Annotated in this window: 41 protein-coding genes; 25 read left to right on the top strand and 16 right to left on the bottom strand. The window is 76.7% G+C overall.

Features of this window, described 5'->3' with window-relative positions:
• The first annotated feature begins 106 nt into the window (after positions 1-106).
• Both H7K62_RS19830 and H7K62_RS19825 read left to right on the top strand, forming a co-directional pair.
• Positions 107-1,432: a class II 3-deoxy-7-phosphoheptulonate synthase gene (locus H7K62_RS19830; protein ID WP_370591870.1), complete on the top strand. Its 1,326-nt coding sequence runs from the start codon at positions 107-109 to the stop codon at positions 1,430-1,432.
• Complete coding sequence (locus tag H7K62_RS19825; RefSeq protein ID WP_186721895.1) at positions 1,432-2,547, top strand: threonine aldolase family protein; 1,116 nt, start codon at positions 1,432-1,434, stop codon at positions 2,545-2,547. Before H7K62_RS19830 ends, H7K62_RS19825 begins: the two co-directional genes overlap by 1 nt.
• Positions 2,548-2,754: 207 nt before the next feature.
• On the opposite strand, the gene pknB is transcribed toward H7K62_RS19825, so the two are convergent.
• A complete protein-coding gene (gene pknB, locus H7K62_RS19820) occupies positions 2,755-4,809 on the bottom strand; it encodes a Stk1 family PASTA domain-containing Ser/Thr kinase (RefSeq protein ID WP_186721893.1) in 2,055 nt (684 codons plus the stop codon).
• Positions 4,810-4,886: 77 nt separating this feature from the next.
• Between pknB and H7K62_RS19815 the strand changes: the two genes are divergently transcribed.
• A complete protein-coding gene (locus H7K62_RS19815) occupies positions 4,887-5,264 on the top strand; it encodes an Rv2175c family DNA-binding protein (protein ID WP_370591867.1) in 378 nt (125 codons plus the stop codon).
• 74 nt (positions 5,265-5,338) lie between these two features.
• Positions 5,339-6,622 (top strand): MFS transporter, encoded by a 1,284-nt coding sequence (locus tag H7K62_RS19810; protein ID WP_222437919.1) that lies wholly within the window; start codon positions 5,339-5,341, stop codon positions 6,620-6,622.
• Here H7K62_RS19810 and H7K62_RS19805 read toward each other — a convergent pair.
• From H7K62_RS19805 to H7K62_RS19785, 5 genes are all read right to left on the bottom strand, one after another.
• On the bottom strand, positions 6,505-7,533 hold the full coding sequence (locus tag H7K62_RS19805; protein WP_186721891.1) for a helix-turn-helix domain-containing protein: 1,029 nt from the start codon (positions 7,531-7,533) through the stop codon (positions 6,505-6,507). The two genes, H7K62_RS19810 and H7K62_RS19805, sit on opposite strands and share 118 nt — an antisense overlap.
• A 61-nt stretch (positions 7,534-7,594) precedes the next feature.
• A complete protein-coding gene (locus H7K62_RS19800; protein WP_186721889.1) occupies positions 7,595-8,932 on the bottom strand; it encodes an MATE family efflux transporter in 1,338 nt (445 codons plus the stop codon).
• A 100-nt stretch (positions 8,933-9,032) separates the two neighbouring features.
• Positions 9,033-10,025 carry a phytoene/squalene synthase family protein gene (locus H7K62_RS19795; RefSeq protein WP_370591866.1) on the bottom strand — a complete coding sequence of 331 codons (993 nt, stop codon included), beginning with the start codon at positions 10,023-10,025 and terminating at the stop codon, positions 9,033-9,035.
• Positions 10,016-11,533 (bottom strand): phytoene desaturase family protein, encoded by a 1,518-nt coding sequence (crtI, locus tag H7K62_RS19790; RefSeq protein ID WP_186721993.1) that lies wholly within the window; start codon positions 11,531-11,533, stop codon positions 10,016-10,018. The genes H7K62_RS19795 and crtI overlap by 10 nt, the downstream gene beginning before the upstream one ends.
• 148 nt (positions 11,534-11,681) lie before the next feature.
• Positions 11,682-12,905: a polyprenyl synthetase family protein gene (locus H7K62_RS19785; RefSeq protein ID WP_186721887.1), complete on the bottom strand. Its 1,224-nt coding sequence runs from the start codon at positions 12,903-12,905 to the stop codon at positions 11,682-11,684.
• An 85-nt stretch (positions 12,906-12,990) separates the two neighbouring features.
• Here H7K62_RS19785 and H7K62_RS19780 point away from each other — a divergent pair, with 85 nt between their 5' ends.
• Positions 12,991-13,677, top strand: coding sequence for a CDP-alcohol phosphatidyltransferase family protein (locus tag H7K62_RS19780; RefSeq protein WP_222437918.1), 687 nt, complete (start codon positions 12,991-12,993; stop codon positions 13,675-13,677).
• On the opposite strand, the gene H7K62_RS19775 is transcribed toward H7K62_RS19780, so the two are convergent.
• The gene (locus tag H7K62_RS19775; protein WP_186721885.1) at positions 13,663-16,359 is read right to left on the bottom strand and encodes a putative bifunctional diguanylate cyclase/phosphodiesterase; all 2,697 of its coding nucleotides are present in this window, start codon (positions 16,357-16,359) and stop codon (positions 13,663-13,665) included. The two genes, H7K62_RS19780 and H7K62_RS19775, sit on opposite strands and share 15 nt — an antisense overlap.
• Positions 16,356-19,163, bottom strand: coding sequence for a putative bifunctional diguanylate cyclase/phosphodiesterase (locus H7K62_RS19770; RefSeq protein WP_186721883.1), 2,808 nt, complete (start codon positions 19,161-19,163; stop codon positions 16,356-16,358). The genes H7K62_RS19775 and H7K62_RS19770 overlap by 4 nt, the downstream gene beginning before the upstream one ends.
• 110 nt (positions 19,164-19,273) lie before the next feature.
• On the opposite strand from H7K62_RS19770, the gene H7K62_RS19765 reads away from it, so the two are divergent.
• Together H7K62_RS19765 and H7K62_RS19760 are read left to right on the top strand one after the other, a co-directional pair.
• The gene (locus H7K62_RS19765) at positions 19,274-20,074 is read left to right on the top strand and encodes a methyltransferase domain-containing protein (protein ID WP_186721881.1); all 801 of its coding nucleotides are present in this window, start codon (positions 19,274-19,276) and stop codon (positions 20,072-20,074) included.
• 136 nt (positions 20,075-20,210) lie between these two features.
• Positions 20,211-20,834 carry a dihydrofolate reductase family protein gene (locus H7K62_RS19760; RefSeq protein ID WP_186721879.1) on the top strand — a complete coding sequence of 208 codons (624 nt, stop codon included), beginning with the start codon at positions 20,211-20,213 and terminating at the stop codon, positions 20,832-20,834.
• 29 nt (positions 20,835-20,863) lie between these two features.
• Here the strand turns inward: H7K62_RS19760 and H7K62_RS19755 are convergent, their stop codons facing one another.
• From H7K62_RS19755 to H7K62_RS19740, 4 genes are all read right to left on the bottom strand, one after another.
• The gene (locus tag H7K62_RS19755; RefSeq protein ID WP_186721877.1) at positions 20,864-22,378 is read right to left on the bottom strand and encodes a phytoene desaturase family protein; all 1,515 of its coding nucleotides are present in this window, start codon (positions 22,376-22,378) and stop codon (positions 20,864-20,866) included.
• Positions 22,379-22,581: 203 nt separating this feature from the next.
• Positions 22,582-23,712 (bottom strand): glycosyltransferase family 2 protein, encoded by a 1,131-nt coding sequence (locus tag H7K62_RS19750; protein WP_186721875.1) that lies wholly within the window; start codon positions 23,710-23,712, stop codon positions 22,582-22,584.
• A complete protein-coding gene (locus H7K62_RS19745) occupies positions 23,709-24,590 on the bottom strand; it encodes a carotenoid biosynthesis protein (RefSeq protein WP_186721873.1) in 882 nt (293 codons plus the stop codon). The genes H7K62_RS19750 and H7K62_RS19745 overlap by 4 nt, the downstream gene beginning before the upstream one ends.
• Positions 24,587-25,303, bottom strand: a complete 717-nt coding sequence (locus H7K62_RS19740; protein WP_370591865.1) for a monooxygenase — start codon at positions 25,301-25,303, stop codon at positions 24,587-24,589. Before H7K62_RS19740 ends, H7K62_RS19745 begins: the two co-directional genes overlap by 4 nt.
• A 266-nt stretch (positions 25,304-25,569) precedes the next feature.
• Between H7K62_RS19740 and H7K62_RS19735 the strand changes: the two genes are divergently transcribed.
• Positions 25,570-25,953: a DUF6504 family protein gene (locus tag H7K62_RS19735; RefSeq protein ID WP_186721871.1), complete on the top strand. Its 384-nt coding sequence runs from the start codon at positions 25,570-25,572 to the stop codon at positions 25,951-25,953.
• A gap of 1 nt (position 25,954) precedes the next feature.
• Positions 25,955-26,446, top strand: a complete 492-nt coding sequence (locus H7K62_RS19730) for an SAV_6107 family HEPN domain-containing protein (RefSeq protein WP_222437916.1) — start codon at positions 25,955-25,957, stop codon at positions 26,444-26,446.
• A 626-nt stretch (positions 26,447-27,072) separates the two neighbouring features.
• Here the strand turns inward: H7K62_RS19730 and H7K62_RS19725 are convergent.
• The gene (locus tag H7K62_RS19725) at positions 27,073-28,569 is read right to left on the bottom strand and encodes an MFS transporter (RefSeq protein WP_222437915.1); all 1,497 of its coding nucleotides are present in this window, start codon (positions 28,567-28,569) and stop codon (positions 27,073-27,075) included.
• A gap of 254 nt (positions 28,570-28,823) precedes the next feature.
• On the opposite strand from H7K62_RS19725, the gene H7K62_RS19720 reads away from it, so the two are divergent.
• The 3 genes from H7K62_RS19720 (at position 28,824) to H7K62_RS19710 (ending at position 35,311) form a co-directional block, all read left to right on the top strand.
• On the top strand, positions 28,824-33,176 hold the full coding sequence (locus H7K62_RS19720; protein ID WP_186721869.1) for a DNA polymerase III subunit alpha: 4,353 nt from the start codon (positions 28,824-28,826) through the stop codon (positions 33,174-33,176).
• 223 nt (positions 33,177-33,399) lie between these two features.
• Positions 33,400-34,704, top strand: coding sequence for a DNA polymerase IV (gene dinB, locus H7K62_RS19715; RefSeq protein WP_370591864.1), 1,305 nt, complete (start codon positions 33,400-33,402; stop codon positions 34,702-34,704).
• A gap of 160 nt (positions 34,705-34,864) precedes the next feature.
• On the top strand, positions 34,865-35,311 hold the full coding sequence (locus H7K62_RS19710; RefSeq protein ID WP_186721858.1) for a DUF3040 domain-containing protein: 447 nt from the start codon (positions 34,865-34,867) through the stop codon (positions 35,309-35,311).
• A gap of 305 nt (positions 35,312-35,616) precedes the next feature.
• Here the strand turns inward: H7K62_RS19710 and H7K62_RS19705 are convergent, their stop codons facing one another.
• Genes H7K62_RS19705 through H7K62_RS19695 form a run of 3 tightly spaced genes read right to left on the bottom strand, consistent with a single transcriptional unit; the run spans position 35,617 to position 40,230 of the window.
• Positions 35,617-37,944 (bottom strand): transglutaminase family protein, encoded by a 2,328-nt coding sequence (locus H7K62_RS19705; protein WP_186721856.1) that lies wholly within the window; start codon positions 37,942-37,944, stop codon positions 35,617-35,619.
• Positions 37,941-39,197, bottom strand: coding sequence for a DUF58 domain-containing protein (locus tag H7K62_RS19700; protein ID WP_186721849.1), 1,257 nt, complete (start codon positions 39,195-39,197; stop codon positions 37,941-37,943). The genes H7K62_RS19705 and H7K62_RS19700 overlap by 4 nt, the downstream gene beginning before the upstream one ends.
• A 40-nt stretch (positions 39,198-39,237) precedes the next feature.
• Positions 39,238-40,230: an AAA family ATPase gene (locus H7K62_RS19695; RefSeq protein ID WP_370591863.1), complete on the bottom strand. Its 993-nt coding sequence runs from the start codon at positions 40,228-40,230 to the stop codon at positions 39,238-39,240.
• A gap of 204 nt (positions 40,231-40,434) precedes the next feature.
• Between H7K62_RS19695 and mraZ the strand changes: the two genes are divergently transcribed.
• The 13 genes from mraZ to ftsZ form a co-directional block, all read left to right on the top strand.
• Positions 40,435-40,866 (top strand): division/cell wall cluster transcriptional repressor MraZ, encoded by a 432-nt coding sequence (mraZ, locus tag H7K62_RS24320; RefSeq protein WP_186721847.1) that lies wholly within the window; start codon positions 40,435-40,437, stop codon positions 40,864-40,866.
• Between the two features lie 351 nt (positions 40,867-41,217).
• Complete coding sequence (gene rsmH / locus H7K62_RS19685; RefSeq protein WP_370591862.1) at positions 41,218-42,255, top strand: 16S rRNA (cytosine(1402)-N(4))-methyltransferase RsmH; 1,038 nt, start codon at positions 41,218-41,220, stop codon at positions 42,253-42,255.
• Positions 42,252-43,028 (top strand): FtsB family cell division protein, encoded by a 777-nt coding sequence (locus H7K62_RS19680; RefSeq protein WP_186721845.1) that lies wholly within the window; start codon positions 42,252-42,254, stop codon positions 43,026-43,028. The genes rsmH and H7K62_RS19680 overlap by 4 nt, the downstream gene beginning before the upstream one ends.
• Entirely contained in the window at positions 43,025-45,046 is a 2,022-nt protein-coding gene (locus H7K62_RS19675; RefSeq protein ID WP_186721843.1) for a peptidoglycan D,D-transpeptidase FtsI family protein, read from the top strand. The genes H7K62_RS19680 and H7K62_RS19675 overlap by 4 nt, the downstream gene beginning before the upstream one ends.
• 31 nt (positions 45,047-45,077) lie before the next feature.
• Positions 45,078-46,805 (top strand): UDP-N-acetylmuramoyl-L-alanyl-D-glutamate--2,6-diaminopimelate ligase, encoded by a 1,728-nt coding sequence (locus tag H7K62_RS19670; RefSeq protein WP_370591861.1) that lies wholly within the window; start codon positions 45,078-45,080, stop codon positions 46,803-46,805.
• A complete protein-coding gene (locus H7K62_RS19665) occupies positions 46,802-48,277 on the top strand; it encodes a UDP-N-acetylmuramoyl-tripeptide--D-alanyl-D-alanine ligase (protein ID WP_186721841.1) in 1,476 nt (491 codons plus the stop codon). Before H7K62_RS19670 ends, H7K62_RS19665 begins: the two co-directional genes overlap by 4 nt.
• Positions 48,274-49,380 carry a phospho-N-acetylmuramoyl-pentapeptide-transferase gene (gene mraY / locus H7K62_RS19660; protein ID WP_186721839.1) on the top strand — a complete coding sequence of 369 codons (1,107 nt, stop codon included), beginning with the start codon at positions 48,274-48,276 and terminating at the stop codon, positions 49,378-49,380. The genes H7K62_RS19665 and mraY overlap by 4 nt, the downstream gene beginning before the upstream one ends.
• A 16-nt stretch (positions 49,381-49,396) precedes the next feature.
• Entirely contained in the window at positions 49,397-51,022 is a 1,626-nt protein-coding gene (murD, locus tag H7K62_RS19655; protein ID WP_186721971.1) for a UDP-N-acetylmuramoyl-L-alanine--D-glutamate ligase, read from the top strand.
• Between the two features lie 2 nt (positions 51,023-51,024).
• Positions 51,025-52,410: a putative lipid II flippase FtsW gene (gene ftsW / locus H7K62_RS19650; RefSeq protein ID WP_222437914.1), complete on the top strand. Its 1,386-nt coding sequence runs from the start codon at positions 51,025-51,027 to the stop codon at positions 52,408-52,410.
• The gene (locus H7K62_RS19645; protein WP_186721837.1) at positions 52,407-53,621 is read left to right on the top strand and encodes a UDP-N-acetylglucosamine--N-acetylmuramyl-(pentapeptide) pyrophosphoryl-undecaprenol N-acetylglucosamine transferase; all 1,215 of its coding nucleotides are present in this window, start codon (positions 52,407-52,409) and stop codon (positions 53,619-53,621) included. Before ftsW ends, H7K62_RS19645 begins: the two co-directional genes overlap by 4 nt.
• Positions 53,618-55,114, top strand: a complete 1,497-nt coding sequence (gene murC, locus H7K62_RS19640; protein WP_370591860.1) for a UDP-N-acetylmuramate--L-alanine ligase — start codon at positions 53,618-53,620, stop codon at positions 55,112-55,114. Before H7K62_RS19645 ends, murC begins: the two co-directional genes overlap by 4 nt.
• Complete coding sequence (locus H7K62_RS24315; RefSeq protein WP_186721835.1) at positions 55,111-56,115, top strand: cell division protein FtsQ/DivIB; 1,005 nt, start codon at positions 55,111-55,113, stop codon at positions 56,113-56,115. Before murC ends, H7K62_RS24315 begins: the two co-directional genes overlap by 4 nt.
• A 462-nt stretch (positions 56,116-56,577) precedes the next feature.
• On the top strand, positions 56,578-57,671 hold a 1,094-nt coding region (ftsZ, locus tag H7K62_RS19630; RefSeq protein WP_370591859.1), incomplete at its 3' end, for a cell division protein FtsZ.

Raw genomic sequence — 57,671 nt, 5'->3', positions numbered from 1 at the left:
GCAGCCCGGCGCCGTCCCGCCCGCCTCCACGGGCCCCGTGAAGGGGTCCACGGCCGGCGTGGCCTACCGCTCCGCCCTCGACGCCCCCGCCGCGCCCAACGGCGCCGTGGCCGACCTGCCCTCGGAGCTGCCCGCCATGCAGCAGCCCGAGTGGGACGAGGCCGAGCTGGCCGGCGTGGTGGCCGAGCTGTCGGGGCTGCCGCCGCTGGTGTTCGCCGGCGAGTGCGACGCCCTCACCGAGCGCTTGGCCGCCGCGGCCACGGGCCGCGCCTTCGTGCTGCAGGGCGGTGACTGCGCCGAGACGTTCGCAGACGCCACGGCCGAGTCCATCCGCAAGCGGATGCGCACCATCCTGCAGATGGCGGTGGTGCTCACCTACGCCGCCAGCACCCCGGTGGTGAAGATCGGTCGCCTGGCCGGCCAGTTCGCCAAGCCCCGCAGCAGCGACTTCGAGACCCGCGACGGCGTGACGCTGCCCGCCTACCGCGGTGACGCCGTCAACGACTTCGCGTTCACCCCCGAGGCGCGCCGCAACGATGCGAACCGGCTGCTCAAGGCCTACCACCACTCCGCGTCCACGCTGAACCTGGTCCGCGCCTTCACCACCGGCGGCGAGGCGGACCTGCGCCAGGTGCACACCTGGAACAAGGGCTTCGCCCGCAACGCCGCCAACGCCCGCTACGAGGCGACCGCCCGCGACATCGAGCGCGCCATCTCCTTCATGGAGGCCTGCGGCGCCTACAGCGACGAGCTGCTGGGCCGCGTGGAGTTCTACTCCAGCCACGAGGCGCTGCTGCTGCCCTACGAGCGCGCCCTCACCCGCACCGACTCGCGCACCGGCAAGCTCTACGACGTCTCGGCCCACTACCTGTGGATCGGTGAGCGCACCCGCCAGCTCGACGGCGCCCACGTGGACCTGCTCTCCCGCGTGCGCAACCCCATCGGCGTGAAGCTGGGCCCCACCACCACCAAGGACGAGGTGCTCGGCCTGGTGGACAAGCTCGACCCGCAGCGCCGCCCGGGCCGCCTGACCTTCATCACGCGCATGGGAGCGGAGAAGATCCGCGACAAGATGCCCGCCGTGGTCGAGGCCGTGGCGGACTCCGGCGCGCAGGTGGTGTGGACGTGCGACCCGATGCACGGCAACACCATCACCAGCCCGTCCGGCTACAAGACGCGGCGCTTCGACGACGTCATCGACGAGGTCCGCGGCTTCTTCGAGGTGCACAACTCCCTGGGCACCATCCCCGGCGGCCTGCACGTGGAGCTCACCGGCGGTGACGTCACCGAGGTGCTCGGCGGCCACCAGGAGATCGCCGACGCCGACCTGTCCACGGCGTACGAGTCGCTGTGCGACCCGCGCCTGAACCACCAGCAGTCCCTCGAGATGGCGTTCCTCGTGGCGGAGATGCTGCAGGAGCGCTCCGCCTGATGGCGTCTGCTGCTGAGGCCAGCGGGTACGGGGCGGCAGCTCCGCTCGAGCGGCCCCCCGTCCGGGTGGACCTGCGCTCCGACACGCTGACCCGGCCCACCGCCGCCATGCGGCGGGCGGTGGCCGAGGCCGAGGTCGGCGACGACGTCTACGCCGAGGACCCCACCACCAACGCCCTCGAGGCGCGGGTGGCGGAGCTGCTGGGCCACGAGGCGGGCCTGTTCACCCCGTCCGGCTCGCTCGCCAACGTGCTCGGCGTGCGGCTGCTCGTGGAGCCCGGCGAGGAGCTGCTCTGCGACGCCCGCGCCCACGTGGTGCGCGCCGAGCTGGGCGCCCACGCCGTCACCTCCGGGGTCACCACGCGCACCTGGGACGCCCCCCGGGGCCTCCTCGACGACGACGCCGTCGGCCGCGTGACCGCGATGATGACGCCGGACGCCGGCCCGCACCTGGTGTCCACCGCGGCCGTGGCCGTGGAGGACACCCACAACTTCGGCGGCGGCACGGTGCAGCCCCTGGCGGCGCTGCACCGGCTGCACGAGCAGACCTCGGCGGCCGGGGTGGCGCTCCACCTCGACGGGGCACGGCTGTGGAACGCCGCCGTCGCCCTCGGCGGAGAGCACGCAGGCGGCTGGCAGGGCGTGGTCCGGGAGGTCGGCGGGATGGTGGCCACCGCGTCGGTGTGCCTGTCCAAGGGCCTCGGGGCGCCCGTCGGGTCCGTGCTGGTGAGCTCCGCGGAGAACATCGCCAGGGCCCGCACCTGGCGCAAGCGCACGGGCGCCGGCATGCGCCAGACCGGTCTGCTGGCCGCCGCGGGGCTGCACGCCCTCGACCACCACGTCGAGCGCCTCGCCGACGACCACGCCCGCGCCCGCCGCCTCGCGCGGGCCGCAGCGGCGGCGCGCCCCGGCTGCACCGACCCGGACGCCGTGGACACCAACATCGTGGTGCTCGACGTCGACGACGCCCGCGCCCTCGTGCTGGCCGCCGCCGAGCGCGGGGTCGCCCTCTCGGCGCTCGGCCCGCGGACCGCGCGCCTGGTGACCCACCTCGACGTCGACGACGAGGGCACCGACCTCGCCGCCTCCGTCCTGGCGGAGCTGCTCAGCCGCTGACCGACCGCCGCCCGGCACCACCGGGGAGCGCGGGGACCGCTCGGCTGCATCCCCCCGCGACGATCATGCGCGTGCGCGCCACGTCCACGAAGGTGGCGCGGAGGTGCTTGATCGTCGCTGGTCGGGGGGCCTGGTCGTCATCCCGTCGCGGGGTCTCGGGGCGTCCACGGGCACGGCCACGGCCACGGCCGCGGACGGTGGCGGCGGTCAGGGGGCGGTGTAGAGCGTGACCGTGGAGCCTGGCGCGAGGAGGGTGCCGGGGGCCGGGTCCTGCTTGACGACGCGGGTGCCGAAGAACTGGATGACGTTGAGCTGCAGGTCCTGCGCGGACAGCAGGCCCTTCGCCTCGTCGAGGGACTTGCCTGTCATGTCCTGCAGCTGCACCTGGGACGGGCCGTCGGAGACCACGAGGTCCACCGCGTCGCCCCGGTGCAGGTCACCGCCGGAGGGGTCCGCGGCGGCGGAGATGACCGAGTCCTTGGGAACGGTGTCGTCGTTCTGCCGGTCGGTCTTCCCGACCTTCAGGCCGGCGTCGGTGATCTCCTTGGTGGCGTCTGCCAGGGACTTGCCCGTGAGGTCAGTGGGAGCGGTGATCGGCTCACGGCCCTTGGACGTGGTGAACCCGACCTCGGTGCCCGCCTTGAGCGGCGGGTTGGGACCCCACTGCTGCCGGATGACCAGACCCTCCGGCACCGTCTCGGACCAGTCCTGGTCCACCGTCCCGACCGCGAGCCCCGCGTCCTGGAGCGCCTTGCTGGCGGCGTCCTGGTCGAGACCGGTCAGCGAGGGCACCGCGCGCAGCTGCGCGCCCCGCGAGACGTGCAGCGTGACCGTGGAGCCCTTGTCCACGCGGGCACCGGCGGCCGGGTCGGTGGAGATGACGCGGCCGGCGGCGACGTCGTCGTCGTACTGGTAGTCGACGGTCGGCACCAGCTCACGGGCGCGCAGGGTCTGCTCCGCCGAGTCGAGCGTGCCGGGCACCACGCCGGGCACCGCGAGCTTGCTCAGCGGGCCCGCCGTGTACGCCCACACGGCGGCCCCGCCCCCGGCGAGGAGCACCGCCGCCAGGGCCGCCACGAGCACCAGCAGGAGCTTGCGCCGGCTGCGGCGGCCACCGGTGGCGGCGCTGCGCTCGTCGTCGTCGGCGGGCAGGCCCAGCGGCCCCGAACCGGCGGGCGAGGGCCGGGGGAGCGCCCGGGTGGCACCGCGCTCCTGCTCCCGCAGCTCCGCTCGGGTCTCGGCACGGGTGTGGGCGCGGGTCTCAGCGCGGGTGGGGGTGCCGGACGCGGCGTCGCGCAGCTCGCCCACCGGCAGCGCCACCACGTGGTCGCGGCTCTGCACCCGGGTGCCGCCCACCGCGGCGGCGACCGCCGGGGACTGCGGGACCAGCGCGGGCGGAGCGTCGAGCACCGTGTCGGGCAGGGAGTCGCGCAGGTCGCGGACCTGCTCGAGCATGACGCCGGCGTCGCGGAAGCGGTGGTCGGGCTCGCGGTGGGTGGCGCCGGCCACCAGCTCGTCCACGCCCGGCGGCAGGCCGGGGCGGACGTCGGAGACCAGCGGCACGTCCTGGCTGACGTGGCGGAACGCGACCTGCGCGGGCGCCCCGCCGGCGAAGGGCGCGCGGCCGGTGAGCAGCTCGTAGAGGACCACGCCGGCGGCGTAGACGTCGGCGCGCTCGTCGGAGGCGCCGTCGAGCACGAGCTCCGGCGCGAGGTAGCCGACCGTGCCGATGAGGGTGCTCGTGGCGCCGCCCGTGGCGGTGGTGGCGGCGCGGGCCAGGCCGAAGTCGGCCACGCGCAGGCGCCCGTCGTCCCCCACCAGCACGTTCTCGGGCTTGACGTCCCGGTGGACCAGCCCGGCGGCGTGCGCGGCGGCGAGGCCGTCGAGCACCTCCTCGATGAGGTCGAGGGAGTCCCCGAGGGTCAGCGGGGCGGAGGCGGCCACCAGGTCGCGCAGGGTGCGACCGGGGATGTACTCCATCGCCAGGTACACCGTGCTGTCGCTGGCGCCCTGGTCGTAGACGGACACGACGCCGGGGTGGCTCAGGCGGGCCGCTGACCTGGCCTCCCGCGTGAAGCGGGCCACGAACGAGGCGTCCGCGGCCAGGTGCGTGTGCATCACCTTGAGCGCCACCGGGCGCTCCAGGCGCGTGTCCGTGGCCAGGTACACCGTGGCCATGCCGCCGCTGGCGATGCGGTCGTGGACGAGGTAGCGGCCGTCGATGAGGCGCCCGACGAGGGGGTCCTTCACCGCGGTCGTCACACCGGCGAGTCTACGGTCGGGTCCTCGCGCAGGAGGCCCACTTCAGCAACACCTCAGGCGGTGGCAGGCTCTGGGCCGTGGCTGACGTGTCCGAAGAGCTGGAGCTGCTGTCCTCGCTGGTGCCCGACGACGGGTGGCTGACGGTGCCCGACATCGTCGAGCGGCTCGACAGCGACGTGCCGAAGGTGCGCCGCATGCTCGACGAGCGGCTGCTCCTCGGCGTGCGCCGCGGCAGCCCGAAGGTGCTGCAGGTGCCGACGCTGCTGGTGGAGCCGGAGCCGATGGTCAGCCTGCCGGGCACGCTGACGGTGCTCTTCGACGCCGGCTTCTCCGACGCCGAGGCGCTGCGCTGGCTGTTCACGCCCGACGAGGCGCTCGGGTGCGCCCCCGTGGAGGCGCTGCGGAGCAACCGCATCGCGCCCGTGCGCCGGCGCGCGCAGGTGCTCGGCTACTGAGGGTCCGGACGGGCGGTCGGGAGCCGCGGACGCTCCGTCGGACCGCCGCGACCGCCCGGATCCACGATCGAGGTGTGGACGACACCGCCTGCCTCACCGCGACGCCCGACGGCACCCTGCGCCCCGTCCTCCGCCGTGACACCGCACCACCGCCGGAGACGAGGACGACGGCGAGGGTGCTGCTCGCGCTCGTGGTCCTCATGCTCACCAGCTTCCTGCTGGTCACCGCCGAGTTCCTCCCGAACGGGATGCTCACCGAGATGGCCGTCGGGCTTGGCGTCAGCCCCGGGGCCGCCGGGCAGACCGTCACGGTCACGGCCTTCGTGGGGCTCCTCGTAGCGCCCTTCGTGGGAGTGCTCTTCCCCCGGCTCGACCGCCGCACCCTGCTGGTGGGTGTCGCTCTGGCTGCCGGCGTGTCCAGCGTCCTCGCGGCACTGGCCCCGGACCTGGCGCTGGTGCTCCTGGCCCGGCTGCTGCTCGGCGCTGCGATCAGCTGCTTCTGGGCGATGTCCATCACGGTGGCGGCGCGCGTCGCCGGCCCGGAGCGGCTGGGACGGGCGGTGATGTTCACCAGCGCCGGCATGTCCCTGGCCACGGTGGCCGGGGTGCCGCTCGGGGTGGTGCTCAGCGAGGCGACCGACTGGCGCGTGACGTTCGCGGTGGTGGGCGCTGCCTCGCTGCTGCTCGCGGTGCCGCTGCGGCTGCTGCTGCCCCGCGTGCCCGCGGCGCCGACGTCGGGCGTGGCCCTGCTGGTCGACACCCTGCGCCGGCCCGGCGTCTCGCTGGCGCTCACCGGGCACGTGCTCGTGGTGCTCGGCCACTTCGCCGCCTACACCTACGTGCGGCTGGCCCTGGAGCGCGTCCCGGGCGCCGGCGCGGACACCGTGGTGCTGCTGCTCGCCCTCTTCGGCGTCGGCGGACTCGTGGGCAACCTCGTGGTCGGGGTGCTGGTCGACCGCGCCTTCGCCGTCGTCTCCCTCGCGGTGCCGCTGGCGGTGGCGGTGTCGGTGGCCGCCGTGGTGGCCCTGCCGGGGGCGCTGCTCGTGGTCGGCGCCGCCGTGGTGCTGTGGGGCTTCGCCTTCGCCTCGTGGCTCATCGTCATCAACGCCTGGGCCGGGCGGCGCGCTCCCGACCGCCTCGAGGCCGGGGGCAGCCTCGTGGTGGTGGGCTTCCAGCTGGCGATCGTGCTGGCGGCCGGCCTCGGGGGCCTGCTCGTCGACCGCGTGGGCGTGGTCGCCGACTACGCGGTGGCGCTGGTCCTGCTGCTCGCGGGGACGCTGCTGTTCGCGAGCTCCGACCGCGTCCCGCGCACGGCACCGGGCGAGGACGCGGCGACCGAGGCGGCGCCGCCGCGCTGACGGGCCCGCCACTGCGAGGGCGGTGCGCCGGTGTGCCGCCGGAACGCCCGGCTGAAGCCGTCCTCCGAGGCGTAGCCGAGGCTCCGGGCCGCTGCGGAGACCGGTGCACCGCCCTCCAGCAGCACCACCGCCCGGCGCATGCGCACCTCGGTGACGAAGGCCACCGGCGAGCGGCCGTAGGCGGTGCGGAACTTCTCGGCGAAGGCGCTGCGCGACATCGCGGCCACCGCGGCCAGCTGCGCCACGCTCCAGTCGCGCGCAGGGTCTGCCATCACCGCCGCGGCGGCGCGGCGCAGGTGGGGGTCGTCCGCGTCCGAGCGGGGCCAGCCGTCGGGGGCGCACCCCACCTGCGACCAGGCGCGCAGCAGCGACAGCACCACGGTGGCCACCATCGTCCGGCAGATGGCGCTGTCACCGGGGCGCGAGCAGACGGCCGCCTCCGCGGTGGCGACAGCGCCGGGGGCTGCGCCCACCGCGGGACCGAGGTGCGCGGCGAGCGCCGCGGCCGCGGGCTCCAGCTGGGCGAAGCCGCTCACCCAGGCGAAGGGGGGCAGCGGGCGGGCCGCCGCGGGCCAGCCGAGCGCGACGTCCGCGACCACCACCACGGCGTCGCTGCGCGTCGCGAGCACCGTCGGTCCGCCTCCCAGCGCGATGAAGGCGTCGCCGGCGTGCAGCGTCCGGAAGGAGGTGTCGGCTGCGGTCGAGGCACGGCCGGTGGTGGCGTCGACGGTGCAGGAGGCCAGTCCCTTCCCGTCTGCGGTGACGTCTCCGCTGACGACGTACCCGACCGAGGTCGTCCCCGGGGTGAGGGGGAGCAGGCCGTCGGTGCCCAGCGCGCAGCGCCGCACGCGGTCCAGTCGCAGCTCGAGGGAGGTGAGGACGTCGTGGAGCGCCTCGGCGTCGACCGTCATGATCGCTGCAACCCGTCGCGGGCGGGTCGTGTTCCGGGCCGGCGAGCGGTCGGCCCCCGCCTCAGCGGACCGCTCCGGTGACCAGCCAGGCGCCGCCGCGCTCGCGCGGCACCAGCGTCACCAGCCGGGCTGCCGTGTAGGCACCGGCGAAGACCACCCACAGCCACACCAGGCCGGTGCGCCCCGGCGGCGCCCACGCCAGCACCGCCAGCGCCAGCGGCGCGTAGGCGGCTGCCGAGGCGATGCTCGCCCCCGCCAGGTAGCGGCCGTCACCGGCGCCGATGAGCACCCCGTCGAGCACGAAGACCCAGCCCGCCAGCGGCAGGCAGCACGCCAGCACCACGGTGGCGGCCGCCAGCGCCGCCCTGACCTCGGGGTCGGGGGTGAACAGCGAGGCGACCGGCACGGCGAGGGAGGCGAGCACCACGCCCATGACCACCCCGGCTCCCACGCCCCACACCACGAGGCGGCGCACCTGCCCGCGGGCACCGGCGGCGTCACCGGCACCCAGCGCCCGTCCGACCAGCGCCTGCGCGGCGATCGCGAGGGCGTCGAGGGCGAGCGCCGTCGTCGTCCAGAGCACCGTCGCCACCTGGTGTGCGGCGATGCCGGCGTCTCCCTGGCGGGCGGCCACGTACGTGGTGAGCAGCAGCGCGGCGCGCAGCGCCAGGGTGCGCACCAGCAGCGGGACGCCGTCGAGGGCGCTCGTGAGCACCCCGAGGCCGCGCGGCGCGAGCGCCGCCCACGAGCCGGTCTCGCGGCGCACGCCGCGCACGACGACGGCCGCCAGCCACGCGGCCATGCCCAGCTGCGTGAGCGCCGTGCCGGCCGCGGAGCCGGCGATCCCGAGTCCGGCGCCGTAGACGAGCAGCACGTTGAGCGCCGTGTTGACCACGGCGCCGGTCACGGCGACGACGAGCGGGGTGGTGGTGTCCTGCAGGCCCCGCAGCACGCCTGTGGCGGCGAGCACCACGAGCATCGCCGGCAGGCCCGGCAGCGACCAGTGCAGGTAGGTGCGGGCGAAGGGGCGTGCGGCCTCGGAGGCACCGAGCGCGTCGACCAGCGGCCCGCTGGCGGCGACGGCGACCAGCGCCACGACGGCGCCCAGCCCGAGGGCCAGCCACATCCCGTCCACCCCGGCCTGCAGGGCGGAGCGCAGGTCACCCGAGCCCAGGCGCCGGGCGACCGTGGCGGTGGTGCCGTAGGCGAGGAAGACGAACACCGAGACCGCGGTGGCCAGGAGCGCCCCGGCCACGCCGAGCCCGGCCAGCGGCAGCACGCCCAGGCGCCCGACGATGGCGGAGTCGGCCAGCAGGAACAGCGGCTCGGCGAGGAGGGCCCCCAGGGCGGGCACGGCCAGGCGCAGCACCTCCCGGTCCTGCTCCCTCACCGTGATCATGGGCTTCCCGTGCACTTTCCTGCCGTGATCATGGGCGTCCGGAGCAACGGGTGGTGGCGACGCCCATGATCACGGTCGGTGGTGTGCAGAACGCCCATGATCACGGAGAAGGGTGGGGGAGGGCCTTCCAGCGGGCCATCTCGCGGCGGGCGGCGACGGCGCGGCCCAGGGCCGGCAGCGCCACGGCCAGCCTCCGGGGCAGCGGCACCGAGACGCGCTGGGCCAGCACCCGGTAGCCGGCCTGCTCCACGGCGCCGAGGATGCCGCCGTACAGCTCGAAGGCGCAGCGGATGGAGTCGCGGCTGGTCGGGTGCAGCAGGGCGATGCCGGGCTCCGCCTCGCGGTAGACCTTGCGGTTCTCGGCCACCTCGAAGCGCAGCAGCTCCTCCACGCGCCGGTCCAGCGGCGCGTCGGGCCCGGCGCGGCGGCCGGCCACGAGCAGCTCGCGGGTCAAGCCGAACGCCGCCAGGTGCTCGTCGGGCAGGTAGGTGCGCCCGCGGTCGAGGTCCTCGCCCACGTCGCGGATGAAGTTGCTCACCTGGAACGCCTCGCCCAGCAGCTCCGCCCGGTGCGCGGCCTCGGCCTCGGCACCCGGCAGCGGCTGCAGCACGGGAAGCATCTGCAGGCCGATGACGTTCGCCGAGCCGTACATGTAGCCCTGCAGGTCGGCGTAGGTCGGGTAGTGCGTGGTGGTGATGTCGGCGCGCATCGAGTCCAGGAACGCCGTCACCGTGTCCAGCGGCAGGTCCCAGCGCCGCACCGTGGCCAGCATGGCCCGGCCCACCGGCTCGGTGGGCTCCGCGCGGCCGTCGATGCTGGCCAGGAACTCGTCGGACCAGGAGACCAGCGCGTCCGGGTCGGGGTCGGTGAGGGAGTCGACGAACTCGTCGGCGTACCGGGCGAACCCGTACAGCGCCCACACCCACGGCCGCTTCGCGGGCGGCAGCAGCGCCGTGGCCAGGAAGTACGTCTTGCCGTGCTCGGCGTGCAGGCGGCGGCACTCCAGCAGGTCCGCGCGCAGCTGCGGGTCGGTGACGCCCGCCGCGTCGAGGCTGGCGCTGCCGGCCGGGCGCCGGCGGCCGCTCACCGCCACGCGCGAGAGCGGTAGCGGGGGTCGCGGCCCGTGATGCGCTCGGCGGCCAGGCGGCCCGAGACCAGCACCATCGGCACCCCGACGCCGGGCTGGGTGCCCGAGCCGGTGAAGACCACGTTCTCGCCCCAGAGGTTGCCCGGCCGGAACGGCCCGGTCTGCCCGAACGTGTGCGAGGAGGCGAACGGGGCGCCGTCGGCCATGCCGCGGGCCTCCCAGTCGAGCGGGGTGGTGACGTCCTCCACCTCGATGCCCTCCCCGAAGCCGGGGTAGCCGCGCCGCTCCAGGGTGGCGATGACGTGCTCGCGGTAGCGCGGGGCCACCTCGTTCCAGTCCAGCCCGTGCTTGGCGCCGGCCGACAGGCTCGGCGTGGGGAACAGCACGTAGTAGACGTGGCGGCCGTCGGGTGCCAGGCCCGGGTCGCTGACGGTGGGCGTGGACAGCAGCACGCTGGGGTCGCTCATGAGCCGACCGCCCGTGAGCTCGGCGAACACCTCCTTCCACGCCCGCCCGAACAGGATCGTGTGATGCGCGGTGTCGGGGTAGGACGCCTTCGAGCCCGCGAGCATGAGGTAGCAGGACGGCGAGTACACCAGCGGCCGCAGCCGGCGGTGCTTGACGCCCAGCAGGTCGCGGTAGGCCACCGGCAGGTCGGGGTTGAGGACGACGGCGTCCGCGGCGATCCGCTCGCCGTCCGCGGTGATGACCGCGGTGGCCCGACCGCCGGAGTGCTCCACGCTCTCCACCGTCGTCGAGAAGCGGAACTCCACGCCGTGCGCGGCGGCCGCCGCCGCCATCGCCGAGGGCACCGCGCTCATCCCGCCGCGAGCGGCGAAGACGCCGGCCACGGAGTCCATGTACGCGATGACGGCGTAGATGGCCAGGGCGTCGTAGGGGGACAGGCCCGCGTACAGGGCCTGGAAGGAGTAGACGCGCTGCAGGCGGTCGTCCTTGAGGTACTGCGCCACCACCGGCGCCAGCTTGGAGAAGCCCTTGCGGCGCAGCAGCGTCAGCAGGTCGGGCCGGACTAGGTCGAGCGGGGTGTCGATGTTCCTGTCGATGAACGTGCGCATCTCCGCGCGGTACAGCTCGGAGACGAACTGCACGAACCGCTCGTACCCCGCCGCCTCGTCCGGCCCGCAGACCCGGCGGATCTCCTCGGTCATCGCCTCGGGGTCGGCGTGGACGTCGAGGGAGGACCCGTCGGCGTACTTCGCCCGGTACAGCGGGCTCACCGGCTCCAGCGTCAGCCAGTCGGCCATGTCCTCGCCGAGCGCGTCGAAGCAGTCGGCGATGAGGTCCGGCATGGTCAGCACCGTGGGGCCGGTGTCGAAGCGGTAGTCGCCCGCGCCGTCGGGCGCCGGGACGGTGAGGCGGCCGGCGCGACCGCCGGGGTGCGCCTCGCGCTCCACCACGGTGACCTTGCGGCCAGCGCCGGCCAGCCGCATCGCGGCCGACAGGCCCGCCAGCCCGGCGCCGACGACGACGACGTGGTCGGTCGGCCCGACCACCCCCCGCTGGCGCCCGGGGATGACGGCGTCGGCAGCGCGCCGCAGCGCGACGCCGGGGGAGGTGCTGAGCAGCGGGGACGAGAGCGCGGTCACGAGGAGCCTCCGGGGCTGGAGCTGGACGCGGGGAGATCCGGGGAGCAGAGCAGCGTCACGCGGCGCGCGACGTGGCGGCGACGACGAGCGCCTCGAGCGCCTCGCGCGCCGCGGGCGCGACCGGGGCGCCGGCCAGGGCCTCGCGGGCCCGGCGGACGCCGTCGTCGATGAGGTCCTCCACCCGCGCCAGGGCGCCGGTCTCGACCATGACGCGCCGGAGCGCCGCGACGCCGTCGGCGTCGAGGTGGGGGTCTCCGAGGTGGCGGTGCAGCAGGTCGGCCTGGGCGGCGCTGGAGGCGCCGAGGGTGCAGGCCACGAGCACCGTCCGCTTGCCCTCTCGGAGGTCGTCCCCGGCGGGCTTGCCCGTCTGGGCCGGGTCTCCGAAGACGCCGAGGACGTCGTCGCGCAGCTGGAACGCCTCGCCCAGGGCCAGGCCGTAGGACGTGTACGCCTCGCTGAGCTCGGCCGGGGCCCCGCCCAGGGCCGCGCCCACCAGCAGCGGGTGCTCCACGGAGTACTTCGCGCTCTTGAAGCAGATGACGCGGCGGGCCCGCTCGAGCAGCGCGTCGGCCTCGGCGCGGCGCAGCGCCACCTCCTCGGGGCCCTCGGCGTCGTCGTCGCTGTCGCGGCGCGGGGAGGGGGCGGGGGAGCCCGCCGAGCCCCCCGCGCTGCCGCTGTTCACCGCCGCGGCGGCGATCCGGCGCAGCGGCGCGGCCTGCGCCAGCATGTCGAGGTACTGCCCGCCCATGAGCTGGGTCCGCATCCGGTCGAAGACCAGCTCCGCGGCGCGGCGGCGGTCCACCGGCAGGTCAGCGCTGCGGAACACCTCGTCCGACCAGGCCAGGCACAGGTCCCCGGACAGGATCGCCCCGGCGTCGCCGAACCTGTCGGCGTCCCCGTCCCAGCGGCGGTCGGTGTGGATCCCCGCGAAGTACCGGTGCGTGGCGGGCATGCCGCGGCGCGTGTCGGAGGCGTCCATGACGTCGTCGTGGATGAGCGCCGCCGCCTGGAAGAGCTCCAGGGCGGTGGCCACGCGGATGACGGCGTCCCCCGCGGCGGCGTCCGACGGGTCTCCGCCCGCGCCGCGCCACCCCCACCAGCAGAACGCCGGGCGCAGCCGCTTGCCGCCCGCCACCAGGCGCGCGACCGCCGCCACGAGGGCGTCGCAGTCGTCGCTGACGTCGGCCAGCACCGCCGCCTGGGCCGCCAGCACGGCGTCCAGCTCGGTCTGCACGCGGGCCCGCAGGTCATCGGCGTCCAGGACGTGGGCGGGACTCACCCGGTGGAGCCTATGCGCCGATCGGCGCGGCGCCCGTCGGGCGACGCCCCGGAGGGACGTGCGTCACGGTCGTAGGGTCGCTGCCGTGACCGGTGGGACGCGGGGGGTGACCCGCGAGGAGCACCTGCGGCGCTGGTCGGCCGCTCACGGCGGCACGTCGGCGTCACCCCTGGTGCGCGTCTGGCTCGACGGCGTGCGCCGGGCGGCCTCACCGCTGGCCGCGGCCGGCGTCCCACCGTCCGCCGTCACGGTGCTGGGGCTCGTGCTCGGGCTCGCTGCCGTCGCGCCGGCCGCCGCGCAGGCGCAGGTCGGCGGTCGCTGGGCGCTCGCGGTGCCGGTGCTGCTGGCGCTGGCCGCCCTGGCGGACGGGCTGGACGGCGCCGTGGCCGTGCTCGGCGGCACGGCCTCCCGCGGGGGCGCGGTGCTCGACGCGGTGTGCGACCGGGCCGCCGACGCGGCGGGCCTCGCCGCGCTGTGGCTGCTGGGGGCGCCGGCGCTGCCCGTGCTGCTGGCGCTCGGGCTGGGGCAGATGCACGAGTACGCGCGCGCCCGCGCGCAGGCCGAGGGCATGACCGGTCCGGGGGCGGTGACGGTCTCCGAGCGGCCCACGCGGGTGGCTGTGGCGGCCATGTTCGCGCTCGGCTGCGGGGTCTACCCGCAGGCCGCGGCCACGTGGGCGGGCGTGGGCGCCTGGGCGGGCTCGGCTGCGGCCCTGGTGGGCCTGGTGCAGCTGCTCGTGGCGGTGCGCCGCCGGTTGTCAGCCCAGCGCTGAGCCCTCAGCCGGCGACCCCGTCAGGGGCGCCGGCACCCCCGGCCGGGCCCGCTCGTCGTCGTCCTCAGCGGTCTCGGTGGGGGCGGGCGCCCGCAGGGCCGCCACCACCAGCTCGGGGACGAGCTCGGGGTCCACGGGCGGTGAGAAGTGGTAGCCCTGGCCGGTGGCGCAGCCCTGGGCTGCGAGGGCGTGGCGCTGGTGGGCGTGCTCGATGCCCTCGGCGACGGTGGTGAGTCCGAGCGTGGCGGCCATGCCGAGGATGGCGTCCACCAGGGAGAGGTCGCCGGTGTGGCTGAGACGGTCGACGAAGCTCTTGTCGATCTTGAGGATGTCGACGGGCAGGCGGTGCAGGTAGCTCAGGGAGGAGTAGCCGGTGCCGAAGTCGTCGATGGCCAGGCGGATGCCGAGGGCGCGCAGGGCGTGCAGGGTCTGCAGCGCGGCGTCGTGCTGGTCGACCAGGGCGCTCTCGGTGATCTCCAGCACCAGGGAGGTGGCGGGCAGGCCGGTCTCGCTCAGGACGCCGGTGACCAGGTCCACCAGCCCGGGGTCGCCGAGCTGGTGGGCTGACAGGTTCACCGACAGGCGCATGGTCTCGGCGCCGGGCACGCTGTCGCGCCAGACGGCCACCTGCTGGCAGGCCTCCCGGAGCACGTAGGCGCCGATGGCGTCGATGAGGCCGGTGCTCTCGGCCAGGGGGATGAAGGTGAGCGGCCCCACGACGCCGCGCTCGGGATGGTGCCAGCGGACCAGGGCCTCCACGCCGGAGACCGATCCGCTGCCCATGTCCACCAGCGGCTGGTACGCCACCCGGAACTGGCCCTCCTCCACGGCTCGGCGCAGGTCCGCCTCGAGCTGCACCCGCTCAGCGAGCGCCTCGTGCATGTGCGGGGTGTAGACGGCGCAGCGCCCCTTGCCCGCCGCCTTGGCCTCGTACATGGCCGTGTCCGCGGCCATCATGAGCCCCTCGGCGGTGCGGCCCGCGGTGCGGCTGCTGGCCAGTCCCACGCTGACGCCGACGTGGACCTCCGTGCCGCGGACGGTGACCGGGTCGCGCAGGGCCCGCACCAGCCGGTCGGCCAGCTCGAGCGCCTCAGCGGGCTGCACCCCCTCGTCGAGCAGGACGGCGAACTCGTCGCCGCCCAGGCGCGCGACGGTGTCGCCCTGGCGCACCACCGTGCGCAGGCGCTCGGCCACGGCCACCAGCAGCTCGTCGCCCGCCTCGTGGCCGAGGGTGTCGTTGACGGCCTTGAACCCGTCCAGGTCGAGGTACATGACCTTGACCGGTCCGCGGGAGGCCCGGCTGAGCAGCGCGTGCTCGAGGCGGTCGCGGAACAGGGCGCGGTTGGGCAGGCCGGTGAGGGCGTCGCTGAAGGCCCGGTCGCTGAGCTCGCGCTCCAGGCGCAGCGCCTCGGTGACGTCGCGGGCGTTGATGACCAGGCCCTGCACGTCGGGGTCGGCCAGCAGGTTGGTGACCACGGCGTCCACCTCCACCCGGTGGCCGTCGGTGTGGCGCAGGGCCAGGCGGAGCTCCAGCTGGTCGACCCCCGCCGCGACCATGGACCGCAGCGCGTCCAGGGGGCGGCCGGGCCCCTCGTCGTCGTGCAGGTGCTCCGCCGCCGGGCGCCCGAGCGTGGACCCGGGGACGGCTCCCAGCAGTCGCGCTGCGCCGGGGTTGGCGTAGGAGAGGCGCCGCTGCTCGTCCACGACGATGACCAGGTCGGAGCTGTGGGCCACCAGCGCCGCGAAGCGGTGGCGGCTGTCGGCGAGGGCGCGGGTGCGCTCCTCGACCTTGAGCTCCAGCCGGCGCTGGAGGTGGGTGGTGCGGCGCAGCTCGAGGAGCGTGCGGCAGACCACCAGGAAGAGCGCGGTGGTGCTCAGCCAGAAGGTCACGGGGGCGCCGGGACCACCGTCCACGAGGACGCCGAGGGCGGTGGTCACCACGGTGACCGCGGCGGCGCCGTTCGCCTGGACGGTCCCTCTGGAGAGGCCGCCCCCGGCAGGGGGGCTCTGCCGGCGGCCGTGCTCGAGGAGGACGCCGGTGAGCACGAGCGCCCAGCCGAGCCCCCACAGCGCGACGGCCAGGGGCGTGACGCCACCACCGCCGAGCAGGAGGCTCCTGGCCGAGGTGATGTCGCCGAGGCTCACCGCGCCGAGGCCGATGAGCGCCGACCGCACGCCGCGGGCGCGCTCGGGGCTGCGCAGGAGCGCGTGGAAGGCGGTCAGGGGGACGTCGAGGGCGACCACCAGGACCACGACCGTGACCCACGCGGTGGCGCTGACCTGGCCCCGGTCCCACGCCGGGGCCAGCACGAGCGCCCAGAGCACGCTGAGGCCGGCGGTGATGAGCAGGAGGATGTCGAGCACGTCGCGCACGACGTTGCCGCGGGTCTGGTGCGCCGTGGTGAGCCTGGCGATGCCGGTCACCGCGAGCCCGGCCCACGCCAGGAAGGTGACGAGCACACCCAGCCCGGCCACCTGCGAGACGACCCCGCCGGAGGCGTCGCCGACGTGCGGGAGCCTGCCCAGCAGCGCGGCGAGCGCCCACGCGGCGGCTGACGGGCCCACCAGCACCCAGAAGCAGCGCTGCGGACCAGAGCGCCTGCGCGACAGGCGCAGGGCGGCGACGGCGACGGCGACGGCGGTGGCTGCCGGTGCCGCGGTCAGGAGGACGTCGCTGCTCACAGGGCCGCCTCCTCGGCCAGGCCCTGCACGGGGCTGCGGGGGGCGGCTGGGTCGCCGGTGACGGCGCCCAGCGCCGTGGTGATGAGGTCGGGCACCTCGGAGGCGTCGACGGGGGGTGAGAAGTGGTAGCCCTGGCCGGTGGCGCAGCCCTGGGCTGCGAGGGCGTGGCGCTGGTGGGCGTGCTCGATGCCCTCGGCGACGGTGGTGAGTCCGAGCGTGGCGGCCATGCCGAGGATGGCGTCCACCAGGGAGGCGTCGCCGGTGTGGCTGAGACGGTCGACGAAGCTCTTGTCGATCTTGAGGATGTCGACGGGCAGGCGGTGCAGGTAGCTCAGGGAGGAGTAGCCGGTGCCGAAGTCGTCGATGGCCAGGCGGATGCCGAGGGCGCGCAGGGCGTGCAGGGTCTGCAGCGCGGCGTCGTGCTGGTCGATCAGGGCGCTCTCGGTGATCTCCAGCACCAGGGAGGTGGCGGGCAGGCCGGTCTCGTCGAGCACCGCGACGACGTCGGCGAGCAGGCCGGGGTGGTCAAGCTGGTGGGCCGACAGGTTCACCGACAGGCGCATGGTCTCGGCGCCGGGGACCTCGGCGCGCCAGGTGGAGACCTGCTGGCAGGCCTCGCGCAGGACGTGGGCGCCGATGGCGTCGATGAGGCCCGTGGCCTCGGCCAGGGGGATGAAGGTGACGGGGGCGATGACGCCGCGCTGGGGGTGGTGCCAGCGGACCAGGGCCTCGACGCCGGTGACGCCACCGGTGCTCATGTCGACCAGGGGCTGGTAGACCACGCGGAGCTGCTGGTGCTCGACGGCGCGGTGCAGGTCGGCCTCGAGCTGGACCCGCTCGGCCAGCTGCTCGTGCATGCGGGGGTGGTAGCGCGCGTACCCGCCCTGGCGCTGGCCCTTGGCCTGGTACATCGCCAGGTCGGCGCTGCGCAGCAGCTGGCTCGCGTCGGGACCCGTGGACGCGGAGCTGGCCAGGCCGACGCTCGTGGCCACGTGCACCTGCGTGCCGCGCACGGTGAAGGGACGGCGCACGGCGTCGCACAGGCGCTGGGCCAGCCGCTCGGACTCGTGCTCCCCAGCGGCCTCGTCGAGCAGGACGGCGAACTCGTCGCCGCCCAGGCGCGCGACGGTGTCGCCCTGGCGCACGACGGTGCGCAGGCGCTCGGCCACGGCCACCAGCAGCTCGTCGCCGGCCCCGTGGCCGAGGGTGTCGTTGACGGCCTTGAACCCGTCCAGGTCGAGGTAGCAGACCTCGACGTCGCTGCGGGCTCCTCGGCTGCGCAGCGCGTGCTCGAGGCGGTCGCGGAACAGGGCGCGGTTGGGCAGGCCGGTGAGGGCGTCGCTGAACGCCTGGCTGCTCAGCTCCTCCTCCAGGCGCACCGCGTCGGTCACGTCGTGGGTGTTGACGACGACGCCGCGCACCGCGGGGTCGTCGACCAGGTTGGTCAGCGTCACGTCCAGCACGAGCGGCCGGCCGCTGACGTGCCGCGCCGTCGTCCTCAGCTCCTGGCGGGACGCGGGCTCGTGCAGGGTGGAGCGCAGGGCGTCGTGGAGGGCGTCGACCGCCTCGGGTCCCGCGGTCACCAGGGCGTCCAGCGGTCGGCCGAGCAGCTGGTCGGGGCGGACCCCGAAGACGCGCTCGAAGGAGGGGCTCACGTAGCGACACCGCCCGTCGACACCCACCACCGCGACCGCGTCGGTGCTGTGGACGACGAGGGAGGCGAACCGGCGCTCCGCACTGGCCAGCGCCTGCGTGCGGGCGCTCACCCGCTGCTCCAGGTCGCGGGTGAGCCGGTTCCCGTCGTGCGCCAGGAGCAGGGCGCGCACCACCAGCAGCGACAGCACGGCGAGGTGCAGCCACGCCCCGACGCCGCTCGCGTCGTGACCGATGAGGGAGGCGGGCACGGACGTCGCGAGCGCCAGGAGCGCCGCGGCGCAGGCCACCAGGCCCGACCCGGCCGCGGGACGGTCGAGGTCGGGCGCGCCGGCGGCGTCCCGGCGGAGCGCGGAGCCGGCTCCCGCCAGCAGGGCGCACGCCATGACGGCGCAGCTCCAGGTCAGGACGTCGTAGCCCGGCCACCAGGCCGAGGTCGCCATCACGGCTGCCGTGACCTCGGCGCTCACCACGGCGACCACCCCGGCTGCGACCAGCGCCAGCCCGGGGTGCCGGCGGTGCGTGCGCGCCGCGAGGTGGACGAAGGAGACCGTGAGGAGCAGCTCGACGGTGAAGACGGCTGCCTGCCCCGTCGAGACCGGTCCGACCGCGCCGGTGGGTGCTGCGGGTGCTGCGGGTGCGAGGACCGCGTACCAGAGGACGCTGGCGGCGACGGCCGTCAGCAGCGCGTTGTCGACGCCGTCCCGCACCAGGTTCGCCGGGCTGACCGACCGCCGCAGGACCGGGGCGAGGGCCGTCACCGCGAGCACCGCCGTGACGGGGAGGAGGACGAGCGTGAGCGGAGAGACCGCCTGGGCGTCCGCGTCGCCCGGCGACCAGGGCCGTCCCAGGGAGGAGCTGGTGGTCAGCCCCCACGCGAGGGAGGTGAGCGCGAGCCACCGCCACAGGTGCCTGTCGACACCGGCGGTCCTGCGCGAGCGGAGCAGGCTGGACGCCGCCGCGCAGCACGCCAGCACGGGCAGGCCCACCGCGGGGACCGCGGCCGCGGCGGACGTGCCGCGGGTGAGCCACCACGCCGCGGCCCAGACGAGCAGGAGCGCGACGGCCACCGCGGCCGCGGAGGTGCCGCGACGACGGCGTGGGGGAGCGCTCTGCTGCACGTCGACTTCATCGCCGTCCAAGATCCTCACCTTGAGGGGTGTGGCCCCCGGTCGCCCGGTCGGAGGTCGCCCCCGCATGATCTGTCTTGACGGGTGAGATGTCGGTACCGGGATGTGAGACGTCCTGTCAGGGTGGACCCATGCCCGCCTACACCCACGGACACGCCGAGCCCGTCCTGGCCTCCCACCGCTGGCGCACCGCGGAGAACTCCTGCGGCTACCTGCTGGCGCACCTGCGCCCCGGGCTGGACCTGCTCGACCTCGGCTGCGGTCCGGGCACCATCACCGCCGACCTCGCCGAGCGCGTCGCGCCCGGCCGAGCGGTCGGCCTCGACGCCGCCGCGGGCGTGCTGGACGAAGCCGGCGCCCTGGCCGAGCGCCGCGGGCTGGCACTGGAGTGGGTGGTCGGCGACGCCCTGGCGCTGCCCTTCCCGGACGCGTCCTTCGACGTCGTCCACGCCCACCAGGTGCTCCAGCACCTGCCCGACCCGGTGCGCGCCCTGCGGGAGGCGGTCCGCGTGCTGCGACCGGGCGGCCTGCTGGCCGTGCGCGACGTCGACTACGCCGCCACCACCTGGTACCCGCCGGACGCCGGGCTCGACGCCTGGCTGGACCTGTACGGCCGGGTGGCCCGGGGCAACGGCGGCGAGCCCGACGCCGGGCGCCGCCTGCTCGCGTGGGCGCGCGCGGCGGGCCTGGTCGAGGGGGTCACGGCGTCGGCGTCGGCCTGGTGCTACGCCTCGGCCGAGGAGCGCGCCTGGTGGGGCACGTCCTGGGCCGGGCGCGCCACGCGGTCCGCCTTCGCCGAGCAGGCCGTGACCAGCGGAGCGGCCACCCGGGAGGACCTGGAGGACGTCGCCGCGGCGTGGCGCCGCTGGGCGGCGGCGCCCGACGGCTGGATCGCGCTCCTGCACGGCGAGCTGCTGGTGCGCCTGGCCTGAGCCGCTGGTCGGCGGGTCGGGGGTCACGACGGTGGGGCGCCGGCACCCCCTCGTCCAGCGCCACGCCGATGAGTCCGGCGGAGCGGCCCGGTCCACCTGGCGTCCGCACCGCACCACCGGCAGCAGGGAGCCCGCCGTGGGCATCATCAGCATCGCGCTCTTCGCCACCCTCGACCTCGTCGGGCAGGCGCCCGGCGGTCCCGACGAGGACCCCGACGGCGGGTTCGCCTTCGGCGGGTGGCAGGCACCGCTCGTCGACGAGGTCTCCGGCGCCCAGGTGGACGCCGCCTACGAGGGCGTCGACGCCCTCCTGCTCGGACGCCGCACGTACGAGATCTTCGCCGACTACTGGCCCCGCGTCGACGCCACCTCGGGCGGCGGCTTCGCGGCGCTGTTCAACAGCATCCCCAAGCACGTCGCCTCCCGCGGCGCCCCGGACCTGTCCTGGGCGGGCTCGGAGCTGCTCGGCCCGGACCTGCCCGCCGCGGTGCGGGCGCTGCGCGACAGGCACGAGCACGTGAAGGTGGTCGGGAGCCTCGACCTCGTGCAGACGCTGCTGGCCGAGCGGCTCTTCGACGTCGTCGACCTGTGGCTGCACCCGCTGGTGCTGGGCCGGGGCAAGGCGGTCTTCGCCGGGGGAGCGGTGCCGACGAGCCTCGCGCTGCTGCAGCCGCCGGCCACCAGCCCGCGCGGGGTGGTGCACCTGCGCTACGGGCTGGTCGACGGCGTCCCCGGGACCGGGGACATGAGCGAGCTCTGAGGCGTCGTGGTCGTCGCCCGCCCGTCTCCTCAGGCGGGCCCGACCAGCCCCGACGTGATGGCCGCGGAGGCGAGCACCAGCGGTATGCCGCCGCCGGGGTGGCTCGACCCGCCCACCAGCAGCAGCCCGGGCACGCGCGAGCGGTTGGCGGGGCGCAGGAACGCCGCGCGCGCCCCGTTGCTGGAGGACCCGTAGATGGACCCGCCGACGCTGCCGGTGGCGCGCTCCAGGTCCGCGGGGGTGCGCACCTCGCGCCACAGCACGCGGTCCCGCACGTCCAGGCCCCGGCGGGCCATGACGGCCAGCACGTGGTCGGCGTAGGCCTGCGCGAACCCGCCGGCCCGCCAGTCGACGCCGGCGCGCGGGTCGTGCGGGCTGTGCCGCGGGGCGTTGACCAGCACGAACCACGCCTCGGAGCCGTCGTCGGGGCGCAGCGCCGGGTCGTCCGGAGCGCTCACGTAGACCGCCGGTTCCGGGACGGCGCTCGGCCGCCCGCGTCGTCGTCCTGAGCCGAAGACCGCGTCGAACTCGTCGTCGTAGCCCGCGCCCTCCAGGGGCGGGAACAGCACCGTGTGGTGGGCCAGGCCGGGGGTGCGCCCGCGCAGGGCCAGCAGCAGCACGAACCCGCTCAGCGACGGGGTGGTGGCCGCCAGACCGGCCCGCGCCCCGCGGGTGCCGCGGCGGGCGGACGGCGGGAGCAGGGGGCGCTGCCCGGGTGGGGTGCGCACGCCGTGCAGGGCGGAGGCGTCGGCGTTGACGACGACGACGTCCGCGGCGAGGTGGCGGCCGCCGGCCAGGCGCACGCCGGCGGCCCGACCGCCCTCGACGAGCACCTCCTCGACCCGCTCCCCGGTAAGGACCCGGGCGCCGCGCTCGCGGGCGCGGTCGGCGACGGCGTCCACCACCCGGCGCAGCCCACCGGGGACGTACCAGGAGCCCCCGGTCAGCTCCAGGTGCAGCACCGAGGCCAGCGCCGCGGGCGCGCGGCGCGGGTCGGAGCCGGTGTAGGTGGCCATCCGGTCGACCAGGGCGACGTGACGGGGGTCGTCGAGGTGGGCCTGCGCCAGGGCGCGCAGGGAGGTGCCGGGCGCGATGGTCGCGACGTCGTGCAGCCCGCCGGGGCGCGCCGCGAGCGCCGCGAGGGTGCGCGCGCCGTGCAGCGGCCGGCTGAGGAAGGGGCCCTCGGTGGCGTCCCAGATGCGGCGCGCGCGCTCCAGGAGGCGGCGCCAGCCGGGGCCGAGGTCGTCGTCGAGGTGGAGCCGGCTGCCGTCGGTGAAGCGGTGGTCGGTGGGCGCGACGGGGCGCAGGTCGAGGTGCTCCTCCAGCGGCGACCCGGTGGCGGCGAAGAGGCGGCGCAGCTGGTCGGGCCAGGTCAGCAGGCTCGGGCCGGTGTCGAAGGCGAAGCCGTCGCGCTCGAACCACCCCAGCTTGCCGCCGACGGTGTCCGCCTGCTCGCAGACGGTGACGTCGTGGCCGAGGGCGGCCAGACGCGCGGCAGCGGCGAGCCCGCCCAGGCCCGCGCCCACGACGATCACCCGGGCCACGTCCGCCACGGTAAGCGCCCAGGCCCCGGTTGGTGCGGGGTGGCCCCGGTCCCGTGGGAGTGGACCAGGGCCACCCCGCACCAACCGAGGAGTGGACCGGAGCCACCCAGTGCGCTGCTCGGCTGGCCCAGGACGGCGACGATCGCGCCCAGGTGCAGCCAGCCGCCGCCGGGCGCTGGGGCGTCGAGGCCGCCGCCGGTGCTTCAGGGCAGCGCGCGGCCCTTCCAGGCCAGGCCGCCGCGGCGGCGCAGCCGCCACGACCGCACCACCAGCGAGCACAGCACCGCCACCGACGCCGGGTGCGCCAGGGCGTCGGGCCAGGCCCGGCCGCCCGTCCGCCGCGCCGCGACCACGCGCGACGCCACGCCGGCGCCGTAGCCGACCAGCCCCGCCACCCGCCCCCCGCGGCCGCCCAGACCGGTCGCCGCGGCGACCGCCGGCAGCACGAACACTGCGCCCAGGGCCACCACCAGCCCGGCGGCACCCGCCGGGGACCCGGTCGCCGACCACAGCGACTTCGCGTACCCGTCGCGCACGGCGGGCCAGCCGTCGTACATGCGGCAGGTGGCCAGGTCGGTCCCGTCCGCGACTCCGCCCCGCCCGCCGGCGGCCTTCACCGCGCGGACCAGGGCGACGTCGTCGAGCACCTCGGACCGCACGGCGGCGAAGCCGCCCGCGCGCTCCAGCGCGGCGGCGTCCAACGCCATGAGCTGCCCGTTCGCGGCGGACAGCGACGGCCGCGGCGAGCTCTCCGCCAGCCGCAGCGGCAGCGTGGCCAGCCAGCTCCACTGCAGCAGCGGCTGCACCAGCCGCTCGGCAGCGGTCACCGCCTCCTGCCGCGGGTACGGGCTCACCAGCGAGAGACGGTGGCGGCGCAGCAGGTCGACGCTGGCCGCCAGGGCGAGCGGCGCCAGGCGCACGTCGGCGTCCAGGCACACCAGCACCGATCCGGTGGCCGCCGCCGCCAGCTGGGCCAGCGCGTGGGGCTTGCCCAGCCACCCCGGCGGCAGCGGCGCGCCGGTCAGCACCCGCACCCGGGGGTCGCCGCCGGCGGCCCGCTGAGCGGCCTCCGCCGTGCCGTCGGTGGAGCCGTCGTCCAGGACGAGCACCTCGAGGTCGGGCACGCCCGTGCTCGCGAGCACCGCGGCCACGCAGCCCGCCACCTGGTGGGCCTCGTCGCGCACGGGCAGCAGCACGCTCACCCGCTCACCGACCGCGGGCGGGTCGCTCACCGGGCGCCGCAGCAGCGCGGCGTTGACGGCGGTGTGCACGGCGACGACGACGGCCCCCGCGCTGGCCGCCCCGACGAGCCGGACGGCCCTGCCGCCCCTCACGTCGTGGGGGAGCGTCGTCGCAGGTGCGCCAGCGCCGGCAGCGCCACCAGACCCATGGCCGCGAACACCCACAGCGCCACCCACGGACGTCCGAAGAAGGCGGCGTTGCCCAGCGCCGACCCCAGCCACGTCCACCCCAGCAGCAGCGCGGGAGCGCCCGCGCCGATCGCCGCGCTCGCGGGCACCCCGGGCCGCACCGCCCGCGGGACGCCGACGTGCAGCACCGCGTGCACCACCAGCGAGACCAGCAGCCACCCGGCGTAGTTGGTGAGCGGGATGCCGGGGACCCCCGGCAGCGACGGCTCGGGGTGCAGCCAGCCCCAGTGCCCCGCGGCGACCATCTGCGGGTCGAGCGAGAGGTCCCACGCGGTGAGCACCCACGCGGCCAGCGGGACCGCCACCCAGTGCGGCACCGGTCCGAAGCGCTTCCGGAGCAGGTCCACCACGGAGCGCCCGGCGAGCATCGTCGGCCAGGCCATCATCAGCCAGGCCGCGGGCACCACCGCGGGCACGCCGAGCACCTGCGGCCCGAGCGTGCCGGCGTAGGCGTACTCGCCGAAGGGGAAGCCCGTGGCGACGCCCACCGCCTCGGCCACCAGGCCCACCCCGCCCGCGCCCAGGGCCAGCACCACCGCGGCCCTCACCCCGTGCGTGGCGACGGCGCTCACCAGCGACGCCGCCGCGAAGACCAGCACGCTCACCACGGTGGCGGTGGTCAGCACCTGCCCGGACAGCAGCGGGTGGGCCACCTGGACGACGACGGCGACGGCCGCGAGCACCAGCGCCGCGCGCCGCGCGCCCGCGGCGGCCAGCGGCGGGCGCGGGCGCGGGGCGGCATCGCCAGCGGTGCCGGCGGTGCCGGAGGGGACGGCGCTCACGGGGACACCCCCCGGTGCGTGCCCTCCAGGGACCGGACGGCGAAGCGGGCGAAGAGCTCCTCGGCGTACCAGCGCTCGCGAGCGGTGCGCTCGACCACGTCGCGGTGGGCGGCGCGGCCGTGCGCGAAGTCGCGCAGGGAGGCCGCGTCGTCCCAGAGGCTGAACGTGCCCTGCAGCCCCATGGGCGCCTCCCCGATGCCGACGGCCAGGCGCAGGCCGGGCACGGCGTGCAGGTCGGTGGAGACCGGGGGGACGGCGCCCCAGAAGGAGCGTCCGCGCCCGAGGCGGATGCGGGCGCGGGTGATGCTGGCGATCCCCGCCCCGCCCCCGGAGGCCGCGGCGCGGGTGGGCACCGGGTCTCCGAAGGGCTCCCGGCCCGACCACCGCCCGCGGCTGGCCACCGGCACCATCTCCACCCGCAGCCGCTCGGCGGCCAGGCGGTCCCAGGCGCGCACCGCGGGGGAGCGCTCGAAGGCCAGGGCGCCCGCGTCGTCGTCCCAGGTGGTGAGCACGGCCCAGTGGTGGGGGTCGGCGTCGCGCGGGGTGAAGGTGCGCCCGTCACCGGTGCCGAGCAGCTTCCAGAACGCCGCGCCGCTGGCCCGCAGGTGGCGCCGGTCCAGCGCCATGCGGGCGACGGCGGCCGGGACGGCGGGGGAGGGGACCCGCCACAGGTGGAGCACGGCGCAGGCCGGGACTGCGCGCTCGGAGACCACGGAGGCACCGTAGCCGCGACGCCGGGCATCAGCCCTCCCCAGCGGCGCGCACCGGCTGGCCACCGAGTGCTCACCGGTGCGTCGTCGCAGGTGGGAGCGGGTTGTCAGACCCCGGTGGCAGCGTCGTCGCCGTGGACAGCGGGTTGACGGGGAGCGAGATCAGCGCTTCACTGCTGCTGTCGAACGGATGTTCGATGTCGGCGGGCGCGGCCTCCGGGGAGGGGAAGCCCCGGGGCCGCGCCGCCAGTGCCTCAGGAGGAGGAGCTGTGAGCCGGTCGTTCGACGAGGTCGTGCACGTGAAGGTGGCCGAGGGCGGGTCGGGAGAGCCGTCCGCGTTCGTCTGGCGGGGCCGCCTCTTCGTGGTGCGCGAGGTGCTGGCCACCTGGAGCGCGCGCCTGCCGTGGTGGCAGGGCGTGGCGGCCAGGGCGCTGCGCGGCGAGGCGGTCGAGGTGCGAGGCAGCAGTGCGCTCGCCCGCGAGCCGGGAGCCCGGGTGGCGGGACCTGCTGCTGACGAGCAGGTGTGGCGCGTGGTCGCCAGCGCCGGGTTCGGGGCGGAGCCCGGCACGTTCGAGCTGGCCGGCGAGCCCGCCGGAGACGGTGGTGCCGGCAGCGGTGACGCGCGCTGGCGCCTCGTCCGGGTGGTGGACTGACGTGGCCGCCGTCCGGCCCCGCCGCACCGGTCCAGCGGGCCGCACCACCACCCGCACGGGCGAGGGCGCCGTGCCCGCCGCGCGGCCGCCGGCGCCGGCGGGTGCCGTCCGGCTGCTCGAGCGGGCCGCCACCGAGCTGTCGCTGGCGGCCTCCGCGCTCGACCCCGCTGAGCGCTTCGTCGCGGCGCACCTGGCCGCCCTGCGCGCCGGGGCCGCCGTGGTCGCCGCCCGCCAGCTGGTCGGGGGGCGTCGTCGCGGTCCCGTCAACGTGTGGGAGTCGCTGCTGGCCCTGGCGCCCGAGCTGGAGGACTGGGCGCTCTTCTTCGGGGCCGCGGCCGAGCGCCGCGCCGCCGTCGACAGCGGTCGCGGACCGGCCGTCGAGGCGTCCGAGGCGGACGCCCACCTCGCCCGCGCCGAGGCGTTCACGGGCCAGGTCGCCGCGCTGCTCGACGTCCGGGTCTGGCTCGGCGGTCTGCCGCTCGCCGCCTCCTGAGCTCGACCGGGCGCGGCACCGACCCGGGGACCCGATGGGTCCGAGGGCCGCGTTCGGTCGTGGTGGTGCCGCGGTGTCCGGCCGAGCAGGACAGAGCGTGACCCCCGCCCACCCGACCCCGCCGCAGACCCCTGGGGCGTCCGCACGTTCCGGTGCGCGCCTCGACCTGCGCTCCATCACCCTGCCGACGCTCGTCACGCCGCTCGTCACGCCGCTCGTCACGCCGCTCGTCCGGGAGGGCCGGCGCCTGTGTCGAGCGCGCTGCGCCGCGCCGAGGTGCCGGATCCTGGCGTGAAGCGTCGGAACTGGCGTGTGGTTCCGACGTCTCGTGTCGGGGTCGCGACCCAGCACCTGACCGTGGTCAGTCCGGGAGTGACCACGGTCAGGTGCGGATGCGTCGGTCCTGGAGCCTCCACCGCAGGTGACCTGGGTCAGTTCCGGAACTGACCCAGGTCACCTGCGGTGGAGGCTCGGGGCTCGGGCGGCTGCTCGCCTGGCGGACGGAGGCCGGCATCGGCGGTCAGGCCGGCACCGCCGAGCCGGGCCGGTGTCGATCGGTGACGGCCTTCCGATCGAGGGCAGCCGGTGTTGATCGGTGACGGCCCTCCGATCGAGGTCGAGCCGTCTCAGCCGGTGGCGCGAGGCCGCGAGGTCACGGCGGACAGGGGGGCGGTGACGTCCTCGAGGGACTTGCCCTCGGCGTCCACCGCCAGGAACGCCGCCACCACGCCGCCGATGACCATGACTGCCGCGCCGAGGAGGTACCCGATGAACAGCCGGGTCACGGAGGGGTCGTACAGGCTCCCGATGAGCGAGGAGTAGAGCAGCGGGGCGCCGGCGCCGCAGAGCTGGGCGATGGCGAAGAAGATGGCGATCGCCTTGGCCCGCACCTCCATGGGGAACAGCTCGCTGGCGGTGAGGTAGCCCGAGCTGGCGCCCGCCGAGGCGAAGAAGAAGATGACCGCCCACGCGATGGTCTGGGTGACGGCGTTGAGCACGCCCGCGTTGAAGAGCACGGCGGTGACGGCCAGGAGGACCCCCGAGAGCAGGTAGGTCCCGGCGATCATCTTCTTGCGGCCCCAGGTGTCGAAGAGCGGGCCCAGTGCGAGCGGGCCGATGAAGTTCCCCAGGGCGAACCCGATGAGGTAGAGCGGGGTGTTGCTGGCGGCGACCCCGTAGTACGCCGTGAGCACGGTCGTGTAGGTGAAGAAGATCGCGTTGTAGAGGAACGACTGCGTGATCATCAGCGTGGCGGCGAGCGCGGCTCGCGAGGGGTAGGTCTTGAAGAGCACCCGCGCCAGGGTGAAGTACCCCTGCGTGGGGGCGGGCCGGACCTCGATGGCCTTGGAGTCGTCCACGGGGGCCAGGTGCTGGCCGCTCTCCTCCACCTGGCGCTCGATGGCGGCGATGTTGTCCTCGGCCTCCTGCTCGCGACCGTGCATGAGCAGCCAGCGGGGGCTCTCCGGCAGGTGGCGGCGCAGGAAGAGGATCGCGATGCCCAGGACCGGGCCGATGAGGAACGCCACCCGCCAGCTCCAGCTGATCGGCATGGTGTCGAGCAGGAGGTAGGTGCCCAGGGTGGCGATGATCGAGCCCGCCCAGTAGGTGCCGTTGACGCCGATGTCCACGCGGCCCCGGTAGGGCGCCGGCATCATCTCGTCGATGGCCGAGTTGATGGCCGCGTACTCCCCGCCGATGCCGGCGCCGGCGATGAACCTCGTGAGGTACAGGAAGACCAGGCCGGAGACCTCTCCGTTCCACGTCAGCGCCGTCAGGGCGTTGCCGCCGAGGTAGACCAGCAGGGTCAGCATGAACAGCTTCTGGCGGCCGAGCGCGTCGGAGATCTGGCCGAAGACGAGCGCTCCGACCACCTGGCCGACCAGGTAGACGGTGGCGATGAGCCCGGTCTCCGTGACCGACATCCCCAGCGCGGCCTTGTCCTGCAGGATCGGGTTGAGAGCGCCGGCCACGGTGATCTCGAGCCCGTCGATGATCCAGGCGGTGCCGAGCGCCATGATCATCCGGGTGTGGAAGGGCGCCCAGCGCATCCGGTCGATGCGTGCGGGGATGAGGCTCCTGATGGAGCCCTCGGTGCCCGCGGGGGCAGCGCTCGCGGTGGACATCGATCTCCTCCTCCGTGCCGCGTCCTCGACGACGGCGCGACGCTACGCCCGGTTGTCGTCAGCAACCACTCGAAGTCGTCGGCCCAGGTCGGGGACGGGTCACCCGCCTGGAGCAGTGCCTGCAGCGGTCCCCCTGCGCGGGGTGTCGCTGGGCGTGTAGTGTCCCTGGAGTCGAACAGGAGTTCGACCAGGCCGACCTTCCCCGGTCTGCTGCCCCGCGGAGCTCACCGCGGGCCGGTCCGGGGAGGAGCGAGGTGCCGCCGTCACAGCCCGCCCGCTCGTTCACGCACCTGCACGTCGCCTCCGGGTGGAGCCTGCAGCACGGCACCGACACCCCGGCGGCCCTCGCCGAGCGCGCCGCCGCCGACGGCCAGCGCGCCCTCGCGCTCACCGACCGCGACGGGCTGCGCGGCGCGGTCAAGCACGCCGTCGCGTGCGCCCAGGAGGGTCTCGTCCCCCTGCTGGGGATGGACCTCGCCGTCGAGCCCAGCGACCTGCGTGTGCACAACTGGGGGCACCTCCCGCTTGCGGGGGACCATGATCACGGGAGTGCTGGGGGACGAGGCAGGACGCCGGTGCGCGGCGGAGCCGCCGTGGACGCGCGGCTGCCCCGCGTCGTCGTCCTCGCCCACGGCTCCAGCACCTCCCTGACCGCGGCAGCGGGCTGGACCCCGGACCCGGGCGACCCGCCGCTGCCGGCCGGTGCGGGCTGGGCCCGCCTGTGCCGGCTGTCCACCGCCGCCCACGCCCGCGGCGAGGCGCCCGGCTCGCTGAGCGCGGTCGGCGGCCGACGCGGCACCCCGGTGACCACCCTGGCCGAGATCGCCGAGCACGCGCTCGACCCCGCCTCCGGCGCCCCGGCGCTCACCGTGCTGCTCGGGCCGGACAGCGAGGTGGGCCGCGCGCTGCTGGCCCGCCGCCCCGACCTCGCCCGCGCCCTGCTGGCCCGCTGGTACTCCGCACTGCCGCTGGGCTGCCTGGCCGTGGAAGTGGTCTGCCACCTCGGCCCCGAGGGCACCCCCGCCAGCCTCGGGCACGCGGCGCGCACCCTGGCCCTGGCCCGGGAGGCCGGCGTGCCCGCCGTCCTCACCAACGCCGTGCGCCACGGCGGCCCGGAGGGCGCCGCCACCGCCGACGTGCTCGACGCCGCCCGCCGCCTGGTCCCGCTGGCCTCCCGCCACCTCGACAGGGCCACCGGCCACGGCTGGCTCAAGCCGGCCGCGGCGATGCGCGACCTCGCCGAGAGGGTCGCCACCGCCGCCGGCGCGCCTCGCGCCCACGAGTCCGGCGGCGCCGCCCAGCTGCTGGCCGACACCGAGCGCCTCGCCGCCCGCTGCCACCTCGACCCGCGCGCCGACCTCGGCATCGGCGCGGTCCACCTGCCCGAGCCGCACCTGGTGGCCGGCCCGTCCGTGCGCACCGTCGAGGACGCCGGCGCCGTGCTGCGCGCCCGCTGCGAGGGCGCCGTCCACACCCGCTACCCGGGCGCCTCGCTCGCCCACCTGCAGCGCGTGCGGCACCGCATGGACGAGGAGCTGGGCGTCATCGGGGCGCTCGGCTTCCCCACGTACTTCCTCACCGTGGCCGAGGTCTGCGACCTCACCCGCTCCCTCGGCGTGCGCGTGGCCGCCCGCGGCTCCGGCGCCGGCAGCCTGGTCAACCACCTGCTCGGCATCTCCGGGGTCGACCCCCTCGCCCACGGCCTGCTCATGGAGCGCTTCCTCACCACCGCCCGCGCGGAGCTGCCCGACATCGACGTCGACGTCGAGTCCGCCCGCCGCACCGAGGTCTACGACGCGGTGCTGGCCCGCTTCGGGGGAGACCGCGTGGCCGCCGTCGCCATGACCGACACCTACCGGGTCCGCCACGCCGTCCGCGACGTCGGCGCGGCCCTCGGGATGCCGCCCGGCGAGGTCGACGCCATCGCCAAGGCCTTCCCGCACCTGCGCGCCCGCGACGTGCGCCACGCCCTGCGCGACCTGCCCGAGCTGCGCGCCTCCGGCCTGGCCGACCCCCGCCTCGACCTGCTCTACGACCTCGTGGAGAGCCTCGACGGGCTACCCCGCCACACCGCGCTGCACCCGTGCGGTGTGCTGCTCTCCGACGCCTCGCTGCTCGACAGGACCCCGGTGCAGCCGTCCGCCACGAGCTTCCCCATGAGCTCCTTCGACAAGGACGACGTCGAGGTCATGGGCCTGCTCAAGCTGGACGTGCTGGGCATCCGCATGCAGTCGGCGTTCGCGCACGCCGCTCGGGAGGTGGAGCGCACCACGGGCCAGCGCATCGACCTGGACGCGGTGCCCCTGGACGACGAGGACGCCTTCCGCCTGGTCCGCTCCACCCGCACCCTGGGCTGCTTCCAGATCGAGTCGCCCGGGCAGCGCGAGCTGGTGGGCAAGTTCGCCCCGCAGGACTTCGCCGACCTCGTCATCGACATCTCCCTGTTCCGCCCCGGACCGGTGAAGTCCGACATGGTCACGCCCTTCCTCATGGCCCGGCAGGGCTGGCGCGCGCCCGACCACCTGCACCCCCGCCTGCGGGGGGCGCTGGAGCAGACCTGCGGGGTGGTGGTCTTCCACGAGCAGGTGCTCGAGATCGTCGCCGAGACCGCCGGGGTGAGCCTGTCCCAGGCCGACGAGGTCCGCCGGGCCCTGGGCACCCGCGACGGGCAGGCCGAGGTGGAGACCTGGTGGCGCCCGCGCGCGCTCGCGGCGGGGTTCAGCGAGGCCGAGGTGCAGCGGATCTGGGAGGTGCTGGCGGCCTTCGCCTCGTTCGGGTTCTGCAAGGCCCACGCGGCGGCGTTCGCGCTGCCCACCTACCAGTCGGCGTGGTTCAAGGCCCACTGGCCGGCGCACTTCCTCGCCGGGGTGCTCACCCACGACCCGGGCATGTACCCCAAGCGCCTCATCCTCGACGACGCCCGCACCCTGGGCGTCGCGGTGCTCCCGCTCGACGTCAACGCCTCCACCGGCGAGTACCGGGTGGAGCCGGTGGCGCCCTGGGACCAGCCGCCGCCCGCGGTGCTGCAGCAGTTCCCCGCCGGCCCGGCTCGCGACGACGACGAGAGGCCCCGGCCGGCGCCCGCCCAGCCGCCGCGCTGGGGCGAGCGGGAGGCCTCGGAGCGGTACGGCCCGTTCGCGAGCCGCTACCGCCTGGACGCCGCCGTGCCCGACGGGCGCGACTGGGGCATCCGGCTGTCGCTGGCGGAGGTCAAGGGCATCAGCGACGCCGAGGTCGCGCGCATCGTGGCCGGCCAGCCGTACCACTCGCTGTCCGACCTGTGGAACCGCGCGCACCCGTCCCGCCCGGTGCTGGAGCGCCTCGTGCTCACCGGCGCGCTCGACTCGGTCTACGGGCTGGGGCTCACCGCCCCCGTGCGCCGCCGCGGCGTGGTGACGCGACGCGACCTGCTGCTGCAGGTCGCCGACCTCGACCGGCACACCCGTGCCCTCGAGCGCGGCGCCGCCCGCGCCCGCCCCTCGTCGTCGTCGTCCAGGTCTCCCCGCCCTTCCCGGTCCGCCGAGGGCGAGGACGTGCAGCTCGCGCTCGACCTCGGTGACGCCCCCGGCGACGTCGAGCCGTCGGGCCTGCCGGAGATGACCGCGGCCGAGCAGGTGCGCACCGAGCTGGAGGTGCTCGGCCTGGACGCCAGCCACCACGTGGTCTCCGCGTACGGGCCGATGCTGGACGCGCTCGGCGTGGTGCGCTCCAGCGCGCTGCGCGACCAGCACGCGCGCAGCGACCTGCTGGTGGCGGGCGTGAAGGTGGCCACGCAGACCCCGCCCATCCGCTCCGGGCGGCGCGTGGTGTTCCTCACCCTGGACGACTCCACCGGCCCGGTGGACGCCACCTTCTTCGAGGACGCCCAGGGCCCGTACGCCTCCACGGTGTTCGGCTCGTGGCTGCTCGTGGTGCGCGGTGAGCTGCGCCGCACCGGCCCGCGCGGGGTGTCGCTGCGCGCCACGGGCGCGTGGGCCATGCCGGCGCTGTGGCGGGTCTGGTCCGAGCACGGGGTGGACGGCGTGCGCCGCGTCATGGCCGGTCAGCCCGCGGCCGGGTACGGCGCGGCCGCGGTGGCCGGGGCGGCGGCGTCCCGGTCGAGCCGGCCCGTCATGGCGCCCTCGCGGGTCATCGGCCAGGGCCGCGACGACGGCGCGGTGCCCGGGCTCGACTCCGGGCGCTCCGGCCCCGGGCAGCGCGACGAGCGCTACGCCGGAGCGGGCGCGCGGGAGGCCGCGGCGCAGGAGGAGGCCGCTGCGGCGGCGGCGAGCGGGCTGCCCGTGGGCGACCGGCCCGGTGCCGGGCGCACCGCCGACGACGCTGCGCGCCGCGCCGGCGGCATGGGGGGAGCGTCGGCGCGGCGGGTGTTCGTGCACGCCAGCGGCTTCCTGCTCTCCCCGTACGCCGACGTCGCCCCGCCGGGCAGCGACACCCGCAACACGCGGGTCTCCGCCGCCGGTGCGGCTGCCGGGGACGACGCCGGAGCGCCGGAGCGCTCGGCCGACGACGCCCTCGAGGACCTCCTCGACGCCGAGCGCGGAGGCGGTGCCGGGCGAGGTGCCCCGCGCAAGCTGTGGCACTCCAGCTCCGGGAGCGCCGGGTGGTGACCGCGGTCCGTCCGATGGCGCACCGGTCGAACGCCTTCCGCGACCCTTCCGCCCCTTCAGCCGAGTTCGCGCCCCTTCAGGCGAGTTCGCGCCCCATCAGGGGATCGGATGGGGCCGGATCTCGCGCCATGGGGCGCGAACTCGCGGGATGGGGCAGGAGAGCGCGGAGCCGGAGGACGGTGGCACTCGCCGCGGAGAGTGCGGTTCGAGGGGGTGGGCGAGCGTGAGCCGCAGCCAGCTCGCCCGGGCCGGGCTCGACCCCGCCGTGGCCGCCTCCGTCGCCGGCCTGCGCCAGCACACCCCCGGCGACGCCAGCGACGGGTGCACCGTGCTCCACGTGGACATGGACGCCTTCTACGCCTCCGTCTCCCTGCTCGAGCGCCCCGACCTGCGCGGCAAGCCCGTCATCGTCGGCGGCGGCTCGAGCCGCGGCGTGGTCCTGTCCGCCACCTACGAGGCGCGCCGCTCCGGCGTCCACTCGGCCATGTCCATGAGCCGCGCCCGCCGGATGTGCCCCGACGCCGTCGTCCTCCCGCCCGACCCCGACCGGTACGCCGCGGTCTCGGCCGCCGTCGTCGCCCTGTTCACCTCGGTGACCCCGGTGGTGGAGCAGCTGGGCATGGACGAGGCCTTCCTCGACGTCTCCGGAGCGGTGCGCCGCTCCGGCTCCCCGCTGCAGATCGCCACCGACCTGCGCGACCGGGTGGCCGACGAGCAGGGCGTGACCTGCTCGGTGGGCCTGGCGACGACGAAGGCCGTGGCCAAGCTCGCCTCGGGCCGCGCCAAGCCCGACGGCGCCCTCGTGGTGCCCGCCGACCAGGTGGTGCCCTTCCTGCACCCGCTGCCCACCAGCGCGCTGTGGGGCGTGGGGGAGAAGACCGAGCAGGCCCTGGCCCGCCTCGGCCTGCACACGGTGGGCCAGGTGGCGCACACGCCCTCGGCCACACTGCGCCGCGCCCTCGGTGACGCGCTCGGCGCCTCCCTGCACGAGCTCGCCTGGGGCCGCGACCCCCGGCCCGTGGTGCCCAGCGCGGCCGTCGCCGAGCGGAGCACCGGCGCGCAGGAGACCTTCGCCGTCGACGTCGACGACCCCGAGGTGGTCCTGCGCGAGGTGCTGCGGATGTCCGAGCGGGTGGCCCGCCACCTGCGCCGCGACGGGCACGTGGGCCGCACGGTGGTGCTGGTGGTGCGCTTCGCCGACTTCACCACCGTCACGCGCTCGCGGACGCTGCGCGAGGCCACGGACTCCGGGCGCGACGTCTACGCCGCGGCCGCGGCCCTGTGGACGGCGATGGGCCTGCAGCGCGCCCGCATCCGGCTGGTGGGGGTGCGCGTGGAGGGCCTCGTCGACGCCGAGCGGGTGCCGCGCCAGCTGCGCCTGGACGAGCCCGAGCGGGGCTGGCGCGAGGCCGACCGCGCCGTGGACGCCGCGGTGCGGCGGTTCGGCAGCGGCGTGGTGGCGCCCGCGTCGCTGCTGCTGCCGCGGCCCGGTGGGCAGGGCCGTCCTCCGACCGGGGGAGTCCCCTGACGACAGGGCCCCGTGGTGGTACTGGTGGGGACAGTGGTGCTGGTGGGGCGGTAAATGCGGTGTTGCGCACAGGTTGCGCGGACGGCGCCAGACCGGCTTTCCCCACCCCTTGACGGCGCCTATCCTGAGACCCCGAGAGTGTTGACCGCAGGAGGTCGCAGTGCCGCTGTCCGAGCACGAGCAGCGTCTGCTGGAGCAGATGGAGCAGCAGCTGCTCTCCGACGACCCCCGCTTCGCCTCGACCATGCGCGGCCCCCGCCGCCAGGGCGGTGGCCGGCGCAGCGTGGTCGTCGGCGTGGGTGTCGCCGTCGCGGGTCTCGCGGCGCTCGTGGGCACCCTGTTCCTCATCCCGCTCGCGCAGCGCGGCTGGGTCTACGGCATCGGTGGCCTGGCCTTCGTGATCATGCTGGGCGGCATCCTCTACGCCGTCTCCGGCGCCGGAGGCCGCGCGGAGAGCGGCCCGGTCGGCGTGGTCGGGGCTGACGGCCGACCGGCCCCGCGTCCGCAGGCCGGCCACCAGCGGCCGGCGAGGGCCCGCCGCCAGGGCACCTTCATGCAGCGCCTCGAGCAGCGGTGGGACCGCCGCCGGGACGACCGCTGGGGCTGAGCCCCACCGCCCTGCCACCCTGCAGGGCCCACGACGACGACGAGAGGCCCGCCCCGGGAAGGGGCGGGCCTCTCGTCGTCGTGCTCGTCTCGGAGGGGCGCAGGGTTCCTTGCGGGCCCAGCAGCGCTGATCCTCGTCCAGCACTGGGGTGCCTCAGTGCTGGACGAGGCGCCCCCGAAGCAGCACTGAGACACCCGAGTGCTGGACGGGGCGCCCCCGAAGCAGCACTGGGGCACCCGAGTGCTGGATGGAGGAGCCCCGAAGCAGCACTGGGGCACCCGAGTGCTGGACGGGTGAGGTCCGGGTCAGCTGCGGCGCAGCAGCGCCCGGCCCCAGCGGCGCAGGTGCGCCACCCCGGACGGGGGCAGGAGCCGCCAGCGCCACGTGGCCGAGCCCGGCCGCTGGGCGACCACCGCGCCGACCACCTCGCGGACGTCCTCGGCCAGGGCGGTCCCTCCGCCCCGCGAGCCCCGCGAGCCGCTGGAGCCGCCGGAGCCGTAGCGGGCGCCCTCCACCGCCCCCACCAGCCGCGCGACGGCCGGCGCCTGGGCGCTCGGCCCGTCCTCGTGGCGCAGGCCCTCCTCGAGCCGGGCGCCCACCTGTCGCGGTGTCTGGGACGGCGGCAGCACCACGCCGAGGTCGCCGATCTGCTCGACGAGGTCGGCCCACGCCGCTTCGGCGCGCGCGGCGTCGCTGCTCGCGCGGCTCCACCGCCGCCGGCGCACCAGCGAGCGGCTGGCCAGCGGTGCGGCCAGCACCCCGAGCACGAGCGCCAGCACCACGAGGAGCCCGGACCACGGCACCGCCGACTGCTCCTGCTGTCCCGGGGCTGCGCTGGCGGTGGTGCTCGGCGCAGCGGAGGACGTGGCGGAGGAGCTGGGGGCCGCCGTGGTGGCGCTGGCGCCGCTGGACGCCGTGCTCGGGGCGAGCGGTGCCACGGGGGCCTGGGTCCAGGCGGGTGCCGTGCCGGTGCGGGCGCTGGGGGTGGGCTCGAAGCGCACCCAGCCCGCGCCCTCGAAGTACAGCTCCGGCCAGGCGTGCGCGTCCTGCAGGGTGACCTGCCAGGAGCCGTCGCCGAGCGAGGCGCCGGGCAGGAAGCCCACGGCCACGCGCGAGGGGATGCCGAGGGTGCGGGCCATCACCGCCATCGCCGAGGCGAAGTGCACGCAGTACCCGGTCTTGTCGGTGAGGAAGTCGGCCAGGGCGTTGGCCGTGCGCGGCTCGGGGGCCTCCAGGGAGTAGGTGAACCCACCGGTGCTGCGGAACCAGTCCTGCAGCTCGCTGGCCTGCAGGAACTCGTCGGTCTCCGACCCCACCACCTCGCGCGCGGTCTGCGCCAGCTGGGGCGGGAGGTCCTGCGGCAGCGCGGTGTAGCGCTGGGTGATGGCCTCCGGGGCCTCGCCCGCGTCGCGCAGCTGCTCCGGCGTGGGCGCGACGGCGGCCTGGGTGATCCGGTAGCGCTGGTCCTGCTGCGTGACCGTGCGGCCCTGGGCCCGGATGTTCAGGGTGCTGGTGTCCACCACCCAGTCGCCGCTGACCTGCACCTGCGTGGCCGGGTACGGCGCGGGCAGCCACTGCTGGCGCAGCGCGTCCACGGTGATGTCGTAGGTGACGTCCGTGCGCGGGGTGGAGTCCGCGAGTCCCGGCGGGGCCGGCATCCCGTCGCGCAGGGCGCGGGTCTGGGCCGGGTCGATGGGGGTGGGCCGCCACACCGCGCCGTCGAAGTCGTCCACGGTGACGATCCGCAGCGGGGACGGCGAGACGGCGGAGGTGCGGTAGCGCAGCACCTCGGCGGTGCCCTGGCTCTGCAGGTCCGAGCGCAGGTCCAGCAGGGGGTTCACGGAGTTGGCGGCGGCGCCGCCGATGCCCTGGCCGTTGCCGCCCACGAGCACCACGGACGTGGTGCCGGGCACCAGCGGGGGCACCACCACCGCGGCGACCAGGGCCACGACGACGACGGCGACGGCTCCCGCGGCCCCCGCCAGGCCGACGGCCGGGCCTCCCGAGCGGCGGGTGGGGCCGGCGCCGGTCGGCCGGCGCTGCTGCACGCGGCGCCCCCACGCGGCGGTGCGGGAGCCGGCGTCAGCGGCCACGAGCAGCAGCCACCCGGCCACCGCCAGCGCGAACCACCCCCACGACACCCCGCCGGGGGCGAAGACCACCGCCACCGCGTGCACGGCGAGCAGCACCGGACCCGTCAGCGCCGGGGAGCGCAGCGCCACCGCCACCACGTCGACGACGACGGCGACGGCGCCCGCGCCCGCGGTGACCAGCAGCCGCAGGCCCGGCTCGGCGAGCACCGGCGCCGCCTGGGAGTGCACGGTCTCCCGGCCCTCCAGCACCAGCGCCCACAGCGCGCGCAGGGCCTCCGGCCCCGGCAGCAGCCCCAGCACGGCCTGACCGGGGACGAAGAGCACGCAGAGCACCACGAGCAGCGCCACCGGCTGCGCCACCGCCCCCACCCAGGAGGGCAGGCGCAGGGCCGAGGCGGCGGCCCCGGTGGCCGAGACCACCACCACCGCGAGCGCCACCTGCACGTACCAGGCGGTGCCCTGCACCACCAGGTGCAAGCCCGCGGCGGTGGCCAGCACCGCCACCGCGGCAGCCAGCCTCAGACGGCCGGTCGAGCTCATGACGCCACCCCTCCCGCTCCCGCCGGCGCCGCCGCGGCGACAGGCTCCCTGGCGCGCAGCCAGGCGTCGGCGAGCGCCTCGCCCTCGGACAGGTCCAGCACCGACCACCCGGCGCGCAGCAGCAGCTCGACGGCGCCCGGTGCCGCCGGCGCCGCGAGCACGGCGAGCGCCGCCGCCCGCCGCCGCGCGCCCGGTGCGGCGGCGCGCTGCACCCCGGCCAGCAGCTCGGCGTCCGCGCGCGCCAGGGACCCGGCCACCACGGCCAGCACGCCGTCGCGGGCCTCGGCCGCGCTGCGCCCGCCCGCCGCGGAGGTCACGGCGGCGGTGAGCGAGCCCTCGTCGCCGAGGTCGACGAGGGCCAGCGCCTCCAGCAGGGGCTCGCGCCCCGTGGCGCGAGTGGCCGCCGTGGCGCCTGGCGGGGCCAGCTCCAGGTGCACGGCGGCGCCGGCGTCGTGCAGGGAGACGGCCAGCGAGGCGGCCGCGGAGACCGCGCGCTCGAAGGCGGCCGCGTCGGGGAAGGCGCCGGGGCGGCGGTCGAGCACCACGGCCCCGCGGCGCTGCCGGGGCTGCTCGTCCTGGCGGACCATGAGCTCGCCGCGCCGCGCGGTGGAGCGCCAGTGCACGCGGCGCACGTCGTCGCCGGCGCGGTACTCGCGCGTGCTCGTGCCGCGCTCGCCGGAGGCGGTGCCCGCCCCGCCGCCGGCGTCGTCGCCGCCGCGGCCGGTGAGCAGCGACGCGGCCCCGGGCACGGGGACGGTGGCGGGGAGCACCAGCACGTCGCCCCGGCCTCCGGAGCGCGCGGGCAGCTCGCACAGCCCGAGCGGGTCGGTCACGCGCACCCGCAGGGGACCGAGGCGGTGGTGCCCGCGCTGCGGCGGGACCGCGGAGTAGGCCACCGCGGCCCGGCCGCCCGGGGGCAGCGGGTCCACGGTGAAGCGGGGTGCCCGCGGCCAGCCTGCGGGCAGGTGGTCCTGGGCGAGCAGCACCGGCGTGGGGACGCGCCCGGGGTTGCGCAGGTCGAGGCGCACCCGGCACGGCTGGCCCACCACGGCCCGGGACGGCGTGGTGGATCGCCGCACGCCCAGGGCCGTGCTGGCCAGCGCGGCCAGCCCGAGGGAGACCAGCGGCAGGAGCAGCACGAGCAGCGCCACGCGCAGGAGCGCCTGCTGCCCCTGCCACAGGCCCCCGAGGCCCAGCAGCGCACCCACCACGAGCAGGGCGCGGCCGCGGCGGGTCAGCCCCAGGGAGCGCACCGCCCGAGGCAGCCCGGCCCTGACGCGCGCCACGGCGCGGTCAGGCCCTCGCCGCGGTGGGGACCGGCACCCGCTGCACGAGGTCGCGCACCACGTCCTCTGCCGTGCGCCGCACCGCGGAGGCCTCGGGGGAGAGCACCAGCCGGTGCGCCAGCACCGGCACGGCGAGGGACTGCACGTCGTCGGGGAGCACGTGGTCCCGGCCGTCCAGCACGGCCACCGCCCGGGAGGCCCGCAGCAGGTGCAGGCTCGCGCGCGGGGACGCGCCCAGCGCCACCGCGGGGTGGGTGCGGGTGGCCGTGACCAGGTCGAGCAGGTACTGCTGCACGGCCGGGGAGGCGTGCACGGCGGCGGCCACGGCCGTGGCGCGGCGCAGCTCGCCGGGGTCGCTGACCGGCTCGAGGTCGGTGAGGGGGTCCCGCGCGCCGTGCGAGCCGAGCATCGCCAGCTCGCTGGCCATGCTCGGGTAGCCCATGGACACGCGCGCCATGAACCTGTCGCGCTGGGCCTCGGGCAGCGGGTAGGTGCCCTCCATCTCGGCGGGGTTCTGCGTGGCCACCACCATGAACGGCCGCGCGAGGGTGTGGGTGGTGCCGTCCACCGTCACCTGCCGCTCGCCCATGCACTCCAGCAGCGCCGACTGCGTCTTGGGGGAGGCGCGGTTGATCTCGTCGCCGACGACGACGTGGGCGAACACCGGCCCGGGCTTGAACTCGAAGCGGCGCTGCTCGGTGTCGTAGACGCTGACACCGGTCAGGTCGCTGGGCAGCAGGTCGGGCGTGAACTGCACGCGGCGCACGGTGACGCCGGTGGCGCGGGCCAGGGCCTTGGCCAGCATCGTCTTGCCGACGCCGGGCACGTCCTCCACGAGGAGGTGGCCCTCGGCGAGCAGCACGACGAGGGCGGTGCGCACGACGTCGTCCTTGCCCTCGACGACCGTCTCGACCGCCTCGCGGATGCGGCCCAGGACGTCTCGGACGTCCGCGATGCCTCCGTCGGCATCGCGCACGCCCCACGGGAGGGGGATCGACACGGTCGAACCGTACGTCACAGCCCTGACCACCGCAGTCCACAGCCGATCACCCCCTCCCCGGCCCGCGCCCAGCCCGCGCGGAGGGGGCCCGCACGGACGGTGCCGGGTGGGGCGAGACGCCCCGTCGGTGGAGCGGAGTGGAGTAACGTGGAGCCATGCGGAGCGGGGGACGGCCACGCTCCCGAACGGGGGAGGTGCCGGCCCGTGTTCGTCGGCACGCACACCCCGCGCCTGGACGACAAGGGGCGCCTTCTCGTCCCCTCGCGCTACCGCGAGGCGCTGGCCGGGGGCTTCTACCTGACCCGCGGCCAGGGGCCCTGCCTGCACGCCTACCCCAGGGCGGACTTCGAGCGGCGCTACGCGGAGCTGAGGGCGGCCACCGCCACCAACCCCGCCGTGCGGGACTACCTGCGCGTCATGCTGGCCGGCGCCTCGGAGGAGGAGCTGGACAAGCAGGGCCGCTTCACGGTGCCCCCGGTGCTGCGCTCCTTCGCGGGCCTGGACCGCGAGGTGGCCGTGGTGGGCGCCGGCGAGCGGCTGGAGGTCTGGGACGAGGCGGCGTGGCGCGAGCGCTTCGCGCAGGCGGAGTCCGGCTACGACCTCGTGACCCTCGACGACCTGCCGGGGCTGCTGTGAGCGCCGGCGAGCCGTCTGCGGGCCGCCGCTGAGGCGCCCGTCGACGGCGCTCGCGGCAGCCGGTCTGCGGGACCCCGCACGGCCAGGCCTCCAGCCGCTCCTCGCGTCCTGACGCACCTTCCCCGGTGTCAGGCCGCGCGGGCCACTTCCCCGGCCCGTCGGAGCGGATGGGGACCTGGCCGTGCGGCGTGCCGGGCCGGATGTGCCCGCGAGAGCCCGTCGGGCGTGCACGATGGGTGGGGCGCTGCCTGGCTCGTCACTTGAGTCACAATCGTCCCATCAGTAGCGTCAGCACCTGCTGATCCGAGCCGGACCCGAGCCTGACCCCAGCCGCCGACGGGAGGAGCGCACGTGGACGACGCCCTGCCCGCTCCCGACCCCGCCGAGCGCGAGCACCGGTCCCCGGGCGAGCGGCACGTGCCCGTCCTGCTCGACCGCTGCGTCGACCTGCTTGCCCCGGCCCTGCAGCCGCGCCCGGACGGCACCGCGCCCGTCGTCGTCGACACCACCCTCGGGATGGGCGGCCACAGCGAGGCGCTGCTGGAGCGCCTGCCGGCCGCACGCCTCGTGGCCATCGACAGGGACCCCCAGGCCCTGGCCATCGCCGGCGCCCGCCTGGAGCGGTTCGGCGAGCGCGCCACGCTCGTCCGCGCCGTCTACGACGAGCTGCCCGACGTCCTCGCCGACCTGCGCGTTCGCGAGGTGCACGGGGTGCTCATGGACCTCGGCGTCAGCTCCCTGCAGCTGGACGAGGTGGACCGCGGCTTCTCCTACGCCCGCGACGCCCCGCTCGACATGCGGATGGACCCCACCTCGGGCCTGACCGCCGCCGACGTCCTCAACACCTACGACGCGCGCGACCTGTCGCGCGTGCTGCACGTCTACGGCGAGGAGAAGTTCGCCCGGCGCATCGCCGACAACGTGGTGCGCGAGCGGGCCCGTGAGCCGTTCAGCGGCACGCTGCGCCTGGTCGACCTGGTGCGCGACTCCATCCCGGCCCCCGCCCGCCGCACCGGTGGCAACCCCGCCAAGCGCACCTTCCAGGCGCTGCGCATCGAGGTGAACCGGGAGCTCGACGCGCTGCGCGGCGCCGTGCCCGCGGCCCTGGACGCCCTCGCCGTGGGCGGGCGCCTGGTGGTGATGAGCTACCAGTCCCTCGAGGACCGGATCGTCAAGCAGACCCTCGCCGTGGCCACCACGAGCACCGCGCCGCCGGGCCTGCCGTTCGAGCCCCCGGAGCACGCCCCCCGCTTCCAGCTGCTCACCCGCGGCGCCGAGCGCGCCGACGAGGCCGAGCTGGCCGCCAACCCGCGCTCCGCCCCGGTCCGCCTGCGCGCCGCCGAGCGCGTCCGCCCCGGCCGGGTGCCGGCCCCGGGGGGCCGCGCATGACCCCCTCCACCGGGACGACGACGACGACGACGACCACCGCCGCCCAGCGCGAGGGCGGGCGGGTGCCGCACGCACCCCGGCCGCCGAGGGGCGTGCGCCGGCCCGTGGCGCGGGCGGCGCGGCCCGCGGCCCGCACCGGCACCCGGGCGGCCACCCGGGCCGCCGCGCCGCTGGCCCCGAGGGCCGGGCGCGGGAGGGCGCGCACCGTGGTGCTCTGCGGCGCCGTGCTGGTGGCCTCGCTGCTGGTGGCCCTGTGGACCAACATCGCGCTCTCCGGCGGCAGCTACGCCGAGCAGCGGCTGCAGGCCCAGCAGACCCAGCTGGCCGAGCAGGAGCAGGCCCTCACCGAGCACCTGCAGCAGGTCAGCTCGCCCGGCGCGGTCGACCAGCGCGCCCGGCAGCTGGGCCTGGTGAAGGCGCCGCGCCGCGCGTGGCTGGTGCTGCAGGCGCCGCAGCCGCAGGCGGTGGTCGGCAGCCCCACGGCCGCCCCCACGCCCACCCCCTCGGACCCGTCCGCGGACCCGTCGTCGACGGACGGCTCCTCGACCGCCACGTCGACCCCCTCGTCCTCGGCCGCGGCCGCCGAGCAGGGCGCCCTCGACACGGACGGGAGCGCCACCGACCCCTCGGCAGGCACCCCGACCGCCACGGCCACCCCGACCGGCCCGGCCGCCAGCGCCCCGGCCGGCCCCTCGGCCGGCGCCGCGGCGTCGGCGCGGACCCGCTCGGGCGCCGCACCCACCGCCTCGACGACCGCCGGGAGGACCCCGTGAGCCCCGCCCCCGGGTCCGGGCAGCGACCGGCCGCGCGCCCCGCCGCGCGCGCGGGCACGGGCACGCTGCCCCGCACGGCACCCCGCAGCGCCCCCCGCAGCGCCCCCCGGACCGTCGGCCGGACCGGTGCGGGGGCCACCGGCCGACCGGCACCGGCGAGCCGCACGGCCCGTCCGTCCGCCCCCGTCCGCCCGCCCCGCCCGAAGGCGCGCCCCACGGCCCGCCCCAAGGCCCGGGCGAAGGCGCGGACGGGCTCGCCGCAGCGCCGCACGGCCGTCGTCGTGGCGCTGCTCCTGCTGGTGGTGGCCGTCTTCACCGGCCGCCTCCTGCAGGTGCAGGCCCTCGACACGAACCAGCTGGCCCAGGTGGCGCTCAAGGAGCGCCTGGTCAAGGTCACCGTGCCCGCCGTCCGCGGCACCATCACCGACCGGAACGGGGACGTGCTGGCGACCAGCGTCGAGCGGTTCAACGTCACGGCCGACCCCAGCCTGTTCACCGGGCCGACGAAGGACGTCAAGACCCTCTGGACCCCGCAGCAGGCGGCGCCGGCGCTGTCGCCGCTCCTGGGCGTGCCCGAGGCCCAGCTGGTCACCCTCCTGACCCCGCGCACGGGCGCCAGCGGGAAGCCCCTGCAGTTCACGTACCTGGCCAAGGGCCTCACACCCGAGCAGTGGCGCGCGGTGCAGGCGCTCAAGATCCCCGGGATCTTCTCCGAGCCCGACGAGGAGCGGACCTACCCGGCGGGCACCACGGCCGGCAACCTCGTCGGGTACGTCGGCCAGGACGGCACCGCCCTGGCCGGGCTGGAGCTCGCCGAGGACAAGACGCTCACCGGCACCGACGGCCAGCTGCTCTACGAGCGCGGCGCCCGGGGCCAGCGGATCCCGCTGGGGGAGTCCAGCAACACCCCCGCCGTCGACGGCAGGGACGTGCGCCTCACCCTCGACGACGACATCCAGTTCTACGCGCAGAACGCCGCCGCCGCCCAGGCGGCCAAGGAGAAGGCCGACTGGGTCTCCGTGGTGGTCATGACCAAGACGGGGCAGGTCCTCGCCCTGGCGGAGTCGGGGTCGATCGACCCGGCCGACCCGGGCGCGACGCCCGAGGCGCTGCGCCACAACAGGTCGCTCGAGGACGTCTTCGAGCCCGGCTCCACCGGCAAGCTCATCACCGCCGCCGCCGCCATCGAGCAGGGCAAGGCCACCCCGGAGACCCAGCTGTCGGTGCCGTACAGCATGAAGCTGCCCGGAGCCCGCGACGCGGGATCGGTCAACGACTCCCACCCGCACGGCGTGGAGAAGCTGACCTTCGCCGGGGTGCTCGCCGAGTCCTCCAACGTCGGCACCGTCGAGGTGGGCTCGCAGCTGACCCCCGAGCAGCGCTACGACTACCTCAAGGCGTTCGGCATCGGCGACCAGCAGCTGGGGCTGCCCGGCGAGACCCGCGGCCTGCTCGACCCCTACCAGAAGTGGGACGGGCGCCAGGAGTTCAACGTGCTCTTCGGGCAGGGGTACGGCGTCAACGCCCTCCAGGCGGCCGGCGTGTACGCCACCATCGCCAACGGCGGGGTCCGGGTGCCGCCGAGCATCGTCGCCGGCACCACAGCCCCCGACGGGGTCTACACCCCCGCGAGCGCCGGCGCGGGCACGCGCGTGGTCAGCCAGCAGACCGCCGCGCAGGTCACGAACATGCTCGAGGGCGTGGTCTCCTCCGACGGCACGGGCCTCAACGCCGCCGTCCCCGGCTTCCGGGTGGCCGGCAAGACCGGCACCGCGGAGGACCTGCCCGCCAGCCGCGCCACCGGCAAGTCCCAGTACACGGCGTCCTTCATCGGCATGGCGCCCGCGGACGACCCCCAGCTCGTCGTCGCCGTGATCGTCCAGCACCCGCAGACGGACCACTACGGCGGCACCGTCGCGGCGCCGGTCTTCTCCGACGTCATGGGCTACGCCCTCGGCAAGGAGGGGATCGTGCCCAGCGGCGCCCCCGCCCAGCTGCCGCCGCTGACCTGGCAGTGAGCGCGCAGGCCACGGGCAGAGGCGGCGCCCTGTGATCCACAAGTCCTCTCCCCGCGCGCTCGCCGAGAACGCCCCGGAGGCGCCGCGCGGGCCGGGTAGCGTGCTCGCCGTGCCCGCTCGCGACTCCCGGCCCCTGCGCGCGCCCGGGCGACCGCTGGCGGACGTCGCGGCCCTGGTCGGCGGCTCCGCACCGGCCGGCGCGGAGCGCCTCGTGGTCACGGGCGCGGTGCTCGACTCCCGGCGCGCGCGCCCCGGAGACCTCTACGCCGCGCTGCCCGGCGCCCGCACCCACGGGGCCCGGTTCGCCGCGCAGGCCGCCTCGCTGGGCGCCGTCGCCCTGCTGACCGACGCCGAGGGCGCGCGCCTGGCCGCCGCGGACGGCGCGGAGCTGCCCGCCGTCGTCGTCGACGACCCGCGCGCCGTGCTGGGCGCCGCCAGCGCCCTGGTGTGGGGCGAGCCCGCGCGGCACCTGCAGGTGCTCGGCGTCACCGGCACCAACGGCAAGACCACCGTCACCACCCTGCTGGAGTCCGCGCTGGAGCAGCTCGGCACGCCCACCGCGCTGGTGGGCACCGTGTGCACGCGCATCGCCGGCGAGGAGCTGCCCAGCGCCCGCACCACGCCGGAGGCGCCCGACCTGCACGCCCTGCTGGCGCTCGCCGTCGAGCGCGGCGCGCGCGCCGCGGCGCTGGAGGTCTCCAGCCACGCCGTGGTGCTGCACCGGGTGGACGGGCTCGTGCTCGACGTCGCCGCCTTCACCAACCTGTCCCAGGACCACCTCGACTTCCACCCCACGATGGAGGACTACTTCTCCGCCAAGGCCGCGCTCTTCACGCCCGAGCGGGCGCGCGCGGCCGTGGTCTGCGTCGACGACGCCTGGGGTCGCCGCCTGGCTGAGCGCAGCCGCGCCGCCGGCGTGCCCACCGCCACCGTGAGCACGACGACGACGGACGGCGCGACGGAGGGCGCGGCGGCCGACTGGCGCGTGGACCCCGCGAGCGTGCGCGAGCGCGGCGACGGGCGCCCCGGCTCGGCCTTCGAGCTCACCGGGCCGGGCGGCGTGCTCGTCCGGGCCGCCAGCCCGCTGCCCGGCACCTTCAACGTGGCCAACACGGCCGTCGCCGTGGCCGTCTTGGCCGCGGCCGGGCACGACCCGGCCGCCGCGGCCGCCGCGCTGGCGGCGGCGCGCGGGGTGCCCGGGCGCATGGAGGTGGTCGCGCCCCCGCCGGGCGTCCCCGCCGACCTGGCCGCGCACCTGCCCGTGGGGGTGGTCGACTACGCCCACACCCCGGACGCGGTGGCCGCCGCCCTCGCGGCGCTGCGCCCCGCCACCGCCGGCCGCCTCGTGGTGGTGCTCGGCGCCGGCGGAGACCGCGACCCGGGCAAGCGGCCCGCGATGGGCGCCGCCGCCGCGGCCGGTGCGGACGCCGTGGTGGTCACGGACGACAACCCCCGCTCGGAGGACCCGGCCGTGATCCGCGCCGCCGTGCTGGCCGGCGCCCGCAGCGGCGCGTCGGGCCACCCGGGGGACGTCGGGGACGGGGACGTCGAGGTGGTCGAGGTGGTGGAGGTCGCTGACCGCCGCGAGGCCGTGGCCCGCGGGGTGGCCCTCGCGCTGGCCGGCGGACCCGGCGGCGCGGTGCTCGTGGCGGGCAAGGGCCACGAGCGCGGCCAGGAGGTCGGCGGGGCCGTCCACCCCTTCGACGACCGCGAAGAGCTCGCCGCCGCGCTGGCGGCCGCCACGGAGGTGCGCGCATGATCCCGATCGCGCTAGGAGACGTCGCGGCCGCCACCGGCGGTCGCCTCACCGGAGGGGCCGACGCCGCCGCCGAGGTCAGCGGCGTGGTGGTCGACTCCCGCGCCGCCACCGGCGGCGACCTGTTCGCCGCCGTGCCGGGCGAGCGCGTCGACGGCCACGACTACGCCGCCGCGGCGCTGGGCGCCGGCGCGGTGGCGGTCCTCGCCGAGCGCGACCTCGGCGAGGACGTGCCCGCCGTCGTCGTCCCCGGCCGCGTGCTGGACGCCCTCCCGGCACTGGCCGCGGAGGTGCTGGCGCGCCGCCGCGCCCTCGCGGACGACCCGGACCTCGACGCGCCGTTCGACGTGGTCGGGGTCACCGGGAGCTCGGGCAAGACGAGCACCAAGGACCTCCTGGCCGCCGTGCTCGCGCCCCTCGGTCCCGTGGTGGCCCCGCCCGGCTCCTACAACAACGAGCTCGGCGTGCCGCTGACCCTGCTCCGCGTGGAGGAGGGCACCCGCTCCCTCGTGGTGGAGATGGGCGCCCGCGGCGTCGGCCACATCGCCCACCTGTGCGAGCTGGCCCGGCCCCGCGTCGGCGCCGTGCTCAACGTCGGCAGCGCCCACGTGGGGGAGTTCGGCAGCCCGGAGGCCATCGCCGTGGCCAAGGGCGAGCTGGTGGAGTCCCTGCCCGCGGCGGCCGACGGCGGGGTCGCCGTCCTCAACGCGGACGACCACCGCGTGGCCGCCATGGCCGAGCGCACCCGCGCCCGCGTGGTGACCTTCGGGTGGGGCGCCGACGCCGACGTGCGGGCCGAGGACGTCCGCGTGGACGACCAGGGCCGCCCCTCGTTCACGCTCGCGACCGGGGCCGCCGGCGAGCGCGCCGCGGCCGCGGTCTCGATGCAGCTGCACGGCGAGCACCACGTCTCCAACGCGCTAGCGGCCGCGGCGTGCGCGCTGGCCGTCGGCGCGGACCTCGCCGACGTCGCCGCCGCCCTGTCCGCCGCCCGCGCCGCCAGCCGGTGGCGCATGGAGGTCACCGAGCGGCCCGACGGCGTCGTCGTGGTGAACGACGCCTACAACGCCAACCCCGAGTCGGTGCGCGCCGCGCTGCGGGCGCTCAAGGCCATGCGCCGCCCCGGCGGGCGCACCTGGGCCGTCATCGGGGAGATGCTGGAGCTCGGCGACACCGCGCGCGACGAGCACGACGCGGTCGGCAGGTACGCCGTCCGCCTCGACGTCTCACGGCTGGTGGCCGTGGGGGAGGGGGCGCGGCCGGTGCACACCGGAGCGGTGCTGGAGGGCTCTTACGCCGACGAGTCGGTGTGGGTCCCGGAGGTCGGCGCCGCGGAGGCGCTGCTGGCCGAGGAGCTGAGGCCGGGTGACGTGGTGCTCGTCAAGAGCTCCCACGGCGCCGGGCTGCTGCACCTGGGAGACCGGCTGGCCGCGGTCGGCGCGTCCGCCGTCGGCACGGGGCAGGTGCGCCCGTGATCGGCGTCCTCGTCGCGGGGTTCTCCTCGCTGGTGGTGGCCCTGTTCGGCACGCCGCTGTTCATCAGGTTCCTCGTGCACCGCGGGTACGGGCAGTTCATCCGCGACGACGGGCCCACCACCCACCACACCAAGCGCGGCACGCCCACCATGGGCGGCGCGGTGATCATCGCGGCGACCGTCATCGGCTACGGCGTGGCGCACCTGGTCTTCATGACCGCGCCGTCGGTGTCCGGCCTGCTGGTGCTCGGGCTCATGGTGGGCCTGGGCGTGGTGGGCTTCCTGGACGACTTCATCAAGATCTCCAAGCAGCGCAGCCTGGGCCTGCGCAGCGTGCCCAAGCTCATCGGGCAGACGCTGGTGGGCCTGGTCTTCGCGGTGCTCGCGCTGCAGTTCCCCGACGAGCACGGCTTCCGCCCCGCCTCGACCTTCGTCTCCTTCACCCGGGACACGGCGTTCAACTTCGCCGCCGTCGGCACCGTGGTGGGCGCGGTGCTGTTCGTGGTCTGGGCGCTGCTCATGGTGGCCGCCACCAGCAACGGCGTGAACCTCACCGACGGCCTCGACGGCCTGGCCAGCGGCGCCACCGCCGCGGTGGCCGGGGCGTTCACGCTCATCGGCATCTGGCAGTCCAACCAGAGCTGCTACTCCACCCGGCTGCTCACCCGCGAGGGGCCGGTGGCTGCGTGCTACGACACGCGGGACCCGCTCGACCTCGCCGTGGTAGCCATCGCCCTCATGGCCGCCTGCATCGGGTTCCTGTGGTGGAACGCCTCGCCCGCCAAGATCTTCATGGGCGACACCGGCTCCCTCGCCCTCGGCGGCGCGCTGGCCGGGCTGGCCATCACCACCCGCACCGAGCTGCTGCTCGTGGTGCTGGGCGGGCTCTTCGTGATCATCGCCCTGTCCGTGGTGATCCAGGTCGGGTCGTTCAAGCTCACCCGCAAGCGGGTGTTCCGGATGGCGCCCCTGCAGCACCACTTCGAGCTGGTCGGCTGGGCCGAGGTCACCATCGTCACCCGGTTCTGGATCATCGCCGGGCTGTTCGTGGGCCTGGGGCTGGGCCTGTTCTACGGGGAGTGGGTGGTCGGAAGTGCCCTCTGAGGCGAGTCCCGCGCCGCTGCCCCCCGAGCTCGCCTGGCGGGCCGGGTCGGCGCGCGTCCCCGAGCGCGGCCCCGCCGAGTGGGAGGGCCTGCGCGTCGTCGTCGCCGGGTTCGCCGTCTCCGGCGCCGCCGCCGCCTACGCCCTCGCCGAGCGCGGCGCGAAGGTCCTCGCCGTCGACTCCCGCGAGGGCCCGGGCGAGGCCGAGCGCGCCAGGCTCCTCGACGTCCTCGGCGGGAAGGTGGCGCTGGGCCCGGGGGCCTCCGACGCGCTGCACACCGTGGACGGGTCTCCGCCGGACCTCGTCATCGCCTCGCCGGGCTGGCGCCCGTCGGCGCCGCTGCTCGCGCAGGCCGCCCGTGCCGGCATCCCGGTCTGGGGCGAGGTCGAGCTGGCCTGGCGGCTGCGCGGCACGGCCGGCCCCGCCGGCGCCCCCGTGGGCCCGGCCTCCTCGGCCCCGTGGCTGTGCGTGACCGGCACCAACGGCAAGACCACGACGACGACGATGCTCGCCAGCATCCTGCGGGCCCACGGCCTGCGCGCCACCACGGCCGGCAACATCGGCACCCCGCTGGTGGAGGCCGTGCTCGACCCGGCCGGCGCCGACGTGCTGGCGGTGGAGCTGTCCAGCTTCCAGCTCCACGGCGCGCACACGCTGGCCCCGCGCGCCTCCGCCGTCCTCAACCTCGCGCCCGACCACCTCGACTGGCACGGCTCGATGGGCGCCTACGCCGCCGACAAGGGCCGCATCTACACCGACACCGAGCGCGCCTGCGTCTACAACGCCGACGAGCAGCCCGACGCGCAGGACTGGCCGACCACCGAGCAGCTCGTCGTGGACGCCGACGTGCAGGAGGGCTGCCGAGCCATCGGCTTCACCCTGGGCGTGCCCGGCCTGTCGATGCTGGGCGTGGTGGACGACGTCCTCGCCGACCGCGCCTACGTGGCCGACCGCGCCACCAGCGCCGCCGAGCTGTGCACCCTGGCCGACCTCGCTGACGCCTCCGGCGGCGTGGTCGCCCCGCACGTCGTGGCCAACGCCCTCGCCGCCGCGGCGCTGGCCCGCGCGCACGGCGTCTCCCAGCAGGCCGTGCGCGACGGGCTGCTGGCCACCAAGCCCGGTGCCCACCGCATCGCGGTGGTGGCCCGCGCCGCGGGCGTGGCCTGGGTGGACGACTCCAAGGCCACCAACGCCCACGCGGCCGCCGCCTCGCTGGCCGGCGCCGCGGCCGCGGCCGGGTCCGACGCCCACGACGGCACCCGCGTGGTGTGGGTGGCCGGCGGCCTGGCCAAGGGCGCCCAGTTCGACGACCTCGTCGGGGCGCAGGCCTCCCGACTGCGGGCCGTGGTGCTCATCGGCGCCGACCGGGAGCCGCTGCGCGGCGCCCTGGCGCGCCGGGCGCCCGGGGTGCCGGTGGTCGAGGTGGACGGTGCCGCGGCCTCCGCGGCCGGCGGGGTCATGCCGGCCGCCGTCCGCGCCGCCGCTGCGGCGGCGCGTCCCGGCGACGTGGTGCTGCTGGCGCCCGCCTCCGCCTCGATGGACCAGTTCAGCAGCTACGCCGAGCGCGGCGACGCGTTCGCGGCCGCCGTGCGCGCGCACCTGTCCGACGGCCCGACCGAGAGCCCGACCGAGGGCGAGGGCTGACCGTGGCCAGGACGGGCGCGAGCACGGCGAGCCCCACGACCATCGACCTGCGCGACGGGGTCGCTCCCTCGGCGACCACCTCCGCGCGCGGCACCACCGCTCCGGACCGGCGCGCCCCGCGCCCGGCGCCCCGGCGCCCGGCGCTGACGCGGCGCCAGCGCGCCGCGGCCTGGGGGGACGCGCTGCTGGGCGGCCCGCTGCCCGGGCGCCTGGCCCGGTGGGACACCCCGCTGCTCACCTACGGGGTGCTGCAGGGCGCGGTGCTCATGCTCGTGGCCATCGGCCTGGTCATGGTGCTGTCCAGCTCCAGCGTCGAGGAGATCCAGGCGGGCGCCTCGCCGTTCGCCGCCGTGATCTCGCAGTCGATGTTCGCGGTGCTCGGTCTGGTGGCCATGTTCGTGGCAGCCCGCCTGCCCCCGGTGTTCTGGCGCCGCGTGGCGCCCGTGGTGGTGGTCGTGGCGGTGGGCGTGGAGTCGCTCGTGCTGACCCCGCTGGGGGTCAACGTCGGCGGCAACACCAACTGGGTCAAGCTCGCCCCGGGTGTGCAGGGCCAGCCGTCGGAGTTCGGCAAGATCGCCCTCGTCCTGTGGTGCGCCGTGGTGCTGGCCAGCAAGCACGAGCTGCTCCACCAGCCGCTGCGCTGGGGCCTGCCGCTGGCGCTCGGCGTGCTGCCGATCATCGGGTTCGTGCTGGCGGGCGGTGACCTCGGCACCACCATGGTCATGCTGCTCGTGGTCGCGGGGACGATCTTCGCGGCCGGGGTGCCCCTGCGCCACCTCGGGCTGCTCGCGCTGGTCGGGCTGCTGGGGGTCGCCGCGGCGGCCAGCACCGGCAACCGGATGGCGCGCATCGAGTCCTTCCTCGGCGGCAACACCGACCGCCAGGGCGTCGGCTACCAGGCCACCAGCGGCCTGTACGCCCTGGCCTCGGGCGGGCTGACCGGGCTGGGCCTGGGCGCCAGCCGGCAGAAGTGGAGCTGGCTGCCCGAGGCCCACAACGACTTCATCTTCGCCATCCTCGGCGAGGAGCTGGGCCTGGTCGGCACCCTCGTCGTCCTGGCGCTGTTCGTGGTGTTCGGCTGGTGCAGCGCCCGCGTCGTGCGCCGCAGCAAGGACCTCTTCGCCGCCGTCCTCGTGGCCGGCGTCATGGTGTGGGTGCTCGGGCAGGCCGCCGTCAACATCGCCGTCGTCATCGGGCTGGCCCCGGTGCTCGGCGTGCCGCTGCCCCTCATCTCCGCCGGAGGCTCTGCCCTGTTCGCCACCCTCACCGCCGTCGGCCTGGTGCTCTCGTGCGCCCGGCACAGCCCCGGGGCGCAGGCCGCGCTGAGCGCCCGCCCCGGCCTCGTGCGCCGCTCCCTGGCCGTGGTCTCCCGGGGCGGCAGCCGATGACCGCCGGCGCGCCCGCCACTCCGACCAGCCCGGACCGCCCCCTGGCGGTGCTGCTGGCCGGCGGCGGCACCACCGGGCACGTCTCCCCGCTGCTGGCCCTGGCCGACTGCCTGCGCCGCCGCGACCCCGCCACCGGCGTGCTGGTGCTCGGCACCAACGAGGGCCTGGAGGCGCGGCTCGTGCCGGCCCGCGGCTACGAGCTGGCCGTGGTGCCGCGCGTGCCGCTGCCCCGCAAGCCGTCGACGGCGCTGCTGCGCCTGCCCGGCCGGCTGCTGGGCGCCGTCCGGGCCGCCGAGCGCGCGGTCGTCGAGGCGGGTCGCGCCGTGGGCGCACCGCGCGCGGACGTCGTCGTCGGCGTCGGCGGCTACGTGGCCGTGCCCGCCTACCTGGCCGCGCGCCGGATGGGCGTGCCCGTGGTGGTGCACGAGGCCAACTTCCGCCCCGGGGTGGCCAACCGCCTCGGCGCCCGGCTCACCCGCCACGTGGCCACCACGTTCCCCGGCACCGACCTGCACGGGCAGGGCGGGGCCGGCGAGCTGACGGGCCTGCCCATGCGCACCGAGGTGACCCGGCTCGACAGGGCCGTGCGCCGCGCGGAGGCGCGGGCCGCGTTCGACCTGCACCCCGACGCCCCCACCCTGCTGGTCACCGGCGGGTCGCTGGGCGCGCAGCGGCTCAACACGGCCGTGGTCGAGGGCGCGGCGGCGCTGCTGGCCGCGGTGCCCGGCGGCGGTCCGGCGCCGCAGGTGCTGCACCTCACCGGTGCCGGCAAGGCCGTGGCGCCCTCTGGCCTGCCGGACGGCGCTGTCTACCGGGTGCTCGAGTACACCGACCGCATGGACCTCGCCTACGCCGCCGCGGACCTCGTGCTCTGCCGCGCCGGCGCCGGCACCGTCTGCGAGACCACGGCCGTCGGGCTGCCCGCGGTGTACGTGCCGCTGCCCGTGGGCAACGGCGAGCAGCGCCTCAACGCCGCCGGGGCGGTGGCCGCCGGGTCCGCGCTGCTCGTGGACGACGCCGACGTCACCGCGGACTGGGTCCGCGGCCCGCTGCGCGACCTGCTCACCGACGCCGACGGCGCCCACCGCCTGGCGGCGATGGCGGCGGCCGCGGCGTCGTCGTCGGCGGCGGCCGGTGCTCGCGACGGCGACGAGCGCCTCGCCGACCTCGTGGAGCGCGCCGCCGGGCGGCCCGTGGAGGTGGCCCGGTGAGCGCCAGGTTCGACCTGGCCGCGCCGGTGCCGCCGCTGGCCGAGCTCGGCGCGGTGCACTTCGTCGGCGTCGGCGGGGTGGGCGTCTCCGGGGTCGCGCGGATCATGCTGGAGCGCGGCGTGGCCGTCTCCGGCAGCGACGCGAAGGACCTGCCGGTCATGGACGCGCTGCGGGCCCTCGGCGGGCGTGTGGCCGCCGGGTTCGACCCGTCGCGGCTGGAGGGCGCCGACACCGTGGTGGCCGGCTCCGCCATCCGGGAGGACAACCCCGAGCTGGTGGCCGCCCGCGCCGCGGGGGTGCGCGTGCTGCACCGCTCCCAGGGCCTGGCCGCGCTCATGGCCGGCCTGCGCGGCGTGGCCGTGGCCGGCACCAACGGCAAGACCACCACCACCGCGATGCTCGTCGCGACGCTCGCCCACGCCGGCGCCGACCCGTCCTTCGCGGTGGGCGGTGAGCTGGTGGGCGCCGGCACCAACGCCCGGCACGGCTCCGGAGACGTCTTCGTGGCCGAGGCCGACGAGTCCGACTCCAGCTTCCTCGTGTACGCCCCCGAGGTCTCCGTGGTCACCAACGTCCAGCCGGACCACCTCGACCACCACGGCGACTACGCCGGCGTGAAGGCCGCCTTCGCCGCCTTCGCCGACCGCGTGCAGCCCGGCGGGGTGCTCGTGGCCTGCGCCGACGACCCCGGCTCCGCCGCCCTCGCCGCCGCCGTGCGGGCCCAGGACGACGACGGCGCCGGTCGCGGCCGGCGCGTGGTGACCTTCGGCGGGGCGCCCGGGGCCGACGTGCGCGTCAGCGGCGCCGACGCCTCCGGCGGGCGGATCGCGTTCGACCTCGCCGCGGCCCCCGGGGCGGCCGGCCCGCACGCCCCCGACGGGTGGAGCGGGCGCGTGCAGCTGGCGGTGCCCGGCTGGCACAACGCCCTCGACGCCGCGGCGGCCTGGGCCGCCGCGGTGGCGCTGGGCACCGAGCCCGCTGCCGCGCGCGACGGGCTGGAGTCCTTCGCCGGGACGCGCCGCCGCTTCGAGCCGCGCGGCGAGGCCGCCGGCGTGCGCGTCTACGACGACTACGCCCACAACCCCGCCAAGGTGGCCGCCGCGGTGGCCACCGGGCGCCAGGTGGCCGGCGGCGGGCGCCTCGTGGTGGCCTTCCAGCCGCACCTGTACTCGCGCACCCGGGACTTCGCCGCCGAGTTCGCCGAGGCGCTGTCCGGCGCCGACGAGGTGCTGGTCATGGACGTCTACGCGGCCCGCGAGGACCCGGAGCCGGGGATCACCGGGGCCCTCGTGGCCGACCGCGTGGTCCCGCCCGCCCGGGCTGCCTTCGAGCCGACCTGGGCCGCGGTGGCGCCGGCGCTGGTGGAGCGGGCGCACCAGGGAGACCTCGTGCTGACCATCGGCGCCGGCGACGTCACGGCGGTCGCGGCCGAGGTGCTGGCGCTGCTCGAGGCGCGCGCCGAGGGCCTCCGCGCCTCGGGGACCACCGCGTGAGCCCCGCGGGCCGCCGACCGCCGGCGCCGGTGCGCCGCCCCGCGACCCCGCGGCCGCAGGGCGCGCCCCAGCCGGGAGCCCAGCCCGGGACCGGGCGGCAGCGGGAGGTGCGGCTGCCGGAGACCGGTCCCGCGGCCGCGCCGGCCGGCGCGCCGACCGGACCGGTGGCCCGGTCCGGGGTGCGCGCCGAGCCCGAGGCGCGCCCTGAGCCCGAGGCGCGCCCGCCGGCGGACCGCGAGCCGTCCCGGCCCCCTGTGCGGGGCGGGCGCGCCGGCAGGTCTCCCGGGGGCGCCCCGGCCGTCGAGCGCGACCCCGCCGCCCGCCGGCGCTTCCTCTGGCGCGCGGTCGGCGTGGCTGCGCTCGTCGTCGCCGTCCTCGGACTGGCCGCCTGGGCGCTGCTGTTCAGCTCGCTCACCGCGCTGCGTGACGTCGAGGTGACCGGGGCCGACCGCACCGGCGTCCCGGCGGTGCAGCAGGCCGCCGCCGACCAGCTGGGGCTGCCGCTGCTGCGGGTGGACACCGGCGCGGTCACCGCCCGCGTGGAGCGCCTGCCGTGGGTGGCCTCCGTGCAGGTCCACCGCGACCCCGCCCACCGGCTGCGGGTGGCCGTGGTGGAGAAGACGCCCGTGGCGGCCGTGCCGGCGCCGGGCGGTGCCCCCGGCGTCGTCCTCCTCGACGGTGGCGGCCGGACCATCACCACCGCGGACGCCGCCCCGCAGGGCGTCCCCCTGGTGCAGGTGGACCCGAGCCGTCCGGACGCGGTGCGCGCCGCCTCCGCGGTGGCGCTGGCCCTGCCGGCCTCCCTGCGCGAGCAGGTCTCAGCGGTGACCGCCTCCGGTCCTGACGACGTGCGGCTCGCGCTGCGCGACGGCCAGGAGGTGGTCTGGGGCAGCCCCGGGGACGACGCGCTCAAGGCGCGGGTGGCGGCTCTCCTGCTGCCCCGGGACGGCGTGCGCCGGGTGGACGTGAGCGCGCCGCTGGCGCCCGCCACCTCGCCCTGACGCCGGGCGCGCGGGCGCTGGCAGAGGGCCGGCGGGCGCAGCGGCCGTGATGTCGTCGTGATGTGCCCGTGATAGCCGGCGCGAGTTCCCCGAGGTTCCGCGAGCACTCGCGGAGGTGGGTTCTCAGGGGCCCGGCGGCGCCCCCCTGTGAGGGACTCCCAGGGGGCGGCTCTACGCTCGTGATCGCCCGAACGGGCGGCCCGGCGCCGCAGGAGTCGTGCTCGTCGTAGCGCTCTGTCAGCGCCCGTGAGCGCAGCGCTGCGACCGCAGAGCCGCTGTTCAGCAGCGGCGGCGTGGGGAGTTGTGAGTTTCGGCGTCCGGCCCCTAGCCTGCAAACAACACCGTTGTGACATAACGTTCAACCTCGACGTGAGGTTGAGACTTCACCGGGGCCTGAGGGGGCCTCGGGAGCAGCAGATCCGGGGTCGGCAGGCCCGAAGCGATCGGGGAGAGCAGGGGACCGTGGCGGCACCGCAGAACTACTTGGCGGTCATCAAGGTGGTGGGCGTTGGCGGGGGCGGCGTGAACGCCGTGAACCGCATGATCGAGGTCGGCCTCAAGGGGGTCGAGTTCATCGCCGTCAACACCGACGCGCAGGCGCTGCTGATGAGCGACGCCGACGTCAAGCTCGACGTCGGCCGCGAGCTCACGCGCGGCCTGGGCGCCGGCGCCGACCCCGAGGTGGGGCGCAAGGCGGCCGAGGACCACGCCGAGGAGATCGAGGAGGTCCTGCGCGGGGCCGACATGGTCTTCGTCACCGCCGGCGAGGGCGGCGGCACCGGCACCGGCGGCGCGCCCGTCGTGGCCCGCATGGCGCGTGCCCTGGGCGCGCTGACCATCGGCGTCGTGACCCGGCCGTTCACCTTCGAGGGACGCCGCCGCGCCACCAGTGCCGAGTCGGGCATCGCCGAGCTGCGCGACCAGGTCGACACGCTCATCGTCATCCCCAACGACCGCCTGCTGTCCATCAGCGACCGCGGCGTCAGCGTGCTGGACGCCTTCAAGTCGGCGGACCAGGTGCTGCTGTCCGGTGTGCAGGGCATCACCGACCTCATCACCACCCCGGGCCTGATCAACCTCGACTTCGCCGACGTGAAGTCGGTCATGAGCAACGCAGGCTCCGCGCTCATGGGCATCGGCTCCTCCCGCGGCGACAACCGCGCGGTCGAGGCCGCCGAGCTGGCGATCTCCTCGCCGCTGCTCGAGGCGAGCATCGACGGCGCCCACGGCGTGCTGCTGTCCATCCAGGGCGGCTCCGACCTCGGCCTGTTCGAGATCAACGAGGCCGCGCGCATGGTCCAGGAGGCCGCGCACCCCGAGGCCAACATCATCTTCGGCGCCGTCATCGACGACGCCCTCGGCGACGAGGTGCGCGTCACCGTCATCGCCGCCGGCTTCGACGGCGGCGTGCCGCAGGCCCGCCGCGACGAGCGCCGCGCCGAGCCGGCCCCCGCGGCGGTCTCGCTGCCGCGCACCCCGGCCGTGCCCACCGGCGGCGCTCCCGGCCGCCCGGCGCACAGCGGCTTCGGCGCCGGCCCCGCCGGCCCGGTCGCGCC

The sequence above is a fragment of the Quadrisphaera sp. RL12-1S genome (genome assembly GCF_014270065.1).
GTDB lineage: Bacteria > Actinomycetota > Actinomycetes > Actinomycetales > Quadrisphaeraceae > Quadrisphaera.
The sequence above is the reverse complement of the archived record's forward strand: the minus strand, read 5'-3'. Positions and strand labels throughout refer to the sequence as shown.

Excerpts from the sequence above, each read along its gene's own strand:
- H7K62_RS19765 (WP_186721881.1), top strand. The coding sequence starts at position 19,274 with ATGCCCGCCTACACCCACGGACACGCCGAGCCCGTCCTGGCCTCCCAC.
- H7K62_RS19705 (WP_186721856.1), bottom strand. The coding sequence starts at position 37,944 with ATGAGCTCGACCGGCCGTCTGAGGCTGGCTGCCGCGGTGGCGGTGCTG.
- H7K62_RS19805 (WP_186721891.1), bottom strand. The coding sequence starts at position 7,533 with ATGACGGTCGACGCCGAGGCGCTCCACGACGTCCTCACCTCCCTCGAG.
- H7K62_RS19800 (WP_186721889.1), bottom strand. The coding sequence starts at position 8,932 with ATGATCACGGTGAGGGAGCAGGACCGGGAGGTGCTGCGCCTGGCCGTG.
- H7K62_RS19725 (WP_222437915.1), bottom strand. The coding sequence starts at position 28,569 with ATGTCCACCGCGAGCGCTGCCCCCGCGGGCACCGAGGGCTCCATCAGG.
- H7K62_RS19665 (WP_186721841.1), top strand. The coding sequence starts at position 46,802 with ATGATCCCGATCGCGCTAGGAGACGTCGCGGCCGCCACCGGCGGTCGC.
- H7K62_RS19645 (WP_186721837.1), top strand. The coding sequence starts at position 52,407 with ATGACCGCCGGCGCGCCCGCCACTCCGACCAGCCCGGACCGCCCCCTG.
- H7K62_RS19680 (WP_186721845.1), top strand. The coding sequence starts at position 42,252 with ATGACCCCCTCCACCGGGACGACGACGACGACGACGACCACCGCCGCC.
- H7K62_RS19825 (WP_186721895.1), top strand. The coding sequence starts at position 1,432 with ATGGCGTCTGCTGCTGAGGCCAGCGGGTACGGGGCGGCAGCTCCGCTC.